The 55,240-nt window shown below is 63.5% G+C and carries 55 protein-coding genes and 2 tRNA genes (2 of these 57 running past the window's edge); 19 read left to right on the top strand and 38 right to left on the bottom strand.

The window, feature by feature from the left end:
* The 12 genes from folE to ACEN8I_RS06575 all read right to left on the bottom strand — a co-directional run.
* A protein-coding gene (gene folE, locus ACEN8I_RS06630; RefSeq protein ID WP_036838408.1) for a GTP cyclohydrolase I crosses the window boundary here: on the bottom strand, positions 1-612 show its 5' portion. 111 nt of this gene lie to the left of the window's left edge; only the first 612 of its 723 coding nucleotides appear in the window; its start codon is at positions 610-612; the stop codon falls past the left edge of the window.
* 135 nt (positions 613-747) lie between these two features.
* Positions 748-1,968 carry a cardiolipin synthase ClsB gene (gene clsB / locus ACEN8I_RS06625; protein ID WP_413327528.1) on the bottom strand — a complete coding sequence of 407 codons (1,221 nt, stop codon included), beginning with the start codon at positions 1,966-1,968 and terminating at the stop codon, positions 748-750.
* 145 nt (positions 1,969-2,113) lie between these two features.
* Positions 2,114-2,560, bottom strand: a complete 447-nt coding sequence (nudB, locus tag ACEN8I_RS06620; RefSeq protein WP_413327527.1) for a dihydroneopterin triphosphate diphosphatase — start codon at positions 2,558-2,560, stop codon at positions 2,114-2,116.
* Positions 2,561-2,596: 36 nt separating this feature from the next.
* Positions 2,597-4,402, bottom strand: coding sequence for an aspartate--tRNA ligase (aspS, locus tag ACEN8I_RS06615; protein WP_413327526.1), 1,806 nt, complete (start codon positions 4,400-4,402; stop codon positions 2,597-2,599).
* Between the two features lie 44 nt (positions 4,403-4,446).
* Positions 4,447-5,088 carry a DUF502 domain-containing protein gene (locus ACEN8I_RS06610; protein WP_413327525.1) on the bottom strand — a complete coding sequence of 214 codons (642 nt, stop codon included), beginning with the start codon at positions 5,086-5,088 and terminating at the stop codon, positions 4,447-4,449.
* Positions 5,088-5,456 carry an FmdB family zinc ribbon protein gene (locus ACEN8I_RS06605; RefSeq protein WP_413327524.1) on the bottom strand — a complete coding sequence of 123 codons (369 nt, stop codon included), beginning with the start codon at positions 5,454-5,456 and terminating at the stop codon, positions 5,088-5,090. Before ACEN8I_RS06605 ends, ACEN8I_RS06610 begins: the two co-directional genes overlap by 1 nt.
* Positions 5,457-5,566: 110 nt before the next feature.
* Entirely contained in the window at positions 5,567-7,126 is a 1,560-nt protein-coding gene (gene ubiB, locus ACEN8I_RS06600) for a ubiquinone biosynthesis regulatory protein kinase UbiB (protein WP_413327523.1), read from the bottom strand.
* Positions 7,123-7,731: a hypothetical protein gene (locus tag ACEN8I_RS06595; protein ID WP_413327522.1), complete on the bottom strand. Its 609-nt coding sequence runs from the start codon at positions 7,729-7,731 to the stop codon at positions 7,123-7,125. Before ACEN8I_RS06595 ends, ubiB begins: the two co-directional genes overlap by 4 nt.
* Before the next feature lie 140 nt (positions 7,732-7,871).
* On the bottom strand, positions 7,872-8,876 hold the full coding sequence (locus tag ACEN8I_RS06590) for a Tim44 domain-containing protein (protein ID WP_413327521.1): 1,005 nt from the start codon (positions 8,874-8,876) through the stop codon (positions 7,872-7,874).
* Positions 8,877-8,904: 28 nt separating this feature from the next.
* Complete coding sequence (gene ubiE / locus ACEN8I_RS06585) at positions 8,905-9,636, bottom strand: bifunctional demethylmenaquinone methyltransferase/2-methoxy-6-polyprenyl-1,4-benzoquinol methylase UbiE (RefSeq protein WP_007867977.1); 732 nt, start codon at positions 9,634-9,636, stop codon at positions 8,905-8,907.
* A gap of 166 nt (positions 9,637-9,802) precedes the next feature.
* The gene (locus ACEN8I_RS06580) at positions 9,803-10,216 is read right to left on the bottom strand and encodes a gamma-butyrobetaine hydroxylase-like domain-containing protein (protein ID WP_413327520.1); all 414 of its coding nucleotides are present in this window, start codon (positions 10,214-10,216) and stop codon (positions 9,803-9,805) included.
* Positions 10,217-10,304: 88 nt separating this feature from the next.
* Positions 10,305-14,204, bottom strand: a complete 3,900-nt coding sequence (locus ACEN8I_RS06575; protein ID WP_413327519.1) for a DUF3683 domain-containing protein — start codon at positions 14,202-14,204, stop codon at positions 10,305-10,307.
* A 220-nt stretch (positions 14,205-14,424) separates the two neighbouring features.
* Between ACEN8I_RS06575 and ugpB the strand changes: the two genes are divergently transcribed.
* The 5 genes from ugpB to ugpQ all read left to right on the top strand — a co-directional run bounded on the left by ugpB (position 14,425) and on the right by ugpQ (position 19,563).
* The gene (gene ugpB, locus ACEN8I_RS06570; protein WP_413327518.1) at positions 14,425-15,738 is read left to right on the top strand and encodes a sn-glycerol-3-phosphate ABC transporter substrate-binding protein UgpB; all 1,314 of its coding nucleotides are present in this window, start codon (positions 14,425-14,427) and stop codon (positions 15,736-15,738) included.
* Positions 15,739-15,868: 130 nt separating this feature from the next.
* Entirely contained in the window at positions 15,869-16,750 is an 882-nt protein-coding gene (gene ugpA / locus ACEN8I_RS06565) for a sn-glycerol-3-phosphate ABC transporter permease UgpA (protein ID WP_413327517.1), read from the top strand.
* A gap of 30 nt (positions 16,751-16,780) precedes the next feature.
* Positions 16,781-17,632 (top strand): sn-glycerol-3-phosphate ABC transporter permease UgpE, encoded by an 852-nt coding sequence (gene ugpE / locus ACEN8I_RS06560; RefSeq protein WP_413327516.1) that lies wholly within the window; start codon positions 16,781-16,783, stop codon positions 17,630-17,632.
* A 109-nt stretch (positions 17,633-17,741) separates the two neighbouring features.
* Positions 17,742-18,761 (top strand): sn-glycerol-3-phosphate import ATP-binding protein UgpC, encoded by a 1,020-nt coding sequence (locus ACEN8I_RS06555; RefSeq protein ID WP_413327515.1) that lies wholly within the window; start codon positions 17,742-17,744, stop codon positions 18,759-18,761.
* A 49-nt stretch (positions 18,762-18,810) separates the two neighbouring features.
* A complete protein-coding gene (gene ugpQ, locus ACEN8I_RS06550; RefSeq protein WP_413327514.1) occupies positions 18,811-19,563 on the top strand; it encodes a glycerophosphodiester phosphodiesterase in 753 nt (250 codons plus the stop codon).
* 4 nt (positions 19,564-19,567) lie between these two features.
* On the opposite strand, the gene ACEN8I_RS06545 is transcribed toward ugpQ, so the two are convergent.
* Complete coding sequence (locus ACEN8I_RS06545; RefSeq protein WP_413327513.1) at positions 19,568-19,858, bottom strand: hypothetical protein; 291 nt, start codon at positions 19,856-19,858, stop codon at positions 19,568-19,570.
* Between the two features lie 128 nt (positions 19,859-19,986).
* On the opposite strand from ACEN8I_RS06545, the gene hemA reads away from it, so the two are divergent.
* The 4 genes from hemA (at position 19,987) to grxD (ending at position 23,838) form a co-directional block, all read left to right on the top strand.
* Entirely contained in the window at positions 19,987-21,276 is a 1,290-nt protein-coding gene (hemA, locus tag ACEN8I_RS06540) for a glutamyl-tRNA reductase (RefSeq protein WP_413327512.1), read from the top strand.
* A gap of 97 nt (positions 21,277-21,373) precedes the next feature.
* On the top strand, positions 21,374-22,495 hold the full coding sequence (prfA, locus tag ACEN8I_RS06535) for a peptide chain release factor 1 (protein ID WP_074577950.1): 1,122 nt from the start codon (positions 21,374-21,376) through the stop codon (positions 22,493-22,495).
* A gap of 12 nt (positions 22,496-22,507) precedes the next feature.
* Positions 22,508-23,362: a peptide chain release factor N(5)-glutamine methyltransferase gene (gene prmC / locus ACEN8I_RS06530; RefSeq protein WP_413327511.1), complete on the top strand. Its 855-nt coding sequence runs from the start codon at positions 22,508-22,510 to the stop codon at positions 23,360-23,362.
* Between the two features lie 146 nt (positions 23,363-23,508).
* Complete coding sequence (grxD, locus tag ACEN8I_RS06525) at positions 23,509-23,838, top strand: Grx4 family monothiol glutaredoxin (RefSeq protein ID WP_413327510.1); 330 nt, start codon at positions 23,509-23,511, stop codon at positions 23,836-23,838.
* A gap of 48 nt (positions 23,839-23,886) precedes the next feature.
* On the opposite strand, the gene ACEN8I_RS06520 is transcribed toward grxD, so the two are convergent.
* From ACEN8I_RS06520 to ACEN8I_RS06480, 9 genes are all read right to left on the bottom strand, one after another.
* Positions 23,887-24,171 carry a hypothetical protein gene (locus tag ACEN8I_RS06520; RefSeq protein ID WP_413327509.1) on the bottom strand — a complete coding sequence of 95 codons (285 nt, stop codon included), beginning with the start codon at positions 24,169-24,171 and terminating at the stop codon, positions 23,887-23,889.
* A gap of 73 nt (positions 24,172-24,244) precedes the next feature.
* Positions 24,245-24,460: a DNA gyrase inhibitor YacG gene (locus ACEN8I_RS06515; RefSeq protein WP_413327508.1), complete on the bottom strand. Its 216-nt coding sequence runs from the start codon at positions 24,458-24,460 to the stop codon at positions 24,245-24,247.
* A gap of 62 nt (positions 24,461-24,522) precedes the next feature.
* Entirely contained in the window at positions 24,523-25,278 is a 756-nt protein-coding gene (zapD, locus tag ACEN8I_RS06510; RefSeq protein ID WP_007868013.1) for a cell division protein ZapD, read from the bottom strand.
* Between the two features lie 45 nt (positions 25,279-25,323).
* Positions 25,324-25,935, bottom strand: a complete 612-nt coding sequence (gene coaE / locus ACEN8I_RS06505; protein ID WP_413327507.1) for a dephospho-CoA kinase — start codon at positions 25,933-25,935, stop codon at positions 25,324-25,326.
* A 4-nt stretch (positions 25,936-25,939) separates the two neighbouring features.
* Entirely contained in the window at positions 25,940-26,791 is an 852-nt protein-coding gene (locus ACEN8I_RS06500; protein ID WP_413327506.1) for a prepilin peptidase, read from the bottom strand.
* Complete coding sequence (locus ACEN8I_RS06495; RefSeq protein WP_413327505.1) at positions 26,791-28,008, bottom strand: type II secretion system F family protein; 1,218 nt, start codon at positions 28,006-28,008, stop codon at positions 26,791-26,793. Before ACEN8I_RS06495 ends, ACEN8I_RS06500 begins: the two co-directional genes overlap by 1 nt.
* Before the next feature lie 84 nt (positions 28,009-28,092).
* Complete coding sequence (gene pilB / locus ACEN8I_RS06490; RefSeq protein WP_413327504.1) at positions 28,093-29,826, bottom strand: type IV-A pilus assembly ATPase PilB; 1,734 nt, start codon at positions 29,824-29,826, stop codon at positions 28,093-28,095.
* A 133-nt stretch (positions 29,827-29,959) separates the two neighbouring features.
* Positions 29,960-30,036: transfer RNA gene (locus ACEN8I_RS06485), tRNA-Pro, on the bottom strand.
* Between the two features lie 15 nt (positions 30,037-30,051).
* The gene (locus tag ACEN8I_RS06480; RefSeq protein WP_413327503.1) at positions 30,052-31,035 is read right to left on the bottom strand and encodes a polyprenyl synthetase family protein; all 984 of its coding nucleotides are present in this window, start codon (positions 31,033-31,035) and stop codon (positions 30,052-30,054) included.
* Positions 31,036-31,220: 185 nt separating this feature from the next.
* Here ACEN8I_RS06480 and rplU point away from each other — a divergent pair, with 185 nt between their 5' ends.
* The 4 genes from rplU (at position 31,221) to proB (ending at position 34,265) form a co-directional block, all read left to right on the top strand.
* Complete coding sequence (gene rplU / locus ACEN8I_RS06475; RefSeq protein WP_007868028.1) at positions 31,221-31,532, top strand: 50S ribosomal protein L21; 312 nt, start codon at positions 31,221-31,223, stop codon at positions 31,530-31,532.
* 27 nt (positions 31,533-31,559) lie between these two features.
* A complete protein-coding gene (gene rpmA, locus ACEN8I_RS06470) occupies positions 31,560-31,817 on the top strand; it encodes a 50S ribosomal protein L27 (protein WP_007868030.1) in 258 nt (85 codons plus the stop codon).
* Positions 31,818-31,934: 117 nt separating this feature from the next.
* Positions 31,935-33,020, top strand: a complete 1,086-nt coding sequence (gene cgtA / locus ACEN8I_RS06465) for an Obg family GTPase CgtA (RefSeq protein ID WP_413327502.1) — start codon at positions 31,935-31,937, stop codon at positions 33,018-33,020.
* A gap of 108 nt (positions 33,021-33,128) precedes the next feature.
* Complete coding sequence (gene proB, locus ACEN8I_RS06460; protein ID WP_413327501.1) at positions 33,129-34,265, top strand: glutamate 5-kinase; 1,137 nt, start codon at positions 33,129-33,131, stop codon at positions 34,263-34,265.
* Positions 34,266-34,296: 31 nt separating this feature from the next.
* On the opposite strand, the gene ACEN8I_RS06455 is transcribed toward proB, so the two are convergent.
* Together ACEN8I_RS06455 and ACEN8I_RS06450 are read right to left on the bottom strand one after the other, a co-directional pair.
* Positions 34,297-34,818 carry a CNP1-like family protein gene (locus ACEN8I_RS06455; protein WP_413327500.1) on the bottom strand — a complete coding sequence of 174 codons (522 nt, stop codon included), beginning with the start codon at positions 34,816-34,818 and terminating at the stop codon, positions 34,297-34,299.
* Positions 34,815-35,516, bottom strand: a complete 702-nt coding sequence (locus ACEN8I_RS06450; protein ID WP_413327499.1) for an RNA pyrophosphohydrolase — start codon at positions 35,514-35,516, stop codon at positions 34,815-34,817. Before ACEN8I_RS06450 ends, ACEN8I_RS06455 begins: the two co-directional genes overlap by 4 nt.
* A gap of 123 nt (positions 35,517-35,639) precedes the next feature.
* Here ACEN8I_RS06450 and ACEN8I_RS06445 point away from each other — a divergent pair, with 123 nt between their 5' ends.
* Together ACEN8I_RS06445 and ACEN8I_RS06440 are read left to right on the top strand one after the other, a co-directional pair.
* Complete coding sequence (locus tag ACEN8I_RS06445) at positions 35,640-37,379, top strand: proline--tRNA ligase (RefSeq protein ID WP_413327498.1); 1,740 nt, start codon at positions 35,640-35,642, stop codon at positions 37,377-37,379.
* Between the two features lie 7 nt (positions 37,380-37,386).
* Positions 37,387-38,070 (top strand): lytic transglycosylase domain-containing protein, encoded by a 684-nt coding sequence (locus ACEN8I_RS06440; protein WP_413327497.1) that lies wholly within the window; start codon positions 37,387-37,389, stop codon positions 38,068-38,070.
* A 17-nt stretch (positions 38,071-38,087) separates the two neighbouring features.
* Here the strand turns inward: ACEN8I_RS06440 and ACEN8I_RS06435 are convergent, their stop codons facing one another.
* The 5 genes from ACEN8I_RS06435 to ACEN8I_RS06415 form a co-directional block, all read right to left on the bottom strand.
* Positions 38,088-38,549 (bottom strand): NUDIX domain-containing protein, encoded by a 462-nt coding sequence (locus ACEN8I_RS06435; protein ID WP_413327496.1) that lies wholly within the window; start codon positions 38,547-38,549, stop codon positions 38,088-38,090.
* The gene (locus ACEN8I_RS06430) at positions 38,546-39,520 is read right to left on the bottom strand and encodes an ATP-binding protein (RefSeq protein WP_413327495.1); all 975 of its coding nucleotides are present in this window, start codon (positions 39,518-39,520) and stop codon (positions 38,546-38,548) included. Before ACEN8I_RS06430 ends, ACEN8I_RS06435 begins: the two co-directional genes overlap by 4 nt.
* A gap of 6 nt (positions 39,521-39,526) precedes the next feature.
* Positions 39,527-40,768, bottom strand: a complete 1,242-nt coding sequence (gene argJ, locus ACEN8I_RS06425) for a bifunctional glutamate N-acetyltransferase/amino-acid acetyltransferase ArgJ (RefSeq protein ID WP_413327494.1) — start codon at positions 40,766-40,768, stop codon at positions 39,527-39,529.
* A 54-nt stretch (positions 40,769-40,822) separates the two neighbouring features.
* Complete coding sequence (gene secA, locus ACEN8I_RS06420; RefSeq protein ID WP_413327493.1) at positions 40,823-43,588, bottom strand: preprotein translocase subunit SecA; 2,766 nt, start codon at positions 43,586-43,588, stop codon at positions 40,823-40,825.
* Positions 43,589-43,801: 213 nt separating this feature from the next.
* The gene (locus ACEN8I_RS06415) at positions 43,802-44,788 is read right to left on the bottom strand and encodes a M23 family metallopeptidase (RefSeq protein WP_413327492.1); all 987 of its coding nucleotides are present in this window, start codon (positions 44,786-44,788) and stop codon (positions 43,802-43,804) included.
* Between the two features lie 50 nt (positions 44,789-44,838).
* On the opposite strand from ACEN8I_RS06415, the gene ACEN8I_RS06410 reads away from it, so the two are divergent.
* Positions 44,839-45,156 (top strand): hypothetical protein, encoded by a 318-nt coding sequence (locus ACEN8I_RS06410; protein WP_413327491.1) that lies wholly within the window; start codon positions 44,839-44,841, stop codon positions 45,154-45,156.
* 122 nt (positions 45,157-45,278) lie between these two features.
* Here the strand turns inward: ACEN8I_RS06410 and ACEN8I_RS06405 are convergent.
* From ACEN8I_RS06405 to petA, 6 genes are all read right to left on the bottom strand, one after another.
* A tRNA-Thr gene (locus tag ACEN8I_RS06405) sits at positions 45,279-45,354 on the bottom strand.
* Positions 45,355-45,365: 11 nt separating this feature from the next.
* On the bottom strand, positions 45,366-45,917 hold the full coding sequence (locus ACEN8I_RS06400) for a ClpXP protease specificity-enhancing factor (RefSeq protein ID WP_413327490.1): 552 nt from the start codon (positions 45,915-45,917) through the stop codon (positions 45,366-45,368).
* A 42-nt stretch (positions 45,918-45,959) separates the two neighbouring features.
* Complete coding sequence (locus tag ACEN8I_RS06395; RefSeq protein WP_007868077.1) at positions 45,960-46,571, bottom strand: glutathione S-transferase N-terminal domain-containing protein; 612 nt, start codon at positions 46,569-46,571, stop codon at positions 45,960-45,962.
* A gap of 88 nt (positions 46,572-46,659) precedes the next feature.
* Positions 46,660-47,415, bottom strand: a complete 756-nt coding sequence (locus ACEN8I_RS06390) for a cytochrome c1 (protein ID WP_413327489.1) — start codon at positions 47,413-47,415, stop codon at positions 46,660-46,662.
* A 16-nt stretch (positions 47,416-47,431) separates the two neighbouring features.
* Entirely contained in the window at positions 47,432-48,973 is a 1,542-nt protein-coding gene (locus ACEN8I_RS06385) for a cytochrome b (protein ID WP_413327488.1), read from the bottom strand.
* A gap of 115 nt (positions 48,974-49,088) precedes the next feature.
* Positions 49,089-49,724: a ubiquinol-cytochrome c reductase iron-sulfur subunit gene (gene petA / locus ACEN8I_RS06380; RefSeq protein ID WP_413327487.1), complete on the bottom strand. Its 636-nt coding sequence runs from the start codon at positions 49,722-49,724 to the stop codon at positions 49,089-49,091.
* A gap of 252 nt (positions 49,725-49,976) precedes the next feature.
* On the opposite strand from petA, the gene mscL reads away from it, so the two are divergent.
* Positions 49,977-50,399, top strand: coding sequence for a large conductance mechanosensitive channel protein MscL (gene mscL, locus ACEN8I_RS06375; RefSeq protein WP_007868086.1), 423 nt, complete (start codon positions 49,977-49,979; stop codon positions 50,397-50,399).
* A gap of 15 nt (positions 50,400-50,414) precedes the next feature.
* Here the strand turns inward: mscL and pdxA are convergent, their stop codons facing one another.
* The gene (pdxA, locus tag ACEN8I_RS06370) at positions 50,415-51,452 is read right to left on the bottom strand and encodes a 4-hydroxythreonine-4-phosphate dehydrogenase PdxA (RefSeq protein WP_413327486.1); all 1,038 of its coding nucleotides are present in this window, start codon (positions 51,450-51,452) and stop codon (positions 50,415-50,417) included.
* Positions 51,453-51,668: 216 nt separating this feature from the next.
* On the opposite strand from pdxA, the gene ACEN8I_RS06365 reads away from it, so the two are divergent.
* Positions 51,669-53,018 carry a hypothetical protein gene (locus ACEN8I_RS06365; protein ID WP_413327485.1) on the top strand — a complete coding sequence of 450 codons (1,350 nt, stop codon included), beginning with the start codon at positions 51,669-51,671 and terminating at the stop codon, positions 53,016-53,018.
* Between the two features lie 30 nt (positions 53,019-53,048).
* Here the strand turns inward: ACEN8I_RS06365 and ACEN8I_RS06360 are convergent, their stop codons facing one another.
* Entirely contained in the window at positions 53,049-53,810 is a 762-nt protein-coding gene (locus ACEN8I_RS06360; protein WP_413327484.1) for a Nif3-like dinuclear metal center hexameric protein, read from the bottom strand.
* A 134-nt stretch (positions 53,811-53,944) separates the two neighbouring features.
* Here ACEN8I_RS06360 and ACEN8I_RS06355 point away from each other — a divergent pair, with 134 nt between their 5' ends.
* Positions 53,945-55,102, top strand: coding sequence for a S1C family serine protease (locus tag ACEN8I_RS06355; protein WP_413327483.1), 1,158 nt, complete (start codon positions 53,945-53,947; stop codon positions 55,100-55,102).
* Positions 55,103-55,120: 18 nt separating this feature from the next.
* Here ACEN8I_RS06355 and tatC read toward each other — a convergent pair whose 3' ends face one another.
* On the bottom strand, positions 55,121-55,240 hold the 3' end of the coding sequence (gene tatC, locus ACEN8I_RS06350; protein ID WP_413327482.1) for a twin-arginine translocase subunit TatC. 681 nt of this gene lie beyond the right edge of the window; 120 of the gene's 801 nt are visible here — the last part of the coding sequence; the start codon falls outside the window, past its right edge; the stop codon is at positions 55,121-55,123.

Genomic DNA, 55,240 nt, shown 5'->3' with positions numbered 1-55,240 from the left:
GCGCCAGGCCATGCAGTAGTGGCTGGCTTCCATCACGATGGCCAGACCGTCGGGTTGGGTTTTTTCCATGATGAGGTCGGCGAGCTGCACTACTGCCTCTTCCTGGATCTGCGGGCGGCCCATGACCCATTCGGCAAGGCGCGCGTATTTGGACAGGCCGATCACATTGGTGTGCTCGTTGGGCAGCACGCCTATCCAGATCTTGCCGATGACCGGGCAGAAGTGGTGGGAGCAGGCGCTGCGCACCGTGATGGGTCCGACGATCATGAGCTCATTGAGGTGCTCGGCGTTGGGGAACTCGGTGATGGTGGGCGAGGCCACGTAACGTCCCTTGAACACCTCGTTGAGGTACATCTTGGCCACACGGCGCGCGGTGTTGTTGGTATTGTGGTCGCCGGCAGTGTCTATCACCAGGCTGTCGAGCACGCCCTGCATCTTGCCCTCGACTTCGTCCAGCAGTTTTTCGAGTTCTCCGGGCTGGATGAACTGGGCAATGTTGTCATTGGCGTGAAAACGCTTGCGCGCCAGGGCCAGCCGTTCGCGGATCTTGACGGAAACGGGCGTACCCTCGCCGGTCGCGTCCTGGGGGGGCGTGTCGGATTTCATAAGCATGCCAGATATTACCAGCCCGCCCCCCTGCCGTCTTGTCCGGAATTTGGCGGGGTCTTTGGCCTTTTGGCCCATCCATATGGGCACATTCAGCTATGAATTTAGGAGCGAATTGACGGACACTGCAGTTTCGGGAAATCAATAGCGCTGGCCCGCCACCAGCAGCGCCAACCGCACCAGCGCGTACGCCCCCCAGCCCCGCAGGCGCTGGCCCAGGGGGCGGTGGCTGTGGGCCGCCGGGTCCATGCGCCGCCCATGCTTGACCATGGCATCGCGCAGAATGCCCGCCAGGCCTTCGGCAAAGGCCTTGTCCTCGACCACCACATTGGCTTCACGGGCCAGCAGCAAGCTCAAGGGATCCAGGTTGGACGAACCCACGGTGGCCCAGTGCCCGTCCACCACGGCCACCTTGGCGTGCAGAAAGCCGGCCTCGTATTCATGGATTTCCACGCCCGCTGCCAGCAGGACCCCATAGACGGGCCGGGCCGCGTGGTACTGCATGAAGTACTCGTAGCGGCCTTGCAGCAGCAAGGTGACGCGCACGCCGCGGCGCGCCGCGCCTATCAGGGCGCGCCGCAGCTTGCGTCCGGGCAGGAAGTAGGCGTTGGCGATGATGATCTCGCGGTGCGCCTTGCCTATGGCCTTGCGGTAGGCGCGCTCTATGCTGCTGCGGTTGCGCAGGTTGTCGCGCAGTATCAGCGCCGCCCTGGGGCCGGCGCCGTTGCCCGCGGCGGGCGGCGTGATACCGGTGCGCCCGCCGTAACCCGCCGCCTTGAACTTCTCCCATGCCGCATTCATGTGCCGCTGCCGCGCGCTGTAACCCGCCTGCACGCGCCACCACAGCAGCGCCATGGCATCGGCGGCCTCCAGCGCCAGCGGCCCGGTGGCGGCCACCGCGAAATCGAGGCGAGCCGCCTGGAGCTCGCCGTGGTTGGGGTCGTAAAAATCGTCGAGCACATTGATGCCGCCGCAAAACACCGTCTGCTGGTCGATGACACACAGCTTGCGGTGCAAGCGGCGCCAGCGCTCAGGCACCAGCAGGCCCAGGCCGCTCAGGCCCGTACCCAGGGGGGAGTACACACACCAGTCGACCTTGGCCTGTGCGAATTTTTCGCGCCATTCGGCCGGCAGCGGACTGGTGCCTATACCGTCCACCAGCACCTGCACCGTCACGCCGCGGCCGGCGGCGCGCACCAGCGCCTCGGCCACCTGCGCCCCGGCGCCATGAAAATCGAAAATATAAGACTCCAGCTGGACCCAGCTATGCGCCGCGTCCAGCGCCTGGACCAAGGCGGGGAAAAAGTCCCGCCCGCCCTGGAGCAGTTGCAGCTCGCCGGTCTTGTGGAGGGGATACAGCATGGGCGGTGGCGTTCGTCCCTGTGCGAATGGAGAGATGGGCGTGGGGTCCGTCCCATTTAAACCGAGCGGCCGGTGTTTGCCAATCCCGTGAAACGCCAACTCACAAAGTGTTGCGCCTGCGCGCGGCCCTTGCGGCTCTTATGGCTCAGGCCATGAATTGCGGCAGCAGCAACACCGCCTCGGCATTCGAGGGCGAAAAGCACAGGTCGGCCGCGGCGTGGAGCGGCAGCCATTGCCAGGCGGTGTGCTCTTTCGGGTTGAGCCTGACATCGCAGGCCTCGGGCAGGCACAGGCTGAAGACGTGCTCGGTATTGCGGGTCACGCCGGGCGCGTAGCGATGGCGCCAGACCGGGTAAATCTCGTAGACGTTGGCGAGGCCCCAGTCGCGGAATTGCGCCGGCGCGGCAGCGATGCCCGTCTCCTCAAGCACCTCGCGCATGGCGGTCTCCAGCAGCGGCTCGTCCACCCTGTCTTTGGAGCCAGTCACGCTTTGCCAGAAGCCGGGATTGTCGGCGCGCTCTATCAGCAGCACAGCGCGCTGCGGCGTGTGGATGACGACCAGCACGGACTCGGGGATCTTGAACGGCTTCAAGGCATCCCCTTTCCGGGCTGGCGGTGCAGCGCCGTTTTAGACTGGCTGGGGGTTGCGCAGGCGGATGTGCAGCTCGCGCAGCTGCTTTTCGTCCACCGGGCTGGGCGCATGCGTGAGCAAGTCCTGCGCACGCTGGGTTTTCGGGAAGGCGATCACGTCGCGGATCGACTCGGCGCCCGTCATCATGGTGACGATGCGGTCCAGGCCGAAGGCCAGGCCACCGTGCGGCGGCGCGCCGTACTGCAGCGCGTCGAGCAGGAAGCCGAACTTCTGCTGGGCTTCTTCAGGGCCGATTTTCAGCGCGCTGAACACCTTGCTCTGCACCTCGGCGCGGTGGATACGGACCGAGCCGCCGCCCAGTTCCCAGCCGTTGAGCACCATGTCGTAGGCCTTGGCGATGCAGCGGCCCGGGTCGGTGTCCATCCAGTCCTCATGGCCGTCCTTGGGCGCGGTGAAGGGATGGTGCACGGCGCTCCAGCGCTGGCCGTCCTCGTCGAACTCGAACATCGGGAAATCCACCACCCACAACGGCTTCCAGCCCTTGGTGAACAGGCCGGTCTTTTTGCCGAAGTCGCTGTGGCCGATCTTCAGGCGCAGCGCGCCTATGCTGTCGTTGACGATCTTGGCCTTGTCGGCGCCAAAGAAAATGATGTCGCCGCTCCGCGCGCCCGTGCGCTTGAGGATCTCGGCAATGGCGGCATCGTGGATGTTCTTGACGATGGGGCTTTGCAGGCCTTCGCGGCCCTTGCCGGCGTCGTTGACCTTGATCCAGGCCAGGCCCTTGGCGCCGTAGATCTTGACGAACTCGGTGTAGCCGTCGATCTCGCCGCGGCTCATCTCGGAGCCGCCGGGCACGCGCAGGGCCACCACGCGGCCGCCCGCCGTCGTGGCCGGCGCGCTGAAGACCTTGAAGTCCACGTCGGCCATGACGTCGGTCAGCTCGGTGAATTCGAGGTTCACGCGCAGGTCGGGTTTGTCGGAGCCGAAGCGGTGCATGGCGTCGGCATAGGCCATGACGGGGAACTCGCCCAGGTCGGTGTTCAGCACGGTCTTGAAGATGCTGCTGATCATGCCCTGGAACAGGTCGCGGATGTCCTGCTCGCCCATGAAGGAGGTTTCAATATCGATCTGCGTGAATTCGGGCTGTCGGTCAGCGCGCAGGTCTTCGTCGCGGAAGCACTTGGTGATCTGGTAGTAGCGGTCGAAGCCGGACACCATGAGCAGCTGCTTGAACAGCTGCGGGCTTTGCGGCAGTGCGAAGAACATGCCTTCGTTGACGCGGCTGGGCACCAGGTAGTCGCGCGCGCCTTCGGGCGTGCTCTTGGTCAGCATCGGCGTTTCAATGTCGATGAAGCCGTTGGCGTCGAGGAACTTGCGCGTTTCCATGGCCACGCGGTAGCGCAGCATCAGGTTGTTCTGCATGTAAGGGCGGCGCAGGTCCAGCACGCGGTGCGTGAGGCGCGTCGTCTCCGACAGGTTGTCGTCGTCGAGCTGGAAGGGCGGCGTCACGCTGGGGTTCAGCACGATCAGCTCGTGGCACAGCACCTCGATCTTGCCGCTCTTGAGGTTCTCGTTGGTCGTGCCCTCGGGGCGAGCCCGCACCACGCCCTTGACCTGAACGCAGAACTCGTTGCGCACGCCTTCGGCGGTCTTGAACATGTCGGCGCGGTCCGGGTCGCAAACCACTTGCACATAACCCTCGCGGTCGCGCAGGTCGATGAAGATGACGCCGCCGTGGTCGCGCCTGCGATTGACCCAGCCGCACAGGCTCACGGTCTGGCCCATGAGGCTCTCGGTCACCAGACCGCAATAGTTGGAACGCATTTGGGAAACGATGGCCATAAAAATACTCGAACTTTCAGCGCTTTTGGGGCGGTTGTCGCCGTTTAAAGGGGAGGGGTCAGGGGCAGGGTCGCGGGCAGCGGCGCAGGTTTTGAGGGCACCACGACACCCATGGAAATCACGTAGGTCAGGGCTTCATCGACGCTCATCTTGAGCTCGATGCAGTCGCGTTTTTTCAGCATCACAAAGTAGCCGCCTGTGGGGTTGGGCGTGGTCGGGACGTAAACGCTGAGGTAGTCGCCCTGCAGGTGGTTGACCACGTCGCCGCCCGGCGTTCCGGTGAGAAAGCCTATGGTCCAGACACCTTCACGCGGCCACTGCACCAGCAGGGCCTTGCGAAATGCGTTGCCGTTTTCCGAGAACACCGTGTCGGAGACCTGCTTCACGCTGGAATAGATGGAGCGGACGATGGGGATGCGGCTCAGGAAGGAATTGCCCCAGCGCACCAGCTTCTTGCCGAAAAAATTGCTGGCGAAGGCGCCCATCAGCAGCACGATCAGCAGCATGAGCAGCACGCCGAAGCCGGGGATGTGAAAACCTAGCAGCTTGTCGGGGTGCCAGGCGCCCGGCAGGATCAAGAGCGTCTGGTCCAGCGTGCCGACGATCCAGTCGAGCACCCACAGCGTGATCGCCAGAGGCACCAGCACCAGGAGTCCGGCCAGAAGCCATCGGCGAATGGATGCCATCACGAAGAAGACTTGGAAGAAGAATCGCCGGCCGAAGCCTTGGCGGGTGCGGCCGGAGCGGGAGCTGCCGCGGTGCTTGCCGGCGCGGCGGGGCTGGAGTCGGCCGGCTTGCTGTCCGCGCTCTTGCCGTTGGCCGTGCCGGCTTCGCCGCCCTCAGTCTTGGGCGCGGCCACGCCAGTGCTGTTGCCGCCGCGAAAATCCGTCACATACCAGCCCGAACCCTTGAGCTGGAAACCCGCGGCCGTGACCTGCTTTTTGAACGCGGGCGCGCCGCATTGCGGGCACACGGTGAGCGGCGCATCGGAGATTTTTTGCAGAACGTCCTTGGCATGCCCGCAGGACTCGCATTTATAGGCGTAGATTGGCATAGTGCTTAAGGCTTTGAGGGGGTATTCCCAGGAATACCCGGGGAATTTGCCCGGGAAAGGCATCCCGGGTGCAAAGCTCTCAATTATAGGCCGTTGGGGGCCCGTCAAGCTCAGAACCAGCGGAACCGCAGCACCTGCACCAGCTGCATGGCCACCAACGCCAAAACAAAGCCCAGGCCGCCGTAAATCACGTTTTGCAACAGCTTGTTGGTGCGTTTTTGTTCGAGCAACAGCTCCTCAATCTCCCGCCGCTGCAGGCCGGGCGAAGATTTGAGGTACTGCGACAAGAGGCGCGGAAGGCCCGGCAGCAGCTTGGCATAGGCCGGCGCCTCGGCCTTGAGCTGCGCCAGCAGTTTTTCGGGCCCCACCTGCTCCAGCATCCACTTCTCGAGGAAGGGCTTGGCGGTACTCCAGAGGTCCAGGTCGGGGTCCAGTTCCCGCCCCAGGCCTTCGATGTTGAGCAAGGTTTTTTGCAGCAGCACCAGCTGGGGCTGGATTTCCACGTGAAAGCGCCGCGATGTCTGAAACAGCCGCATCAGCACCAGCCCCAGCGAGATTTCCCGCAACGGCCGGTCGAAATAGGGTTCGCAGCAGGCGCGTATGGCGGCTTCCAGCTCGTCAACCCGGGTTTCGGGAGGCACCCAGCCGGATTCGAGGTGCAGCTCGGCCACCCGCTTGTAGTCGCGCTGGAAGAAGGCGCTGAAGTTCTGCGCCAGGTATTCCTTGTCGACCTCAGTCAGCGTGCCCACGATGCCGAAGTCCAGCGAGATGTAACGGCCGAAGGTTTCCGGCGCCAGGCTCACCTGGATGTTGCCCGGGTGCATGTCGGCATGGAAAAAACCGTCGCGAAAGACCTGGGTGAAGAAAATGGTGACACCGTCGCGCGCCAGTTTTTTCATGTCCACGCCGGCATCCAGCAGGCGCTGCACCTGGCTGATGGGAACGCCCTTCATGCGCTCCATCACCATCACGTCGGGCATGCAGAAGTCCCAGACCATCTCGGGAATCATGACCAGGTCCAGGTCCTGCATGTTGCGGCGCAGCTGGGCCGCATTGGCCGCTTCGCGCAGCAGGTCCAGCTCGTCGTGCAGGTATTTGTCGAACTCGGCGACCACCTCGCGGGGCTTGAGGCGCTTGCCGTCGGCCGAAGCGCCCTCCACCCAGCCGGCCATCATGTGCATCAGTGCCAGGTCTTTCTCGATGGCGGGCAGCATGTTGGGCCTGAGCACCTTGACGGCCACCTCGCGCCCGTTCGGCAGGGTGGCGAAGTGCACCTGGGCGATGGAGGCGCTGGCAACCGGCGTTTGCTCGAAGCTCGCAAAGATGCGGTCCAGCGGCCGGCCGAAGGCTTTTTCGATGATGGCCACCGCCACGGCGGAGTCAAACGGCGGCACCCTGTCCTGCAGGCGGGCCAGCTCGTCGGCGATATCGGGCGGCAGCAGGTCGCGGCGGGTGGACATCACCTGGCCGAATTTGACAAAGATGGGGCCCAGGCTTTCGAGGGCTTCGCGCAGGCGCTCGCCGCGCGGCGCCTTCAGGTTGCGACCAACGGAAACAATGCGCGTCAGCAGGCGCACCCCCGGGCGCTGGAAACTGGAGAGCACCAGTTCGTCCAGCCCGAACCGCAGCACGGTCCAGACGATGAAGACCCCGCGGAAAAGCCGGGTCATGCAGACGCCTTGGCGGTCGGTGCTCCCTCACCCGCCACGGGGCTTGCGGGCGCCGCCTGCGTGGCGACGCCGGACGAAGCCGGAGTCGGAGCCAGCGGTGTCCTGGCGAGGAACTGCTTGAGTCCTTCAAACAGCCGGCGCCCGGCGTCGGCCACCGCGTGGGCGGGTGCGTCGCCGATCAGGCGCGACAAGTCTTCCTCGGCATCCCAGCGCAGGTTTTCGGCCAGCCAGCCGAGTTCGGCCGCGAGCTGCACGTCGCCTTCGATCTTGACCGGCGGCGGCTTGCCGGCCAGGACCGATTGCACGACGGTGAGGGGCGACTCGGTGGCGACGGCCAGTGTGAGATCTGATTTAGCGCCGGGCGCCGCCCGGTCCACCAGGCCCGCGGGCGTGACCACCAGGTCGATCGAAAACAGCCCCCAGCGCAGGTGCACCACGCGCCCCTTTTGCCGCAACAGGCGGTCCTGCGCCTGCTTTTCCTGCATCAGCACATGGTTCAGGAACAGCACCAGCCGCTGCTGCCCCTCATCGACCACCCAGGCGGGAGGCTGAAAGCGGGTGGCGATGGATTCCAGAAATGAAAAAGGGGACGTGGTGGTATTCATACGTCCCCGATTCTGACATGGCCCCCACGGTCGCGCACTTCGTGTCGCTTCCTTCCCCCCGAGGGGGCCGCTGCGCCTGCGGCCCGGCAAAGCCGGTTCCGCGGCCCCTGCTTGAATGGGAAGCCGCGCCTTCCAACCGATTACTGGAGCGCTTGCACCCCGGCGACCAGCCAGCCGCTGCCGCCGTTGCGGGGTTTGGTCATATTCCAGACTTCGCGGAAGGGGCTGGCGCCGGCGGAGGCGTCTTCGCGGATCATGCCGGAGAACTCCACGCTGGCCATGTAGACGTCGCTCAGTTCCTCTATGCCCAGCAGTTGGGCGTCCAGCATCACGACCTCGGTCTTGTTGACCTGGCCGCCGGTGTGCGATTCGCGGTCGGCGAGCTGGGTCTTGATCTGCTCGAGCATGTCGTCGGTCATCATGGCGCGCAGGCTCTGGATGTCGGAGCGGTCCCAGGCATCCTGTAGTGTCACGAAGTTGGCTTTGCTGGCCTTGAGGAAGCCTTCGGCATCAAAGCCGGCCGGAACGCCCCAGGACTGCGAACCCAGCAGGGCAGAGCCGATCATGGAGCCGCCCGCGGCAGGCGCGGCCGCGTCGTATTTGTTGGCGTCGAAAGCCATGCTGCTGCGCTCCCAGGGGCGCGCGGACGCATCGTTGCCGACGTTTTCGGGGCTGTAGTTCTTGGGGGTGGTGGCATTGCCCGCGCCCTGGAAGGCGAAAGGCGCCTGGCCGGACGCCGCGCCGGGCGCATTGGCCGCCCCGCCCTTGAGCCTGCGCATGACAAAGCCAATCACCAGCATGACCACCAGCGCCAGCAGGGCGAACAGCATGATCTGGCCGAAGGCGCCGCCCAGGCCCAGCGAGGAAGCCAGCCAGGCCAGGCCCAGGCCGGCGGCCAGGCCGCCCAGCATCGCGCCCCAGGGGCGCTTTGGCGCCTGCGCGGGCGCTGCGGCGGGGGTGGCCGGCTTGGCGGCGGAATTGGTGGCGGAACCGGCGCCGGCGGGCGCCGCCTCGCGTTGCGTGACATTGGACGACTGCTTGCCGAAGGACTTGCCCCCACCCAGGCGCTTGGCCTCGGCCGACGTGCCTGCCAGGGCCATGGCCGTGACCAGCACGGTGGAAAGAATTGCGGACCAGATCTTCATATCGTCTCCTTAATCACACTTCAACACTTCAGCACTTGATTCCAACATGCAATGCCACTACGCCGCCCGTCATGTTGTGATAGTCCACATGGCCGAAACCACCTTTACGCATCAGGGCTTTGAGTTCTTCCTGGCCCGGGTGCATGCGGATGGACTCGGCGAGGTACTGGTAGCTTGAGTCGTCGTTGGCCACCAGCTTGCCCAGCCGGGGCAGGACCTTGAAGGAGTACCAGTCATAAATCTTTTCCAGCGGCCTGGCCACTTTGGAGAATTCGAGCACCAGCAGCTTGCCGCCGGGCTTGAGCACGCGGTTCATCTCGCGCAGCGCGTCTTCCTTGTGCGTCATGTTGCGCAGGCCGAAGGCCACGGTCACCACGTCGAAACTCGCATCGGGAAAAGGCAGGTGCTCGGCATCGCAGACCAGCGTCGGCAGGTTCACGCCGGCGTCCAGCAGCCGGTTGCGGCCTTCGCGCAGCATGGCCTCGTTGATGTCGGTGTGCACCACACGCCCGGTGCTGCCCACCTTGGGGGCAAAGGCCAGCGCCAGGTCGCCCGTGCCGCCGGCGATGTCCAGCACCTGGTAGCCCTCCTTGACGTTGGCCACCAGCACGGTGTAGGCCTTCCAGGCGCGATGCAGGCCCATGGACATCAGGTCGTTCATCACGTCGTACTTGGGCGCCACGGAATCGAAGACGCCGCGCACGCGGCGCGCCTTGTCCTGCTCGTCGACGGATTCGAAACCGAAATGGGTGCTGCTCATAGGTGAATGCTAGGGGGCAAAGCGGGGAATAGCTGCGACAACCCTGGGCTGACGCGGGACATTGCGGGCTTATTGCAGGCTTTTATGCTGGAAAAACAACAGTGCTGCGATGCGGGCTTTGATCGCCCGGCACAGCGCGGCAAAGGGACTCGCGCGGCTCGCGCCATCAGTGGCTGGCGCAGCCGTGCCCGCCAGCCTGGGACATGGGCGCGTCGCGGTCCACACCGGCGGCCTGCAGGCGCCGCTGGTAGTCGTCCCAGAGGCGGTTTTGCTCGGCGCCCAGGTGGTAGAGGTAGTCCCAGGAAAAAATCCCGCTCTCGTGGCCGTCCGAAAACACCGGCTTGACCGCGTAGTTGCCTATGGGCTCGAGCTCGACCACCGTCACCTCGCGCTTACCGGTCTGCAGGATTTCCTGGCCGGGGCCGTGGCCCTGCACCTCGGCGGACGGTGAGTAGATGCGCATGAGTTCAAACGGAATCCGGAACTCGGCGCCGTCGGAAAACGCGATTTCAAGCACGCGCGACTGGCTGTGAACCGTCAGCGCCGTGGGCGTCGGGGAGCCGGGTTGAAGGCCTGCCATGGGGAACTGCTTTCTGAAAAGGACGGGCCGGACAGGCCGGCCGTCATGGTTTTGGCAATATCTCTGTTGACATCCGGTGCTGGCCGTCCTAGACCAGCACGCGCTCGATGCCGCCGTGGTTGGCCGCCTCCACATAGGCCGGCAGCCATTCCTTGCCCAGGATCTGGTTGGCCATTTCGACGACGATGTAGTCCGCCTCGAGCAGCCCGTTCTGCAGGTCGTCGCCGTAGCGCGAGAGCCCTTGCAGGCAGCTCGGGCAACTGGTGAGTATCTTCACATTGGCGCTTTCAGCCACCGCGCCGGACGCCCGCAGTGCGGCTTCGCCCTTGCGCAGCTCTTCTTCCTTGCGAAAGCGGATCTGCGTCGAGATGTCGGGGCGGGTGACGCCCAGTGTGCCCGACTCACCGCAGCAGCGCTCATTCTTGAGCACGTTGTCGCCCATCAGCGCCTTGACGGTTTTCATCGGCTCCTGCAGCTTCATGGGGCTGTGGCAGGGGTCGTGGTAGAGGTAGCCGGCGCCGGGTTGGCCGGTACGCAGGGTGATGCCTTTTTCGAGCAGGTACTCGTGGATGTCGATGATGCGGCAGCCCGGGAAGATTTTCTCGAACTCATAGCCCTGCAGCTGGTCATAGCAGGTGCCGCAGCTGACCACCACGGTCTTGATGTCCAGGTAGTTCAGCGTGTTGGCCACGCGGTGGAACAGCACCCGGTTGTCGGTGATGATTTTTTCGGCCTTGTCGAACTGGCCGCTGCCGCGCTGCGGGTAGCCGCAGCACAGATAGCCCGGCGGAAGCACGGTCTGCACACCCGCGTGCCATAGCATGGCCTGCGTCGCCAGGCCGACCTGGCTGAACAGCCGCTCGGAGCCGCAACCCGGGAAATAGAACACGGCCTCGGTTTCGGAGGTCGTGCTTTTCGGGTTGCGGATGATGGGGACGTAGTCCTTGTCCTCGATGTCCAGCAGCGCGCGCGCGGTCTTCTTGGGCAGGCCGCCCGGCATCTTCTTGTTGATGAAGTGGATCACCTGCTCTTTCACGGGCGCCTTGCCGACCGTGGCCGGCGGCAGCGCCGTCTGCTTGCGCGCCAGCCGGCGCAGCAGGTCGTTGGCCAGGCGCTGGGCCTTGAAACCCACGTCCACCATGGCGCCGCGCATGAACTTGATGGTCTGCGGGCTGGTCGCGTTCAGGAAGAACATGGCGGCGGCGTTGCCGGGCCGGAAGGACTTCTGCCCCATCTTGCGCAGCAGGTTGCGCATGTTCATCGACACTTCGCCGAAGTCGATGTCCACCGGGCAGGGGGTCAGGCATTTGTGGCAGACCGTGCAGTGGTCGGCCACGTCCTCGAACTCCTCCCAGTGCTTGATGCTCACGCCGCGCCGGGTCTGCTCTTCATACAGGAAGGCTTCCACCAGCAGCGAGGTCGCCAGGATCTTGTTGCGCGGGCTGTACAGCAGGTTGGCGCGCGGCACGTGGGTGGCGCACACCGGCTTGCATTTGCCGCAGCGCAGGCAGTCCTTCACGCTGTCGGCGATGGCGCCTATGTCGGACTGCTGCATGATCAGCGACTCGTGCCCCATCAAGCCGAAGCTGGGCGTGTAGGCATTGGTCAAATCGGCCTGAAGCCCTTGACCCTCCCTGCCAAGGTGCCCCTGGTTTCGCAGGAGCTTGCCCTTGTTGAAGCGCCCTTGCGGGTCGACCTTCTGCTTGTATTCGGTGAAGGGCCGCAGTTCCTCATCGGTCAGGAACTCCAGCTTGGTAATGCCTATGCCGTGCTCGCCGGAAATCACACCGTCCAGCGAACGGGCCAGCACCATGATGCGCGCCACGGCTTCGTGCGCGGTCTGCAGCATCTCGTAGTCGTCGCTGTTAACCGGGAGGTTGGTGTGCACATTGCCGTCGCCGGCGTGCATGTGCAGCGCCGCCCACACGCGGCCCTTGAGCACGCGCTTGTGGATCGCCGTGCATTCTTCCAGGATAGGCAGGAACGCGCCGCCCGAAAAGATCGCCTGCAACGGAGCGCGTATCTGGGTTTTCCAGCTGGCGCGCAGTGAATGGTCCTGCAGCTGCGGGAACAGGGTGACCACACCCTCCAGCCAGCCGGACCAGAGCGTACGCACCTCGGCCACCAGCGCCAGCGCCTGGGCGACGCGGTCTTCAAGCAATTCGGCCGACGGAATGTCGTTGGCATCGTCCGATTTGCCCAGAGGCAGGCTGCCCTGGAGGAAAAAGGCCTCGAGCTCGTCGCACAGCTTGATCTTGTTGCGCAGGCTCAGCTCGATGTTGATCTGCTCGATGCCGTCGGTGTACTCGGCCATGCGCGGCAGCGGAATGACGACGTCCTCGTTGATCTTGAAGGCGTTGGTGTGTTTGGAAATCGCCGCCGTGCGCTTGCGGTCCAGCCAGAACTTCTTGCGCGCCTCGGCGCTGATGGCGATAAAACCCTCGCCGCTGCGCGAGTTGGCGATGCGCACGATCTCGCTGGTGGCACGGGCCACCACATCGGCGTCGTCGCCGGCGATATCGCCGATCAGCACCATCTTGGGCAGGCCGCCGCGCTTGGACTTGGTGGCATAGCCGACGGCACGCAGGTATCGGTCGTCCAGGTGCTCCAGGCCGGCCAGGATGGCTCCGCCGCGCTTTTGCTCGGCGAACATGAAGTCCTTGATCTCGACAATGCTGGGCACCGCGTCCTTGGCGTTGCCGAAGAACTCCATGCAAACGGTGCGCGTGTGCGCCGGCATGCGGTGCACGATCCAGCGCGCGCTGGTGATCAGGCCGTCACAGCCTTCCTTCTGGATGCCCGGCAGGCCGCTGAGGAACTTGTCGGTGACGTCCTTGCCCAGCCCTTCCTTGCGAAAGGACTTGCCGGGAATATCCAGCCGCTCGCGGCGCAGCGGCGTCTTGCCGTCTGCCTCAAAATACTGCAGCTCGAAGCTGGCCATGTCGGCGTCGTGGATCTTGCCCAGGTTGTGGCCCACGCGCGTGACCTCCAGCCAGGTCGCCTCGGGCGTGACCATGCGCCAGGAGGCCAGGTTGTCCAGGGCGGTGCCCCAAAGCACGGCCTTTTTGCCGCCGGCATTCATCGCGATGTTGCCGCCTATGCAGGAGGCTTCGGCGGAGGTCGGGTCGACCGCGAACACAAAGCCGCCGCGCTCGGCCGCATCGGCCACGCGCTGGGTGACCACGCCGGCTTCCGTCCAGATGGTCGCGACCGGCTTGTCGACGCCGGGCAGCGAGAGCATTTCGACCTCGGTCATGGCCTCGAGTTTTTCGGTGTTGATGACGGCCGACTTCCAGGTCAGCGGGATCGCCCCGCCGGTGTAGCCGGTGCCGCCGCCGCGCGGGACTATGGTCAGGCCCAGTTCGATGCAGGCCTTGACCAGGCCGGCCATTTCCACTTCGGTGTCAGGCGTGAGGACCACAAAGGGGTATTCGACGCGCCAGTCGGTCGCGTCGGTGACGTGGGAGACCCGCGAGAGGCCGTCAAACTTGATGTTGTCGTGGCGGGTCAGCTTGCGCAGCTTGCGTTCGGCCAGCCGGCGAAGGTCGTACATCTCGCTGAAGGATGTGTAAAAGCGGATGACCGCTGCGCGGGCGGCGTCCAGCAATTCGCCCACGATGGCATCGCGCTGCGGGTCGGCCTCCGGCGTGCGGCGCTTTTCCACCTCGGCCAGCCGGTGCTGCAAGGCGTCGACCAGCAGCTTGCGCCGCTTGGGGTTGTCCAGCAGGTCGTCTTGCAAATAGGGGTTGCGCTGCACCACCCAGATGTCGCCCAGCACTTCATACAGCATGCGCGCGGAACGGCCCGTGCGGCGCTCGTCGCGAAGCCGGTTCAGCAGGTCCCAGGCGCGTTCGCCGAGCAGGCGTATCACCACCTCGCGGTCGGAAAACGAGGTGTAGTTATAGGGAATTTCGCGGATGCGGGCTTCGCCGGCCTTTGCGTCACCGGCAAAGACATGGAGTTCTTGGAGTGTGGTAGGGGCGTTCATCGTGAAAAGCCAGCGGCTTCAGACCCGTGTCCAGCGCTGTTGCCCTATATTACCGCAGCGCACCATTTGGGGTTCTGCCCGCACCGGTCCTAAGTCGTCTTATGGAAATCCCGCTTGCCGGGCATCTCCCAAATCGCTTAAATCCACGTGTCATAAACAGTTTCTAGACTGTCCCGTTTAACTTGGCGCGCCTGTTCGCGCCCAAATCCCAGGAGTTTTAATGAAAAACCGTCTTTCCGCCTTTGCTTTTGCGGCCCTAGGCCTGTGCATGCCTTTGGCCAGCCAGGCGCAAGTCGAAATCCAGTGGTGGCACTCCATGGTGGCGGTCAACGGCGAATGGGTCAACGACCTGGCCAAGCAGTTCAACGAAAGCCAGAAGGAATACAAGGTGGTGCCCACCTTCAAGGGCAGCTACGACGAATCCATGACCGCCGCCATCGCGGCCTTCCGCGCCGGCAACGCGCCCCACATCCTGCAGGTGTTCGAAGTCGGCACCGCCACCATGCAGGCCAGCAAGGGCGCCATCGTCCCGGTCGGCAAGATCATGCAGGACGCGGGAGAAAAATTCGACCCGAAAGCCTACATCCCCGCCGTCGCCGGCTACTACACCGCGCCTAACGGCCAGATGTTGAGCTTCCCGTTCAACAGCTCCACCACCATCTTCTATTTCAACAAGGACGCCTTCAAGGCGGCCGGCCTGCCGACCGACAAGGCACCCGTCACCTGGCCTGAAGTCGTCAACGCCGCCGCAAAATTGAAGGCATCCGGCCATAAGTGCCCCTTCACGACCGCCTGGCAGAACTGGACGCAGGTGGAAAGTTTCTCGGCCTGGCACAACGTCGAATTCGCCACCAAGGCCAACGGCCTGCAAGGCATGGATGCGCGCCTGAAGGTGGATTCGCCGCTGCACGTGCGCCACATCGAAAACCTGGCCAACATGGCCAAGCAGGGCCTCTTCGTCTACAAGGGTCGCGGCAATGTGCCGGAAGCCAGCTTTGTGTCGGGCGAGTGCGCCATGATCAACACCTCGTCGGGCTTTTACGGCAACGTGGCCAAGAATGCCAAGTTCGCCTACGGCCTGGCCCCGCTGCCTTATTACCAGGATGTTCCCGGCGCACCGCAGAACACCGTGATCGGCGGCGCCAGCCTCTGGGTCATGTCGGGCAAAAAGCCAGCCGAATACAAAGGCGTCGCCAAGTTCTTCAGCTTCATTTCGACCCCTGAAGTGCAGTCGGCCAGCCACAAGCGCACCGGTTACCTGCCCGTCACGATGGCTTCGTACGACTTGACCGAAAAATCCGGCTTCTACAAACAGAATCCGGGCACCGACGTCGCGGTCACACAGATGATTCGCAAGGTGACCGACAAGAGCCGCGGCATCCGCCTGGGCAACTACGTCCAGATACGCGCGATCGAGGACGAAGAACTCGAGCAGGTCTGGAGCGGCAAGAAGACGGCCAAGGAAGCGCTGGATTCCATCGTCAAGCGCGGCAACGAGCAGCTTGAGCGCTTCCAAAAGGCCAACAAGAACTGATCACGCAAGAGACAGCGCAAGCCCGCCCGGCGGGCTACACTCGGCCCGCCTGATCTCTCTGCCTGACAAGGGAAGACCAGGCGGGTTTTATGTTTAGGCGCTCCCAAATTTCTGCCCACTAGAAGGCCTTATGGAAAAACGCGTTGTCTTTCGATCCAGCTGGCTGCCCTGGCTGCTGCTGCTGCCGCAAATGGCAGTCATCCTGGTGTTCTTCTTCTGGCCCGCGGCGCAGGCCCTGCTGCAGTCGCTGCAGCAGCAGGATGCCTTCGGCACCTCCATCGAATTCGTCGGCCTGGCCAACTTCCGGCAACTGCTGGAAGACCCGAGTTATGTGGAGTCCTTCAAGACGACCGCGTTTTTCTCGGTGATGGTGGCCGGCATAGGCATCAGCCTGTCGCTGGTGCTGGCGGTTTTCGCCGACCGCATCACGCGCGGCGGCATGTTCTACAAGACCATGCTGGTACTGCCCTACGCGGTGGCGCCCGCCGTGGCCGCCGTGCTGTGGGTGTTCATGTTCTCGCCCTCGCTGGGCGTGGTGGCCTATGCCCTGGGCAAGATCGGCATCAACTGGAACCACCTGCTGGACTCCGGCCACGCCATGACGCTGATCGTGATGGCTTCCGTCTGGAAGCAGATTTCCTACAACTTCCTGTTCTTCCTGGCGGGCCTGCAGTCCATCCCGAAGTCGCTGATCGAGGCGGCCGCGATCGACGGCGCCCGGCCCTGGCGCCGTTTCTGGACCATCCAGTTCCCGCTGCTGTCGCCCACCACGTTCTTCCTGCTGGTCATCAACGTGGTCTACGCCTTCTTCGACACCTTCGCCATCGTCGACGCCGCCACCCAGGGCGGCCCTGGCAAGGACACGGCCATCCTGGTCTACAAGGTGTACTACGACGGCTTCAAGGCCCTGGACCTGGGCGGCTCGGCCGCGCAGTCGGTGGTGCTGATGGTGATCGTGGTGGCCCTGACGGTCATCCAGTTCCGCTACGTCGAGAAGAAAGTCCAATACTGATGAAAACAAAAAATACGACGGGAGCCCACCATGGTTGAAAAACGCGGCACCCACGGCATCCTGGCCCATGTGGTGGTGATGCTGGGCGTCTTCATCGTCGCCTTCCCGCTCTATCTGGCCTTCGTGGCCTCCACCCACACAGCGCAGGAAATCGTGCAGGCGCCCATGCCGCTGCTGCCGGGCACCAATATGCTCGACAGCTACAAGGCCGCACTGTTCGGGCGCGAGTCCGCCACCGGCTCCAACGCGCCGGTGGCGCACATGATGTGGGTCAGCCTGGTCACGGCGCTGGTAATCGCCATCGGCAAGATCGCCATCTCGCTGCTGTCGGCCTTTGCCATCGTGTACTTCCGCTTCCCTTTCAAGAAGACCTGCTTCTGGGCCATCTTCGTGACGCTCATGCTGCCGGTGGAGGTGCGGATCCTTCCCACCTACAAGGTGCTGTCGGACCTGAACATGCTCAACACCTACGCGGGCCTGACCGTGCCGCTGATCGCCTCGGCGACGGCGACTTTCCTGTTCCGCCAGTTCTTCCTGACGGTGCCCGAAGAGCTGACCGAGGCCTCGCGCATGGACGGCGCCAGCCCGATGCGCTTTTTCTTCGACGTGCTGCTGCCGCTGTCCAAGACCTCGATCGCGGCGCTGTTTGTCATCCAGTTCATCTATGGCTGGAACCAGTACCTCTGGCCGCTGCTGGCCACGACCAGTGAAGACATGTACCCGGTGGTCGTGGGCATCAAACGCATGATCGCCGGCGGCGACGGCCAGAACGAATGGAACGTGGTCATGGCGACCGCCATCCTGGCCATGCTGCCACCCGCTTTGGTGGTGGTGCTGATGCAGAAATGGTTCGTCAAGGGCCTGGTCGACACCGAGAAATGATCCTCCCCCGAAGCGCCTTCGGCGCCTCCCCCCAGGGGGCGCCGCCAGCGGCCCGGCAAAGCCGGTTCCGCGGCGTCCGCTTGAATTAAATCCAACACAGGTTATCTCAATGGCTTCACTCCAATTCAACAACGTCATCAAGCGCTACGGCTCCGGCAAGGACGCGCTGCAGGTGCTGCACGGCGTGAACGCCGACATCGCCGACCACGAATTCATCGTGATCGTCGGGCCCTCGGGCTGCGGCAAATCCACCCTGCTGCGCATGGTGGCCGGCCTGGAAGAAGTCAGCGACGGGCAGATCTCCATAGGCGGCAAGGTCGTCAACCAGCTGGAGCCTTCCGAGCGGGACATCGCCATGGTGTTCCAGAACTATGCGCTTTACCCGCACATGAGCGTCTTCGACAACATGGCCTACGGCCTGAAGATCGCCAAGGTGCCCAAGGACGAGATCAAGACGCGCGTCGACAAGGCCGCCAGGATCCTGGAGCTGGGCCACCTGCTGGACCGCAAGCCCCGCGCGCTTTCGGGCGGACAGCGCCAGCGCGTGGCCATGGGCCGCGCCATCGTGCGCCAGCCGCAGGTATTTCTGTTCGACGAGCCGCTGTCCAACCTGGACGCCAAGCTGCGCGTGCAGACACGCCTGGAGATCCAGAAGCTGCACCGCGAGCTCGGCATCACCTCGCTCTTCGTCACGCACGATCAGGTCGAGGCCATGACGCTGGCGCAGCGCATGATGGTGATGAACGCGGGCCGCATGGAGCAGTTCGGAACACCCGAAGAGGTCTACAACCGCCCCGCCACCACCTTTGTGGCGAGCTTCATGGGCTCGCCTCCCATGAACCTGCTCAAGCAGGCGCCGAATGCCGACTTCGGCGGCAAGCCGGGCGCCATCCTGGGCATACGGCCCGAGCACCTGACGGTGGGCGCCACCGGCTGGGCCGTGCAGGTCGACACGATTGAAATGCTGGGCGCCGAACGGCTGGTGTACTGCCGCATGGGCGGCGAAGCCCTCATCGTGCGCACCGATGAAAGCCTGTCGACGGCACCCGAAATCGGCGCGACCATCCACGTCGCGCCGCGCGCCGACCGCCTGCACTGGTTTGACGCGGATACCGGAAAACGCCTGTAATCTTTCAATTTCCGCAGTTTGCGCAGCTTTTGCAGTTCCCGAGAAGACCATGACGAATCCCGTGACCGCCGCCAATTGGCCTTATCCCCGATGGGTGGCGCACCGCGGCGCCGGCAAGCTGGCGCCTGAAAACACCCTGGCCTCCTTCATGCTGGGCGCCCGCCACGGCTACCGTATGTTCGAGTGCGATGTGAAGCTCAGCGCCGACGGCATCCCGTTTTTGCTGCACGACGCGACGCTGGAACGCACCAGCAACGGCAAGGGCGTGGCAGGCGAGTTGACCTGGGAAGCGCTGGCAGAGTTGGACGCGGGCAGCTGGCATTCGCCGGCCTTTGCCGCCGAAGGCCTGCCCAGCTTTGAGCGCATCGCCCGATACTGCCTGGACAACGCCTATTTCCTGAATATCGAGATCAAGCCCACGCCGGGCGCGGAGGCCCATACCGGAAGCGTCGTCGCCAACGAAGCGGCCCGGCTGTGGCAGGGAACGGCCGTTCCGCCGCTGCTGACCTCTTTCCAACCGCCGTCACTGGAAGCAGCCCGCGCTGCCCAGCCCCAGTTGCCGCGCGGCCTGCTGCTCGACGAACTGCCGGCCCACTGGCTGGAAACGGCGACCCGGCTGGGCTGCGTGGCCATTGTCTGCAACCACAAGCTGTGGAACGCCGACACCGTGGCGCAGGCCAAAAAAGCCGGATTCAGGCTACTGAGCTACACGGTGAACGACGAGGCCAATGTAAAAAGGCTGCTGGCGCTGGGCACCGACGGCATCATCACGGACGCGGTGAACCTCTTCAAGCCCGACTAGGCCTTCAAGCCCGCCAGGCGCCCAGCAATATCCACTGGCAGACGGCAGCGCTGGCCACCATCGCGGCGTAGGTCATCATCTTCCCGTCCCGGCCAAAAAACACCAGGCCCAGGACCAGCACCGCCACATTCGCGGCAAAAACAATCGCCGTCTGCGCCCACCAGGCTGCGGCGAGGGGCCGGCTTGACCTGAATACGCCGCCAAAGACACGGCTGGACAAGACCAGCAGCAGCGCGACGGCGGCGGCCGGCAGGACAAAATTGAGCAGGTGATTGGCCAGCAGGTAAAAGGTCATGCGCTTGCGGATGGTTGGAGATCCCGGGAAAGCGCCGGGAAGGCGCCAAAACAGGTCCTCAAAAGGGCTATCAGGGCGATTGTCAGGGCTTCGCGCCGGCCCGGCCGCTTCAATTTTATAATCCGGGAATGTCAGTCTGGGCCCTTGGGCTAAACCATAACACCGCACCGCTCGATTTGCGCGGGCGATTCGCCTACGCCCTGGACCAGATCGAGCCCACTTTGCGCGGCCTGCGCGCCTCGCTGGCGCGCCAACCCGAGGCGACGCTGCTCTCGACCTGCAACCGCACCGAAATCTACTGCGCCGGCGACAAAACCGACCTGGACCACACGCTGGAGTGGCTGGCGCACAACGGCGGCGTCTCGCCCGCCCTGCTGCGCTCACATGCCTACACGCTGCAGGGCGACCAGGTCGCCCGCCATGCCTTTCGCGTGGCCAGCGGCCTGGACTCCATGGTGCTGGGCGAGCCGCAAATCCTGGGGCAGATGAAAGATGCGGTGCGCGCCGCCGAAGACGCCGGTGCAATGGGCACCACACTGCACCAGCTGTTCCAGCGTTCCTTCGCCGTGGCCAAGGAAGTGCGCAGCAGCACCGAAATCGGCGCGCACAGCATCAGCATGGCGGCGGCCAGCGTTCGCCTGGCCGGCCAGCTGTTTGAGAACCTGAGCGACATCAAGGTCCTGTTTGTCGGCGCCGGCGAGATGATCGACCTGGCGGCCACCCACTTCGCCGCCAAAAACCCCAAGGCCATGGCGATCGCCAACCGCACGCTGGAGCGCGGCGAAAAGCTGGCAGGCCGCTTTGGTGCCGAAGTCATGCGCCTGGCCGATTTACCCAGCCGCCTGCACGAATTCGACGCGGTGATCAGTTGCACCGCCAGCACGCTGCCCATCATCGGCCTGGGTGCGGTGGAGCGCGCCGTCAAGCTGCGCAAGCACCGCCCCATGTTCATGGTCGACCTGGCCGTGCCACGCGACATCGAACCCGAAGTCAAGGCCCTGCCCGACATCTATCTCTACACGGTGGATGACCTGGCGCACGTGGTGCAGACCGGCAAGGACAGCCGCAAGGCCGCCGTGGCGCAGGCCGAGGTCATCATCGACGCCGGCGTGCAGAACTTCATGCACTGGCTGGGCCAGCGCCGCAGCGTGCCGCTGATCCAGCAGCTCAATGCGCAGACCGACGAATGGCGCGCCGCCGAGATCGTGCGGGCCAAAAAACTGCTGGCCAAGGGCGAGCCCATAGACACGGTGCTGGAAGCCTTGACCCGCGGCCTGACCCAGAAGATGCTGCACGGCACGCTGGCCGAGCTGCACGCGGGCGACGCCAGCAGCCGTGAGGCCACGGCGCAGGCCGTTTCCAGGCTGTTTTTGCGCGGCCAGCTGCCCAAAATCCAGTCCGACGACAAAGAGCGTTAGCGCACGCCCCTGCGCTGATAGTCTCGCGCCGGCGCCAGCCGGCGGCTTTATTGACGGCCTTGCGGCCCCCTCTTCCGGCCTTTCCGCCCCCACACTCATGAAACCCTTTCTTCGCCAAACCCTGGACCGCCAGCTTTTACGGCTGCACGAGCTGGACGCGCTGCTATCCGCCAGCGACGTGGTCAGCGACCTGGACCGATTTCGCGCCCTGACCCGCGAACATGCCGAAGCCAGCGTGGTGGCTGAGCAGTACATGCGGCTGACCGGCCGCGAGGCCGACCTGGCCGGCGCTGAAAGCATGCTGGCCGAGGCCAAGGACGATCCCGAGATGGCCGCCATGGCCGAGGAAGAGATCGCCGCGGCCAAGGCCGACATCGCGCAGATCGACGAAGCCCTGCAGCTGATGCTGATTCCCAAGGACCCGGACGATGTGCGCCCGGCCTTTGTGGAAATCCGCGCGGGCACGGGTGGCGACGAGTCGGCACTGTTTGCGGGCGACCTGTTCCGCATGTACACCCGCTTTGCCGAGCGCAACCGCTGGCAGGTCGAGATCATCAGCGAGTCGCCGAGCGAGCTGGGCGGCTACAAGGAGGTGGTGCTGCGCATTGAGGGTGCTGCCGATGCCATGGGCGTGGGCGTCTACGGCAAGCTGCGCTTTGAATCGGGCGGCCACCGCGTGCAGCGCGTGCCCGCCACCGAAACCCAGGGCCGCATCCATACCAGCGCCTGCACCGTGGCCGTGATGCCAGAACCCGACGAGGCCGTGGCCATACAGATCAACCCGGCCGATCTGCGCATAGACACCTACCGCGCCAGCGGCGCCGGCGGCCAGCACATCAACAAAACCGACTCGGCCGTGCGCATCACGCACATCCCGACCGGCATCGTCGCCGAATGCCAGGAAGGCCGCAGCCAGCACAGCAACAAGGCCCAGGCGCTCAAGGTGCTGACCGCTCGCATCCATGAAAAAGACCGAGCGGAGCGCGCCGCCAAGGACGCGGCCCTGCGCAAGGGCCTGGTCGGTACGGGCGACCGCAGCGACCGCATACGCACCTACAACTTCCCGCAGGGGCGGCTGACCGACCACCGCATCAACCTGACGCTGTACAAGCTGCTGGCCATCATGGAAGGCGACCTGGGCGATGTGATCACAGCGCTGCAGGTGGCGCGCGGCGCCGAGCAGCTCGCTGAACTTGAAACCGCCAACAGCGGGCTCTAAGGCATCCCCGCCATGAACGCGCCCAGTTGCGCCCAGGCCCTGGCCGCCGCCCAGACCCTGGGTCTGGACCGCCTGGACGCCCAGTTGCTGCTGCTGCACGCCCTGGGCAAGCCCGGCGACGCGCGGGCCTGGCTGCTGGCGCACGACACCGACGTGCTGCCGGAGCAGGCGGCGCAAGATTTCCGCGCCATGTGCCTGCGCCGGGTCGCCGGGGAGCCCCTGGCTTACATCGTCGGCGAAAAGGAGTTTTTCGGCCTGGCGCTGCGGGTGGATGCTCGCGTGCTGGTGCCGCGGCCCGACACCGAAACCCTGGTGGAGTGGGCGCTGGCGCGCCTGCGCGCGCCCGGCGTGCCACCAGCCCCCGCGGTGCTGGACCTGGGCACGGGCAGCGGCGCGATCGCGCTGGCCATCGCGCACAGCCTGCAGGCCGACGGCCGCCAGGGCAAGGTCGCGGCCGTGGATGCCAGCACCGATGCGCTGGAGGTGGCCCGCGGCAATGCCGCGCGCCTGGGGCTGCAGCTGGATTTCATCGAAAGCCATTGGCTGGAGAAAGTTTGTGGACACTTTCACTTGATCGTCAGCAACCCGCCGTATATCGCCAGCACGGACCCTCACCTGGAAGCCCTGGCCTACGAACCCCTGGCGGCGCTGGCCGCCGGTGCGGACGGGCTGGACGACATCCGCGAGATCATCCTGCAGGCGCCCGGCCACCTGCAGCCGGGCGGCTGGCTGCTGCTGGAGCATGGTTACGACCAGGCGGAGGCGGTATGCGCGCTGCTGGCCCAGGCTGGTTTTGACCAGGTCCAAAGCCGGCTGGACCTGGCCGGCATCGCGCGCTGCTCAGGCGGATTGTGGGCTGGCGGGTGAGCCGGCCACGCGGGATGCCAAACGGCGGGATAATCGGGCTGTTGAATTCTGCTAGCCAGATTCCATCTAATTGACATTACCTGTCCCCGATTCGGGGCCGGGCACGGGCTTCAGGCCCTCCCAAGGATTCCCAAAGGATTTTCACCATGAGCAGCACAGACCCCACTCAGCAACGCATCGCCGAAATCGTCAAATCCAGCGACGTGGTCCTTTTCATGAAGGGCACGGCCCAGTTCCCCATGTGCGGTTTCTCCGGCCGCGCCATCCAGGTCCTCAAGGCCTGCGGCGTGAACAAGCCCGCCACCGTGAATGTGCTGGAAGACGAAGAAATCCGTCAGGGCATCAAGGAATTCAGTAACTGGCCCACCATTCCCCAGCTGTATGTGAAGGGGGAATTCATTGGCGGCTCAGACATCATGATGGAGATGTACCAGAGCGGCGAACTCCAACAGGTGCTGGGTACCCCGGCAACCTAAGGCATAGGTAGCCCCTGCGGGCCGCCTCCCATACCGGGTCAATACCGGTTAGCGCGTATAGCCCGAGCAGGCGCCCGCATCCACACCACCCTTGCATTCGCGCTTCAGGCGCGCGGTGCGCTGCGCGGGCGTTTCGCCGGATCCATTGAGGAATTTGGCTTTGCCGCCCGTAGCGGATTTGGCCGTGGTTTTTTTGGATTTGGACTTGGATTTGGATTTGGCGGGCTTGTCGCCCTCCTGCGCCGGCTCCGTCTGCGCCTGGACATGGCCTGCCGCCAGGGCGGCCACCATGATCGCGGCCAGGATCGGCGCCCTCAAAGACTTTTTGCTCATTTTTCGCTCCCTCTGTTTTTTTGCTTTTTGCTCTCTCACGAAACGCGGGTGACACCGCGCACCTCGGCAAATTTTATTGCAGCTTGGGATCGCCAAAATTCTCATCATCGGGCGGTGCGTCCGCCGGCAGGCGAAAGCCTTCGCTGGCCCAGGCGCCCAGGTCTATGTTTTTGCAGCGTTCGCTGCAAAACGGGCGAAATGGGTTGTTGGGCGCGTAGACGCTTTCACCGCCGCAGCCCGGGCACACGACCAGTTTGACGGGTGGGGATTCTTTTTTCATCGCAGGCATGTTTCAGGACAAGTCTGGGGAGCCAGCAAGGCAGGGGGTCTTATGGTCGGCCGGTCCGCGGGTCAGGAGCAGAGCGTCAGTTCAAACGCCGAATCTTCGGTGCTGGCATGCAGCCTGTCGTCATCGCCGTGGCGCATGAGGCGCACGGACACAATCAGGCGATTGCCGCTGATTTCGGGGATCAGCCCCAGGGCGGGGTCTATGCGCAGGCGCAGGAGCTGGAAAGTGCGCCCTTGCGGCAGCGTCTGCTGGTACTGGCCGCCCGGCGCCACCACTTTTTGCGGTGCCCCGGAGTCGCGCAGCAGCGTCAGCAGCACGCGTATGGACTCGGCCAGGGGTACCAGCGGGGTGATCCAGCGCTGCAGGTCCTGCTTACGCACCTCGGTTTGCAGGTGCTGCCAGGCGTAATAGGCCGGCAGGTCAAATTCACAGGTGCCGCCCGGAATGCCGACGCGGCTGCGAATGCTCATGAGCCAGTCGTTTTCGGTCAGGGATTGGCCGGCCTTGCCGGGCAGGCTGTTCAGGGCGGAAAAGCAGCTTTCGAGCTGGCCGGTCACCTCGTCAAGAACGGCCTCTGAAATGGCCGGGTTGCCGCGATAGCCGTTGAGCACGTGTTTCTGTTTCTCAAGGTCCTTGAGGACATCGGTCTTGAGGTCGGCCCGAGCGCCCACGTCCATGATTTCAAAGATGGTCGTGATGGCGTAGTGGTGGTCCGTCGGGCTGTCCCGTTCCACCAGTTCGCCAAGGCGGCGGAACAGGTGTTCAAGTCGCAAATACGTGCGTATGCGTTCGTGAAAAGGGTACTCGTAAAGAATCACAGCGCTATGTTTTCGTCGGCTTCAATGAGGAGGTTTGTTTGCGCATCATAGCCCGAAGCGCGCGGCAAGCTGCCGCACCTCGGCGTCCAGGGCCTCCAGCGGCAAACCGTCATTGTGCAGGCATATGTCGGCGGCCGACAGGCGCTGCGCGCGGCTGGCCTGGCCGGCGATGACCTTTTCCACCGCCTCCCGAGGCCAGCCGTTGCGGGCCATCACCCGGCTGACCTGGGTGGCTTCGCCACAGTCCACAACCAGCACCCGGTCCAGCTGCTGCCGCCAGCGGCCGGATTCCACCAGCAAGGGGACGTCGAACACCACGCAGGCTCGGCCGGCGGCGGTGGCCTGCTCGTATTGCCGCAGGGTCTCGCGGCTGACGAGGGGGTGAACAATGGACTCCAGCCGCCGCCTGGCGGACGGATCGTCAAAGGCCAGCTGGCGCATCCGGTCTCGGTCCATCGCGCCCTCGGCCGTGATCATATGGGCGCCGAACCGCTCGGCGATCTCCTTGACGGCGGCACCGCCGGCCGCCGTGACCGCGCGGGAGATTGCATCGGCATCCACCAGCACCGCGCCACAGGCCACCAGGGTGCGGGCAACCGTGCTTTTTCCGCTGCCTATGCCGCCGGTCAGTCCGATGCGCAAAGTTGCACGGCGCATGGCATCACAGGCCGATAAACCGCAGGATGGATTGAGGCCCGAAGACCATGGCCGTAAAGCCCGCCCCGGCCAGGAACGGGCCGAAGGGCACATAACCGCCCTCACGCAATCCGCTGGAAAACTTCATCGCGATTCCAATGATGGCGCCGATCACGGAGGCCATCAGGATCATGGGCACCAGCGCCGGCCAGCCGAACCAGGCGCCCAGCGCTGCGAAAAGCTTGAAGTCGCCATAGCCCATACCCTCCTTGCCGGTCGCCAGTTTGAAGGCCCAGTACACCAGCCACAGGGAAAGGTAGCCGGCAACCGCGCCCCACAGGGCGGTTGGCAGGCTGACCGAAGGGTTCCACTGCAGAGCGGCGACGATCAGGCCGGCCCATAGCAAGGGCAAGGTAATGTCGTCCGGCAACAGGGTCGTGTCCCAGTCGATCACGGCGAGGGCCAGCAGCGCGGCGGAAAAACCGCACCAGGCCAGCGCAGTCAGCGACAAGCCCCAGCGCCATGCACAAAAGAAAAACAGCGCGCCCGTCACCGCCTCGACGACGGGATAGCGCAGGCCGTAAGGGCTGCCGCACACCGAGCATTTGCCCCGGAGGAACAGGTAACTGGCCACAGGAATGTTTTCATACCAGCGTATGACATGGCCGCAGCTGGAGCAGCGCGAACGCGGCACCACCAAGTTGAATTTTTCGCCGGGATCCTGGGGGGTTTCGGTCAATTCGGCGCATTCCTGCGCCCACTGCCGCTCCATGATTTTGGGCAGTCGGTAAATGACGACGTTGAGGAAACTGCCGATCAAAAGGCCCAGAAAACCGATCAGCGATGCGTCGAACGCCGGCCCCAGACCGCTCCCCATCAAACGACTTGACCCAGCTTGAAAATAGGCAGGTACATGGAGACCACGATGCCGCCAATCAGGGTGCCCAGGAACACAATGATGATGGGCTCCATCAGGCTGGAAAGGCCCGCTACCATTTCGTCGACTTCAGCCTCGTAAAAATCGGCGGCCTTGCCCAGCATGTGGTCGATGGAGCCGGATTCCTCGCCGATAGAGCACATCTGCAGCACCATGGACGGGAACAAATTGGCATTCGTCATGGCCGCCGTGAGGCTGGTACCTGTGGAAACTTCCTGCTGGATTTTCTCGGTGGCATCGGCAAACAGCGAATTGCCGGAAGCACCACCGACGGAATCCAGCGCCTCCACCAGCGGCACGCCCGCCGCGAACATGGTGGAAAGCGTGCGGGTCCAGCGGGCGATACAGGATTTTTCGATCAGGGCGCCGAACACGGGAATTTTGAGCAAAGCCCTGTCCATGAACTTCTGCATTTTCTCGTTGCGCTTCCAGGCCTGGAAGAAGAAGTAAAGCCCCCCGCCTATGCCGCCGAAAATCAGCCACCAATAGGCCACAAAAAACTCGCTGATCGCAATGACGATCAGCGTGGGCGCCGGCAAATCCGCACCGAATGAGGAAAACACGGTCTTGAACGCCGGAATCACAAAAATCATGATGACGGCCACCACCACAAAGGCCACCACCACCACGGAGATGGGGTACATCAGGGCCGACTTGATCTTGGACTTGATGGCCTCGGTCTTCTCCATGTAGGTCGCAAGGCGGTCAAGCAGGGACTCCAGGATACCGGCTGCCTCGCCAGCTTCGACCAGGTTGCAATAGAGCGCATTGAAATACAGCGGGTATTTGCGAAACGCGGCACTCAGGGAGGTGCCGGTTTCCACGTCGGTGCGCACATCATTGAGCAGCTTGGTGACGCTGGCGTTGGGATTGCCACGGCCCACGATGTCAAACGACTGCAGCAGCGGCACGCCGGCTTTCATCATGGTGGCCAGCTGGCGGGTAAAAATGGCAATGTCCTTGGGGGCGATGGCCTTGCCCGAGCGCATCTTGCGCTTCTTGATTTTGGTGGGCAAGACACCTTGGCGGCGCAGCGAGGACTTGACCTGGTTTTCGCCGGCGGCCCGGATTTCTCCGCGAACCTGCTTGCCGCCGCGGTCCTTGCCTTCCCACTCGAAAACAAATTCCTTGACGCCCTTGGATACTGCAGTTGCCATGATGCTTTCTCGTTGTATCGACAGTCTCAGACCGCCCTGTCGCCGCGTTCACTCCGCCGGGTGGCGGCCCTTGAACGCAGCTGCTTAAACATTGGTACAGCCCAGAATTTCTTCCAGCGAAGTCATGCCGAGCTTGACTTTGGACAGCCCCGACTGGCGCAAGCTTTTGACTCCCTCCGCCTCCGCCTGGGCAGCGATTTCCAGGGCGCTGCCGTCGCGAAGGACGATACGCTGAATCTCTTCGGAAATGGGCATAACCTGATAAACACCGACGCGGCCTTTGTAACCATTCGTACACATGGAGCAACCGACCGGCCGGTAAGGCGTCCAGGAACCGTCCACATCGTCTTCGGTGAAACCCGCATCCAGCAGGGTCTCGCGCGGAATGTCCGCGGGGGTTTTGCAGTTGGGGCACAGGCGCCGCGCCAGCCGCTGGGCGGTGATCAGGATCACGCTGGAAGCGATATTGAAGGGTGCGATGCCCATGTTGCGCATACGCGTCAGTGTGGTCGGCGCGTCATTGGTGTGCAAGGTCGACATGACCATATGGCCGGTCTGCGCGGCCTTGATCGCGATATCGGCGGTTTCGAGGTCACGGATCTCACCGACCATGATGATGTCGGGATCCTGCCGCAAAAATGCCTTGAGCGCGACCGAAAAGGTCATGCCCGCCTTGTCGTTCATGCTGACCTGGTTGACGCCCGGCAAGGTAATTTCGGCGGGATCTTCGGCCGTGGCGATGTTGACGCCGGGCTTGTTGAGGATGTTCAGGCAGGTATAGAGCGAAACGGTTTTCCCCGAACCCGTGGGGCCGGTCACCAGCACCATGCCATACGGCCGCTGGATGGCGTGCAGCAGGCGCTCCTTCTCAGCAGGCTCATAACCCAAGGCATCAATACCCAGCTTGGCGCTGCTCGGATCCAGAATACGGATGACGATTTTTTCGCCATACATGGTGGGCAGGGTGCTGACCCGGAAATCGATGACCCTGTCCGGACCTATCTTGAGCTTCATCTTGCCGTCTTGCGGCACGCGCTTTTCGGAAATGTCGAGCTTGGAAATAACCTTGATGCGCGCCGCGAGCTTCTCCTTGATGGCCACGGGCGGCGACGCGATTTCGCGCAATTCACCGTCAACACGGAAGCGCACGCGGTAGGTGTGCTCGAACGGCTCGAAATGCAGATCGGAAGCCCGCATGCTGAAGGCGTCGAGCAGCATTTTCTGCAGGAATTTGACAACCGGCGCGTCTTCAACTTCGGAGACGCTGGCCTCGCTGTCCTCGGCCGTTGCGTCGGTGGTGGATTCGTCAAACTCGAAATCGTCGCCGATGATGCTTTCCATGGCCTCCGTCGCAGAGGTGTTGGAAGCCTCCACCAGCTTGGAGAGCTTGTCGTATTCGGCGATCACCCAGTCCACCCCCATCTGGGTGGAGAACTTGATTTTTTCCGCAGCCTCCTGATCGGACGGGTCGGCCGTCGCGACGATCAGGCGGTTGTTGCGCTTGCTCAGGACAACAATGCGGTAGGTTGTACAGATTTTGGGGTCAAGCAGGCCCTTGGGCAAACGCAGGGCGTCAATGGCCTCCAGATCCAGCAAGGGCGCGGCAAAAGCCGTGGACATGGTATGAGCCAGGTCGAACGCGGAGACCGCGCCGGATCCCGTCAGCTCTGCGATAAAACTGGTGCGCCCGCTTTGCGCCTTGCGAAAAATGTCTTCGGCGGCCTTTTGACCCAGTTTTCCCGCGACCACCAGAGCCCGCCCCAAGCCGGGCAAGGCCATGGAAGGCGATTGGTTGATTGCGGTGTCGACAGCGGCCATGGTTCTCGGGTTTAGCTCAAATATGTATCATCGCTTATAGATTCCCAGGTGTAAATCGAAAACACCCTGACCGCCGCGGACAGCGTTGGAACTATGCGAAGAATCGCACACTTAAGAAGAAAGAACACAGGCTTGGTCGGGGTGAGAGGATTCGAACCTCCGGCCTCTACGTCCCGAACGTAGCGCTCTACCAGGCTAAGCTACACCCCGCCGTCACACAAACAATCAGGAACGCCTCTCCAGCAATTGGGAGGCCAGCTGCGTCAAGGCATTACTGTAAATGTTTTGCGGCAACATCTGCAAGGCATCCAGCGCACGCTGGGCCTCCAATGCCGCTGCATCCCGGGTCGCTCGCAGCGCGCCCGTGTGCTGCACGATCGCAATGATCTGCGCCATCTGGTCGGTCCCGCCGGTTTCAATGGCCCGCCGGATGGTGTCCCGCTCCGCCTCGCTGCCGCGCTGCATCGCGATGATCAACGGAAGAGTTGCCTTGCCTTCCCGCAGGTCATCCCCCAGATTTTTCCCCATTTCCGAAACATCGCCATCGTAATCGAGTACGTCGTCGATCACCTGGAATGCCGTGCCGAGCGCCTGCCCATAGTCGGCGCAGCTTTGCTCGATAGTGGGCGACGACTGCGCCAGCAAAGCCGCCAGCCGTGCGCTTGCCTCGAACAATTTGGCCGTTTTGGACCGGATCACCCTGAGGTAGCCGTCCTCGGACAGCGCTGCGTCATGCATATTCATGAGCTGCAGCACCTCCCCTTCCGCAATCACATTGGTGGCTTCGGCCAGGGTTTGCATGACGCGCATGTCGCCGGCTTCCACCATCATCTGGAAAGCCCGCGAATACAGAAAATCGCCGACCAGCACGCTCGCCGGGTTGCCAAAAGCTTCGTTGGCGGTCGCGCGGCCACGCCGCAAGGTGGATTCGTCCACGACATCGTCATGCAGCAGGGTCGCCGTGTGGATGAACTCCACGACAGCCGCCAGGTTGTAGCGCTGCTCGCCCCGGTAGCCCAGTGCTCCGCACATCAGCAGCAAAAGGGCGGGGCGCAGCCGCTTTCCGCCGGCCGCCACGATGTAGCTGGAAACCTGGCTGACCAGCGGCACCTCGGACTTCAGGCGGCGCTCGATCACCGCGTCCATTCCACGCATGTCGTCGGCAATCAGGGCCAGGGCGGCGGCGGTGCTTGAAGAATTGGCAGACAAAAGGCGATCCAGACGTTAAGTTTGGCCGATTATAGGAAGCCGCCTGTCCCGTCCCGACCCGGCCAACCCGGCAAACCAGCCCAAAAAACCCGCAAAACCGCCCCACTGGCCAATTCCGGCCTGCCATGCTAGAATAGCTGGCTCTGCGGAAATCCGTCTGCAGAACTCAATTTACGAGGTCTTACATGTACGCGGTCATAAAAACCGGTGGCAAACAATACAAGGTTGCTACTGGAGAAAAAATTAAAGTAGAACAGATTGCTGCGGACGTAGGCCAAGAGATCGTTATTGACCAGGTATTGGCTGTCGGCACCGGCAGCTCGATCACGGTTGGTACGCCCTTGGTGTCCGGCGCCACTGTTACAGTCACTGTCCTTTCGCAAGGTAGGCACGACAAGGTTCGCATTTTCAAAATGCGCCGTCGCAAGCACTACCAAAAGCGCCAGGGCCACCGGCAAAACTACACGGAACTGCAAATCGGCGCCATCGCCGGCTGAGCAGGGACGTACCAGGAGTAACGAAAAATGGCACAGAAAAAAGGCGGCGGCTCTACGCGAAACGGGCGTGATTCACAGCCCAAAATGCTGGGCGTCAAGAAATTTGGCGGCGAAGTCATCAACGCAGGCAGCATCATTGTGCGCCAGCGCGGCACCAAGTTCCATCCAGGCGTCAATGTCGGCATCGGCAAGGACCACACCCTGTTTGCACTGGTTGACGGCTCGGTCTCGTTTTCCGTCAAGGGCGCGCTGAACAAGCACACCGTGGACGTGACCCCGGCGTAAGCTGATCACTTCGATAAGTCACTTCGACTGAAACGAAGCCCCGACCTGTCGGGGCTTTTTTGTTTGTAAACTTGATCCGGCCCTCACCGTCCCTGTTTTAACCGCGGCACTCCCATCATGAAATTTGTTGACGAAGCCTTTATTGACATTGCCGCAGGCGATGGCGGGAGTGGCTGCGTCTCGTTCAGCCACGAAAAGTACAAAGAATTCGGCGGCCCCAACGGCGGCGACGGCGGGCGCGGCGGCCACGTGTATGCGGTGGCCGACATCAACCTGAACACCCTGGTGGACTTCCGGTTTTCGCGCCGCCACGAGGCCCGCAACGGCCAGCACGGCATGGGCTCGGACATGTTCGGCGCCAAGGGTGACGACATCATCCTCAAAATGCCGGTGGGCACCATCCTCACCGACGCCGAGACCGGCGAAGTTCTCTTTGAACTGCTTGTACCCGGCGAGCAGGTCCTGATTGCCAAAGGCGGCGACGGCGGTTTCGGCAATCTGCGCTTCAAGAGCTCAACCAACCGCGCGCCGCGCAGCAAGACGCCCGGCTGGCCCGGTGAGCGCAAAAGCCTCAAGCTGGAACTCAAGGTTCTGGCAGACGTCGGCCTGCTCGGCATGCCCAACGCCGGCAAGTCCACCTTTATTTCGGCGGTCTCCAACGCCCGCCCCCGCATCGCCGATTACCCTTTCACCACACTTCACCCCAACCTGGGCGTGGTGCGCGTTGGGCCCGAGCAAAGCTTCGTCGTGGCCGATCTGCCCGGCCTGATCGAAGGCGCCTCCGAAGGCGCGGGCCTGGGTCACCTCTTTCTGCGGCACCTGCAGCGCACCCGCCTGCTGCTGCACATCGTGGACCTGGCACCTTTCGACGAGGGCGTGGATCCGGTGGCGCAGGCCAAGGCCATCGTCGGCGAGCTCAAGAAATACGATGAGGCGCTGTATGAAAAGCCGCGCTGGCTGGTTCTCAACAAACTGGACATGGTGGACAGCGACAAGCGCGCAGCCATCGTCAAGGATTTCGTCAAGCGCTTCAAATTCAAGGGCCCGGTGTTCGAGATTTCGGCGCTGACACGCGAAGGCTGCGAGCACCTGATCAAGACGATCTACCAGCACGTCAAGCAGGTTCAGAAAAGCGAACAACCCGTGGAAGAAATCGACCCGCGCTTTGCCCCGCTGCCCCCTGAACCGCCGGAACCGTCCTGACCCCCTCGTTTCCGGCACCCCAGGCAGGTGCAAGACTGCACTTGCCACCCAACAACAATCGCTGCTGACGCCCGTCTCGATGGGACTGCAGCCCGAGAAGTACAGAACATGCAAGACAAACCCGGCTCCACCGTGCTGCGCAACGCCAGACGCATTGTGGTCAAGGTGGGTTCCAGCCTGGTCACCAATGAAGGCCGTGGGCTGGATGCGACCGCCATCGGCCAATGGTGCGAACAGCTGGCGGCCCTTGTCAAGGACGGGCGCGAGGTGATCATGGTGAGCAGCGGCGCCATTGCCGAGGGCATGAAACGCCTGAACTGGGGCAGCCGCCCCAAGGCTATCCATGAACTGCAGGCCGCCGCCGCGGTGGGCCAGATGGGCCTGGTTCAGGTCTATGAGACCAAACTGCGCGAGAACGGCATAGGCAGCGCGCAGGTCCTGCTCACGCACGCCGACCTGGCCGACCGGGAGCGCTATATCAACGCCCGCTCCACCCTGCTGGCCCTGCTGCAGCTGGGCGTCGTGCCTGTCATCAACGAAAACGACACGGTGGTCAACGACGAAATCAAGTTCGGCGACAACGACACGCTGGGCGCGCTGGTGGCCAACCTGGTGGAAGCCGACGCGCTGGTCATCCTCACGGACCAGAAGGGCCTGTACACCGCCGACCCGCGCAAGGATCCGACGGCGCAGTTCGTGCACGAAGCCAAAGCCGGCGACCCGGCATTGGAAGCTATGGCGGGGGGCGCGGGTTCCAGCATCGGCAAGGGCGGCATGATCACCAAGATACTGGCTGCCAAGCGTGCAGCGGGGTCGGGCGCCTCCACCGTAATCGCCTGGGGCCGCGAACCGCAGGCGCTGATCCGGCTGGTACAGGGCGAGCCCATAGGCACCTTGCTGGTGGCGCAGACCCAGAAGCTGCAGGCGCGCAAGCAATGGATGGCCGATCACCTTCAGATGCGCGGCTCGGTCACCGTGGACGCGGGCGCGGTGGTCAAAGTACAGGGTGAGGGCAAAAGCCTCCTGCCGATCGGCATGACGGCGGTCCAGGGCGAGTTTTCACGCGGCGACGTCATCGCCATACGAAGCCCGGAAGGCACGGAGATCGCGCGCGGACTGGCCAATTACTCGAGCGCCGAAGCCCGGCTGATCTGCCGCAAGGCCTCTACGGAATTCGAGAGGTTGCTGGGGTATACGGGCGAACCGGAAATGGTCCACCGCACCAACCTCGTGTTGACCCGCTAGGCCCTCTCGGTGTCCAGCGGACCGTCTGGCCTTATTCGACCATCCTGAAGTTCTGGTTCTTCAAGCGCCGGACCAGCGTATCGACCGAAGTCGCGGGCGCCGCGCTGTCGCAGGCGCCGGCCCGGGCGAAGCGCAAGGCATGTTTGGACGGCATGTTTTCAAACAGTGAACGCCATTCCGGATTGCTCACGTTGGTCCACTTTCCGTCCGGTGAATAGCGGGCATAGGTCTTGAATTCGCCGGTGGTGCAGCGTATGCCTTCGTACATCACATTGCTGGCACCGCTGGCATTGGACGCCACCATGACATAGCGCACGATCCCGTCTTTCGGGGAAATGCTGATGGTCGCCGGGTCCACACCATAGACCAGCTGGGAATTGGGCGAGACCTCGAAGGTGATCAGCTTCTTGATATCAAACGCCGGAGGTGGCGGCGTCTCGATTTCCTTCCAGTCGGCTGGATCCTCCAGTGCGTACGACTGGGCGTGCGCCGAACCCGAGGCGTTAAGCGCCATCAGGAAGAAGGTGGCCAAAAAGGCCCATTTGAATTTCATGGTTTTGTGTTGGTGGGATCCGCGCCCAGACTGGTTTGCGGATCGGGTTCAAAGGTGGCGCCCGGCGGCAATTCAAAAGAGGCGCCCGGCCTGATCTGGGCGTGCAAAGACTCGCCCGGGGCATGGAATCCGGCTTCGCCGGGTGGGTTCGAGTGGTCGCGCTGGTGCAGGCCGCCGCGAAGATAGCGGTTGCGATGGTCGGGACGCGGCTCGGCACGGTTGTCCACGCGCGGAACAAACCTTGCGAGCTCGGTCAGCGCCATTTCATAGACGCCGCGCTTGAACTCGACCACCACGTCCAGCGGCACCCAGTAGTCGTTCCAGCGCCAGGCATCGAATTCGGGATGGTCGGTAGCACGCAGGTTCAGGTCCCAGTCGTGGCCGACCAGCTGAAGGAGAAACCAGATTTGCTTCTGGCCTTTGTAATGTCCGCGCGCATCGCGGCGGATGAACCGGTCAGGCACCTCATAGCGCAACCAGTCTCGGGTTCGGGCCAGCACATTCACATGCTGCGGCAACAGCCCCACTTCTTCATGCAACTCGCGGTACATGGCCTGCTCGGGATTTTCGCCCCGATCAATGCCACCCTGCGGAAACTGCCACGAGTGGGTACGGATACGTTTGCCCCAAAATACCTGACTTCTCTGGTTGAGCAAGATGATGCCGACGTTGGGCCTAAAGCCGTCCCGGTCAAGCATAATCAAACCTCAAATTTTTTAAACTGAGTCCATTATGCACAGCGAAGGCCCCAGCGCCAAGCGCACGGCGGGCTGCAGCACCTTTTCCCCCATTTCCAACCCCGGAATCCCTGAAAACCGCCCATGAAAGCCTCCCAGTTCTTCATTTCCACCCTCAAGGAAGCCCCCGCCGACGCGGAGGTCGTCAGCCACCAGCTCATGATGCGGGCCGGCATGATCAAGAAACTGGGCGCCGGCGTTTACAACTACATGCCCATGGGCCTGCGCGTGATCCGCAAGGTCGAAGCCATCGTGCGCGAGGAAATGAACCGTGCCGGCGCCGTGGAAATGACCATGCCGGTGATCCAGCCGGCCGAGCTCTGGCAGGAAACCGGCCGCTTTGAAAAAATGGGCCCCGAGCTGCTGCGCATCAAGGACCGCCATGGCCGCGACTTCGTGGTCCAGCCGACCAGCGAAGAAGTCGTCACCGACGTGATGCGCCAGGACATCAAGAGCTACAAGCAGCTGCCGAAGAACCTGTATCAGATCCAGACCAAATTCCGCGACGAGCGCCGGCCGCGCTTTGGCCTGATGCGCGGGCGCGAGTTCATCATGAAGGACGCCTACAGCTTCGACCGGGACCAGGCCGGCGCCAAAGCCAGCTACCAGGTCATGGCGGCCGCCTACCGCAGGATTTTTGACCGCTTCGGCCTGAGTTACCGCGCGGTGGCCGCCGACAGCGGCGCCATCGGCGGCGACCTCAGCGAGGAATTCCAGGTGATCGCCGCGACCGGCGAGGACGCCATCGTCTACTGCCCCGGCAGCGACTACGCCGCCAACATGGAAAAAGCCGAGGCGCTACCGCCAGGTGCACGTAAGCCGGCATCGCAGGCCATGGCCAAAACACCGACCCCCGGCAAGGCGACCTGCGCCGATGTGGCCGAGTTGCTGGGCATCCCGCTGAACACCACCGTCAAGTCGCTGGTGCTGGCCACCGACGAACTCGACGAGGCGGGCAAGCCCGTCAAATCGCAGGTCTGGCTGCTGCTGCTGCGCGGCGACCACGAGATGAACGAAGTCAAGGTCGGCAAGGTGCCGGGCCTGGCGGATTTCCGCTTCGCGACCCTGCCCGAGATCGAAGACCATTTCGGCTGCAAGCCGGGTTACCTCGGCCCGCTGAACCTGAAAAAGCCCGTCAAGCTGGTGGTGGACCGCGAAGCCGCGGCGCTGGCCGACTGGGTGTGCGGCGCCAATGAAGTCGATTTCCACATGACCGGCGTCAACTGGGGCCGTGACCTGCCCGAACCCGAGCTGGTGGTGGACCTGCGAAACGTGGTGGCCGGCGACCCGTCGCCGGACGGCAAAGGCGCGTTGGCGATAGAGCGCGGCATCGAGATCGGCCATGTGTTCTACCTCGGCACCAAATACAGCCGGGCCATGAACGCCACCTTTCTGGGCGAAAACGGCAAGCCGCAGTTCATGGAGATGGGCTGCTACGGCATAGGCATCACACGCCTGCCGGCCGCAGCCATCGAGCAGAACCACGACGAGCGCGGCATCATCTGGCCTGACGCCATCGCGCCTTTTACCGTGGTGCTGTGCCCCATCAGCCCCGACCGCTTTCCCGAGGTCGAAGCCGCCGCGAACAAGCTTTATGGCGAGTTGCTCGCAGCCGGCGTGGACGTGATCCTGGACGACCGGGGCGAGCGACCCGGCGCCATGTTCGCCGACTGGGAATTGATCGGCGTGCCGCACCGTGTCACCATAGGCGACCGCGGCCTCAAGGACGGCCAGCTCGAATACCAGCACCGCCGCGACGCGGCTTCCAGCAAGATCGACGTGGCAACCGCCTTCGACTTCCTCAAGGGAAAGCTGGCGCTTTGAGTTTTCCATGGCTTCCCTGCGCTCATTGACCATGTTCGCATCCGGTGGTGCCCCGGCAAAGGCGCAAGGCCTGTCCCGGCGAAGTTGCCTGGCCTTGCCCCTGGCCTGCAGCCCGCTGCTGCTGGCCGGGCGGGCGCATGCCGGCGCGCAAATTGAAGAGCCGCTGATGGACTCGGTGCGCACCGCGCTGAGTTCGGCCATCGCCAACCAGGCGCCTCCCGTGCCCGAATTCAAGGACACGGAAAGCCGCCTCGCCTACCTGCGCTGGCTGGGCGCCATGAGCGACCGCCTCAAAAAGAAAAAACCCGAATTCCAGGTCCGCAAGGAGTTTTTGCAAACCGTCTGGTACGAAAGCAAGCGCGCCGGCCTGGACACCACGCTGGTGCTGGGCCTGATCCAGGTCGAGAGCAACTTCCGCAAGTTCGCGGTCAGCAACGTGGGGGCGCGCGGCTACATGCAGGTCATGCCCTTCTGGACACGCGTGATCGGGGACGGTGATCCGGGCAAGCTCTTTCACATGCAAACCAACCTGCGCTTTGGCTGCGTGATCCTGCGCCACTACCTGGACAGGGAGCGCGGCGACCTTTTTATGGGGCTGGGGCGCTACAACGGCTCACGCGGGAAGTCACCCTATCCCGATGCGGTGCTGGGTGCCAGCAAAAATTGGGTGTTTGCCGCTGATCGGCCCTGACGAAACGGCGAGAAAACTCAGCAGGTCGCGCCGGCGAAACCACGTTCTTCGGCAAACCAGGCCAGCACCGGCACCGTGCCCGGCAAGACGGGCTGCACGATGACCGGCAGCGACTGCCAAGCAAAAGACTGGCCCTCATGCATCTGGAGTTCGCCGGCCCACTCGAACACCTTGCAGAAGTTCAGGCGCACCAGCGCGTGCGGGTAGTCGACCATCTCGACCCTCCAGGGATGGACCGCGCCTATGGTCACGCCGATTTCTTCCTGCAATTCGCGGCGCAGCGCGGCTTCGACGCTTTCGCCCCGCTCCAGTTTGCCACCCGGAAATTCCCAGTAGCCTTCGTAGACCTTGCCGGGCGGGCGGGAAGTCAGCAGGAAGTCGCCGTCGGGGCGGATCAGGACACCCACCGCGACATCCACCACCTTCCGGTCCGCGCCACCCTCGCGCGGCCGTTCACCGTCGGCAACCAGCACGCTCATGTCGAGTGGTCTGGGGCCTGGTCGGCCTGCTCGGGCGAGGCGGCGGCGGAAACGCCCGGCCGCTCGTAGGCCGCTATGGGCGCTGCCGCCACAGGCCGGCTGGCCGTGTCGCGACCGGCGTAGTCTCGGGCAAACTGGTAGGCCACGCGGCCGCTGCGCGAGCCCCGTTCCAGCGCCCAGACCAGGGACGCCGGTTTTGCCGCGGCAATCGCATCCTGGCCTACGCCGAAGGACGACAGCCACTGCGCGACGATGGTCAGGTATTCGTCCTGGCTGAAAGGGTAAAAACTGACCCAGAGGCCGAAACGTTCGGACAGCGAAATCTTCTCTTCGACGACCTCGCCGGGATGCACCTCACCATCGTCCCCGTGGGTGTAGGTAAGGTTTTCGGTCATGTACTCCGGCAGCAGGTGGCGCCGGTTGCTGGTGGCGTAGATCAGCACATTGGGCGTGGCCGCCGCTACGGATCCGTCCAGGATGGATTTGAGCGCCTTGTAGCCCGGCTCGCCTTCCTCAAAACTCAGGTCGTCGCAAAAGACGATGAATTTCTCAGGCAGGCCGGACACCACATCGACGATGTCCGGCAGGTCGGTCAGGTCGGCCTTGTCGACTTCAATCAGGCGCAGTCCGCGCGAGGAATATTCATTGAGGCAGGCCTTGATCAGCGAGGACTTTCCAGTGCCGCGCGCGCCCGTCAGCAGCACGTTGTTGGCAGGCTTGCCCAGCACAAACTGCTCGGTGTTGCGTTTGATCTTTTCCTTCTGGTCCTCGATTTCCTTGAGGTCGCCCAGGCGCATATTGCCGATGTGCCGGACCGGCTCCAGCGAGCCGTGGCCGGAACTGCGCTTGCGGTAGCGGTAGGCGATCGAGGCAGTCCAGTCCGGCGCGGCCAGCGGCTGCGGCAGCACGGATTCGATCCGCGCCATCAGGGATTCGACGCGGGCGATCAGGCGCTCAAACTGCTCGTTCATGCGGGTTCAGCTTCTGTAGTCGGCGTTGATCTTGACGTAGTCGTAGGAAAAATCACAGGTCCAGACGGTGTCGCTTGCCGTGCCGCGGCCCAGCACCACGCGCACCGTGATCTCGCTTTGTTTCATCACGCGCTGGCCGTCGGCCTCGACGTAGCCGGGATGGCGGCCGCCGTTCTTGGCCACCAGCACCTCATCGAGGTACAAATCGATTTTGGTCTGGTCCAGGTCCTCAATGCCGGCATAACCGACGGCCGCGAGGATGCGGCCGAGGTTGGGGTCGCTGGCGAAGAAGGCGGTTTTCACCAGTGGCGAATGGGCGATCGCGTAAGCCACCTTGCGGCACTCCTCGCCAGTCTTGCCGCCTTCGACCTGGATGGTCATGAACTTGGTGGCGCCTTCGCCGTCACGCACGATGGCTTGCGCCAGCTGCCGGGCGATGTCCAGCATAGCGGTGCGCAAGGCCTGCCCTTCAGCGCTGTCCAGCGAGGTCACGGGCGCATGGGCGGCCTTGTTGGTGGCGACCACCACAAAGGAGTCGTTGGTAGAGGTATCGCCGTCCACCGTCACACGGTTGAACGAGCCCTCGGCCAGTTCCCTGGCCAGCTGGGCCATGAGCGGCTGGGCCACGCAGGCGTTCGTCGCCAGGAAACCCAGCATGGTGGCCATATTGGGCCGTATCATGCCGGCGCCCTTGCTGATGCCGGTGATGGTGACTTCAGCGCCCGCGATCTTGATGCGTTTGGAAAAAGCCTTGGCCACCGTGTCGGTGGTCATGATGGCTTCGGCCGCATTGCCCCAGTTGTTTTCTTTCGCGTCGGCCAGCGCGGCAGGCAGGCCAGCCGCAATGCGGTCGTTGGGCAGGGGCTCCATGATCACCCCGGTGGAAAACGGCAGGACCTGCTCGGGCGCGAGTTCCAGCAGGCGGGCCAGCGCGATGCAAGTGGCGTGCGCGCGGCTCAGGCCGTCGTCGCCGGTGCCGGCATTGGCATTGCCGGTGTTGATGACCATGGCACGTATGCCCGCCGTCATGCCGCTGTTTTTCGCGAGGTGTTCGCGACAGATCTGCACGGGCGCCGCGCAAAAGCGGTTCTGCGTGAAGACCGCTCCTACCGATGCGCCCTCATCGAGCAGCAGCACGGAAAGGTCCTTGCGGTTGGCCTTGCGTATGCCTGCTTCGGTAATACCCCAGCGTACGCCGGGCACAGGGTAAAGGTCCGCAGCGGGTGTAGCGACCAGATTGACGGGCATGGTTGACTCCGGAAAACCAGTGGGGGTTGGAAGACGTTCAGCCGGCGCCGGCGCTCAGTTCAGCTGGCCGTGGCAGTTCTTGTATTTTTTCCCCGAGCCGCAGGGGCACGGGTCGTTGCGGCCCACGCGGGGCACGTCGCCGACCGGCACGGCCGGTGCGCGGCGCTGGGACTCCTCGTCCACCGTCGTTTCCACGCCGCCGGTTTCGGTGGGCGCCGTGTAGGTGACGTTGGCGATGTTTTCAGCGCGGCTTTCCATTTCCTCGGCCGCCTGTTCGAGCTGTTCGCCCGACTGGATCTTGACCGTCATCAGGACCTTGGTAACTTCGTTCTTCACGCTGTCGAGGAGCTGGCCGAAGAGTTCGAAAGCCTCGCGCTTGTATTCCTGCTTGGGCTGCTTCTGGGCATAGCCACGCAGGTGTATGCCCTGACGCAGGTAGTCGAGGGCGCTCAGGTGCTCGCGCCAATGGCTGTCGATGCTCTGCAGCAGGACCACGCGCTCGAACTGCGTAAAGTTTTCTTCGCCGATTTTTTCAACCTTGTCGGCGAAGGCGGCGTTGGCGGCCGCGATGACCTTCTCGACCACTTCTTCATCGGTGATGGCCGTGGCGGCTTCCACTTCCTTGCGCAGCGGCAGTTCAATCTGCCATTCTTCACGCAACACGTTTTCAAGGCTTGCGATGTCCCACTGCTCCTCAACGCTTTCAGCGGGCACATACTGCCGCGCCAGGTCGGTGAAGCAGCCTTCGCGCAGCGAGGCGATCTGCGCCTGCAGGCTGGCGGCGTCCATGATGTCGTTGCGCTGCTGGTAGATCACCTTGCGCTGGTCGTTGGCGACGTCGTCGTATTCGAGCAGCTGTTTGCGGATGTCGAAGTTGCGCGCCTCGACCTTGCGCTGGGCCGACTCGATGCTGCGGGTGACGATGCCCGCTTCGATGGCCTCGCCGTCGGGCATCTTCAGGCGCTCCATGATGGCCTTTACGCGGTCGCCCGCGAAGATGCGCATCAGCGGGTCGTCCAGGCTCAGGTAGAAGCGCGACGAACCGGGATCGCCCTGGCGGCCGGAACGGCCGCGCAGCTGGTTGTCGATACGGCGCGATTCGTGGCGCTCGGTCGCGATGATGCGCAAGCCGCCCAGTGCCGTGACCTGTTCATGCTCCTGCTTCCAGGCCTCGCGCAGACGGGCGATTTCCGCTTCCTTGGCGGCGGCGTCCAACGCTTCGTCGGCTTCAACCGCTTCAATCAGTTTTTCAACGTTGCCGCCCAGCACGATGTCGGTGCCGCGGCCGGCCATGTTGGTGGCGATGGTGATCATTTTCGGGCGGCCCGCCTGCGCGATGATGTCGGCCTCGCGGGCATGCTGCTTGGCATTGAGCACCTGGTGCGGCAGGTCTTCCTTGATCAGCAATTGGTCGATGATCTCGGAGTTTTCGATCGAGGTCGTGCCGACCAGCACGGGCTGGCCGCGCTCGTAGCACTCGCGGATGTCCTTGATGGCGGCCTCGTATTTTTCGCGTGTCGTTTTATAGACGCGGTCGAGCTGGTCGTCGCGGCGGCTCACGCGGTTGGGCGGGATCACCGTGGTTTCGAGGCCGTAAATCTCCTGGAACTCGTAAGCCTCGGTGTCGGCGGTCCCGGTCATGCCGGCCAGCTTGGTGTAGAGGCGGAAATAGTTCTGGAAGGTGATGGACGCCAGGGTCTGGTTCTCGGCCTGGATCTGCACGCCTTCCTTGGCTTCGACCGCCTGGTGCAGCCCATCGCTCCAGCGGCGGCCCGACATCAGGCGGCCGGTGAACTCGTCAACGATCACGACTTCGCCGTCCTGCACCACGTAATGCTGGTCGCGGTGGTACAGCAGGTTGGCGCGCAGGGCCGCATACAGGTGGTGCATCAGCGAAATGTTGGCCGGGTCGTACAACGTGGCGCCCTCGGGGATCAGGCCCAGGTTGAACAGCAGGCGCTCGGCGTTCTCGTGGCCCTGCTCGGTCAGGAACACCTGATGGCTTTTCTCGTCGATGGTGAAGTCGCCGGGCTTGGTCACGCCCTCGCCGGTGCGCGGATCGGCTTCGCCCTCCTGGCGCGTCAGCATCGGGACGACCTTGTTCATCGCCAGATACATGTCGGTATGGTCTTCGGCCTGGCCGCTGATGATGAGCGGCGTGCGCGCCTCGTCAATCAGGATGGAGTCCACCTCGTCAACGATGGCGTAGTTCAGGCCGCGCTGCACGCGGTCCGCCACTTCGTAGACCATGTTGTCGCGCAGGTAGTCGAAACCGTACTCGTTGTTGGTGCCGTAAGTGATGTCGGAGCCGTAGGCGGCCTGCTTTTCCTCGCGCGACATGTTCGGCAGGTTGATGCCCACCGTCAGGCCCAGGAAGTTGTAGAGCTTGCCCATCCAGCGCGCGTCGCGGCTGGCCAGGTAATCATTGACCGTCACCACGTGCACGCCCTTGCCGGTCAGGGCATTGAGGTAGACCGGCAGCGTGGCGGTCAGGGTCTTGCCCTCGCCGGTGCGCATTTCGGAAATCTTGCCGTTGTGCAGCGACATGCCGCCCAGCATCTGCACGTCGAAGTGGCGCATCTTCATGACACGCTTGCTGCCTTCCCGCACCACCGCGAATGCCTCGGGAAGAATCGCATCGAGTTCTTCGCCCGCGGCTACCCGGTCCTTGAACTCCTGGGTTTTAGCGCGAAGCTGGTCGTCGTCAAGCTTTTCGTACTGGGTTTCCAGCGCATTGATGCGTTCTACGGTTTTGCGGTAGGTTTTGAGCAGCCTGTCGTTGCGGCTGCCGAAAATTTTGGTCAGGATGTTGGAAGCCATAAATGCGAGGCCGCCTTGACCGCTCCCCGTGAGCTGGCAATGCGGCCGAAATCCCTTATTGAGTACGGAACCTAGGTGTGGGCGCCATCAGTGAGTTCAACTGGGCCCAAACCTCTGATTTTAGCGCTGCCAAGGGAGCCGCACGGCCGCCCGAGATAAAACCGTCGTCAGGAATGAAAAGCCATGCCCGCACGCACGGCAGACGCGCGCTGCCTAATGAGGGCGTGGCAGCTGTGCCGCCTGCACAGGCGCGGGGGATCGCGCGCCAGCCGACGCCACCATGGGCCCGGGCAGTTTTTGCCCCGCGGTCAGGAATTTCTGCGGATCCTGGAAAACGCCCTGCACCAGCACCTCGAAATGCAGGTGTGGGCCTGTGGACCGGCCGGTGGTACCGACTTCGGCGATCTTCTGGCCGCGTTTGACCAGGTCGCCCTTTTTGACCAGCACGCGGGAAGCGTGGGCATAACGCGTGACAAGTTCATTGCCGTGGTCGACTTCCACCATATTGCCGTAGGCCGGGTGGTATTCCTGCGTGACGACAACACCGCCCGCGGCGGCCAGGATGGGCGTGCCCGGCTCCGACGGGAAATCGAGCCCGGTGTGCAGCGCCGAGCGGCCGTTCATGGGGTCTATACGCCAGCCGAAGGGTGAACCGAGGTTGCCTCCGGCGACCGGCTCCTGGGTGGGGACCATCATTTTTTTGATCTTCTGGTCAAAGAGGCGCGACTCCATCACGGTCATGAGGTCGACCCGCTGGTCGGTGAGTTTGTCCAGGTCCGCCAGGGTGGCCTGCAGTTCCTGCATCGTGAGCGAAGGGCCTGCCACCAGCGCGCCGCCGCGGCCGGGCGTGACCTTGATGTCGTTGGGATTGACACCGGCCAGTCCCGACACTCGCTCGCCAAGCGCCTCGAGCTGCATCATTTTGGCCTGCATTTCGCCGACCCGCTTGGCCATCACGTCGAGGTTTTCACGCATGAAACGGTCGCGCTGGTCGAATTCGTCCTTGACCATGAGCTTGACCAGCGAGCCTACGACCGGCCAGCCTTCGCGGGCACCCTTGAGAAACACCCAGTGGTAGAGGCCCGCAGCCACAAGCATGAGCGCCAGCGCGGCGACAAAACCTGCAAGAACCAGTTTTGTCCCGCTTAAGTAAATGGCCCGGCTTTTCGCCAGCCACGCATCCGTGATAATCAAATGCACTTGTCTACCTCTTTAAAAGCTTGCGCTCATCAGGCGGCGCACCGTTCATCATGACTTCCGACCGGCGCCTTCCGCAGGCGCTCTCTGCTTACCAGGCCGCCGGGAATTCGCCCTCCCTGGCGCGGCTGACTGAACTCGTCCGGGAATCCAGCGACAGGCTCAAGGCCATTGAACCGCTGCTGCCCGAAGCCCTGCGCCCCGCAGTTCAGGCCGGGCCCATAGACGGCGAAACCTGGTGCCTGCTGGTCAGCGGCAACGCCGCCGCTGCCAAAATCCGCCAGCTACTCCCCTTGATCCAAGCCCGCCTTATAGGCAAGGGTTGGAAGGTTACCTCAATCCGACTCAAGATCCTAATAAGCAAAAAGTAGTAAGCCAGCTCTTCAAGTAACGGCAAGCAGCATGAAAGATAAAGCCCCGCCTGGTGGCTCGCTACAAAATTGGTAGCGTATGGTACCCATGTTGCATGGGGAAGGCAAGGATACTGGGGAAATGGTGCCGCTTGTCGGAATCGAACTGACGACCTACCGCTTACAAGGCGGTTGCTCTACCAACTGAGCTAAAGCGGCACAAGGAGATTTTACTTGACCCGTTTCAGCGAAGGCCGCGCACGCGGCGGCTTGGGAGGTTCAGGGCTGTCAGGGCCGCCGTCTTCCGCATCGGGCACGCTGTCCGGCACCAGTTGCATGATCTTGCTTTCAGGCCCGTCCGCCGGGCTGTGCTGCGCCGTAGCGGGAGCTGGCGGCACGGTGGGAGCCGTCAGGCCGGCGTCAATGCCCGCCTCAGCGCCGGAAGCCGGGCCTGCGGCAGGCGCAGCCATGGGAAACGCCATTCCCTGACCGTTTTCACGGGCATAGATGGCGATCACATGGCTGATGGGCACCATGATTTCCCGGGCACTACCTGCAAAACGGGCCTTGAACTCGATGAAATCATTGCCCAGCTTGAGCGACGAGGTCGCGTCAAAGCTGATGTTGAGCACGATCTCATTGTTTTTCACATACTCGCGAGGCACCTGCACGGTGTCATCCACCGACACGGCCACATAGGGCGTGAAACCGTTGTCGGTGCACCATTCATAGAGCGCCCTAATCAGATAGGGTCGCGTCGACGTGGCATCCAGGGCGTTCATGAATTCAGCCAAGCTGCTTGTCCGGGAAATCGAATCCGTGGATTATTTCCGCATCACTTTTTCGGACGGCGTCAGTGCTTCGATATAAGCCGGGCGCGAGAAAATGCGTTCCGCATACTTGAGCAGCGGCGCGGCATTCTTCGACAGGTCGATGTCGTAGTAATCCAGGCGCCACAGCAAGGGGGCGATCGCCACGTCCAGCATGGAGAAATTGTCGCCCAGCATGAACTTGTTCTTCAGGAAGATGGGCGCGAGCTGCGTCAGGCGGTCGCGGATGTGCGAGCGGGCCTTTTCCAGCGCTTTTTCATTGCCCTTGGACGCGCGCGATTCCAGCGTGCTGACATGGACGAACAGCTCTTTTTCGAAGTTCAGCAAAAACAGGCGAACGCGCGCGCGGTCGACCGGGTCACCGGGCATCAGTTGCGGGTGCGGGAAGCGCTCGTCGATGTATTCGTTGATGATATTCGACTCATACAGGATCAGGTCGCGCTCGACCAGGATGGGCACCTGGCCGTAGGGATTCATCACATTGATGTCTTCGGGCTTGTTGTACAGGTCGACGTCGCGGATTTCGAAGTCCATACCTTTTTCAAACAGCACAAAGCGGCAGCGGTGCGAGAAGGGGCAGGTTGTGCCTGAATAAAGGACCATCATGGTGCGGAACTCCTAAATGCAAAGGAGTGGATACATATAAAAAGCATCCACTCCAGAAGGTGCCGGGAACAAGGCCCCGGCGAAAAAATTACTTGACGTCTTTCCAGAACGCCGCATTCAGGCGCCAGGCGACGAAGGTCAAGCCGAGAAGGAAAATCAACACCCAGACGCCAACGCGGATGCGGGTATTCTGGGCCGGCTCGCCCATCCACTGCAGGTAACCCACAAGGTCACCCATGGCCTGGTCGTACTGCAGCGGCGTCATGGTGCCGGGGGTGAGCTGCTGCCAGCCCTTGAAGACTGCGACCTTGTGGCCGTGCTCTTCTTTTTCTTCATACACCGGCGTGCGCGTGCCCTGCAGTTCCCAGAGCACATGCGGCATGGCAACGCTGGGGAAAGCGAGGTTGTTCCAGCCCGTGGCCTTGGTTTCGTCACGGTAATAGGTGCGCAGGTAGGTGTAGAGGTAGTCGGCACCGGTGCCACCATGGCCGGAGCGCGAACGCGCGATCACGGTGAGGTCGGGGGGATTGCCGCCGAACCATTCCTTGGCCTGTTTGGGGTCGATCGCGGACTTCATGGTGTCGCCCACTTTTTCAGTGGTGAACAGCAGGTTGTCCTTGATTTCCTTTTCGGTCAGACCGATGTCTTTCAGGCGGTTAAAGCGCATGAAGGAAGCGGAATGGCAGTTCAGGCAATAGTTGACGAACAGCTTGGCGCCGTTTTGCAGGGAGCCCAGGTCGTTGGTTTTATCCGGGGCTTTGTCCCAGCTGATACCGCCTTCGGAAGCGTGTGCACCGGCAACCAGGCCGAGGGCCGCGATCAGGGAAAAAATCAGTTTTTTCATTGTTGTTATCTCCTGCTTAGTGACCGTGAAAAACAGGACGGTCAGGCGGCGTTTTGGATATGCCTTGGCTGCTCCACCATGGCATCAAAAGGAAGAAACCAAAATAGAACAAGGTACCAAGCTGGGACACGCGCTCGCCGATGCCTGACGGCGGTTGCACGCCCAAATAACCGAGCACCAGGAAATTGACGACAAAGATACCGTACAGGTATTTGTGCCAATCGGGACGGTAGCGTATCGACTTCACAGGGCTGTGGTCCAGCCAAGGCAGGAAGAACAGGATGATGACCGCACCACCCATCACCACAACACCCCAGAACTTGGCATCGATCCCCTTGATCAGCATGTTCCAGACATCACCCAGGAAAGGCACACCGGCCAATGGCGCGGCAAGTGCATTCAAACCCTGAGCGATGCCGGCGCCGGCCGATGGCACCACCAGGCCAATCCAATTGGCGATGGAAGGCAGCAGGCCGAGAAGCAGCGCCGTGCCTACGGCAATGACCAACACCGCCGGCTTGAAAATGCCGGAGAGCTTGCGGCTTGCCAGCACGGCGGCGGCGATCACGATGATGCCCAACGCACCGGCCATTTCACCGGTGATGGCGCGCAGCATCGAGTAGTAAGGCGTGAAGTACCAGACCGGGGCGATGTGCGCCGGCGTCTTCAGCGGGTCAGCCGGAATGAAGTTGTTGTATTCGAGGAAGTAGCCGCCGAACTCGGGAGCGAAGAAGATGATCGCCGAGAAGATCATCAGGAAGACGCTCACGCCGAAAATGTCGTGCACCGTGTAGTAGGGGTGGAAGGGAATGCCGTCCAGCGGGTGGCCTTGCGCATCCTTGGGCGCGTTCGGGCCCTTGATCTCGACGCCGTCCGGGTTGTTGGAGCCGACTTCATGCAGCGCGATGATGTGCGCGGCCACCAGGCCCAGCAGCACCAGCGGCACGGCGATCACGTGGAAGGCGAAGAAGCGGTTCAGCGTGGCGTCGCCCACCACGTAGTCGCCGCGGATCAGCAGCGCCAGGTCGGGGCCGATGAAAGGAATCGCGGCGAACAGGTTGACGATCACCTGGGCACCCCAGTAGCTCATCTGGCCCCAGGGCAGCAGGTAGCCCATGAACGCTTCGGCCATCAGGCACAGGAAAATCGCGCAGCCGAAAATCCAGACCAGTTCGCGCGGCTTGCGGTAGCTGCCGTAGAGCAGGCCGCGGAACATGTGCAGGTAAACCACGACGAAGAAGGCCGAAGCGCCGGTCGAGTGCATGTAGCGGATCAGCCAGCCCCAGGGCACGTCGCGCATGATGTATTCAACGGAGCCGAAAGCCAGGGCGGCATCGGGCTTGTAGTTCATCGTCAGGAAAATACCGGTCACGATCTGGATGACCAGCACCAGCATGGCCAGCGAGCCGAAGATGTACCAGAAGTTGAAGTTCTTCGGTGCGTAGTACTCGCTCATGTGCTCTTTGTAGAGCTTGCTGGCGGGAAACCGGTTGTCGACCCAGTTCATCGCCTTGGCGGCGAGCGGGGCATCGGGGGAAATTTCTTTGAATTCAGCCATAACTGATCCTGGTTCGGTGGGGTTCTTTGGCAAGCGCCGGATACGTGCGTCTGGACGGCGTGTATCTGGCGCTGGCTGCAGGGTCTTGTGAAGGAGCTCGGGGATTGAAGCGCCTTCAGGCCTTCTTGTCTTCACCAATCAGCAACCGGGTGTCTGACAGGTACATGTGCGGAGGAACTTCGAGATTGTCGGGCGCTGGCTTGTTCTTGTAGACGCGGCCGGCCATGTCGAAGGTCGAACCGTGGCAAGGGCACAGGAAGCCGCCGGCCCAGTCGTCGGGCAGCGAAGGCTGCGCGCCGGGCTGGAACTTGTCGGAAGGCGAGCAGCCCAGGTGCGAGCAGATGCCGACCACCACCAGCGTCTCGGGCTTGATGGAGCGGTTTTCGTTGCGGGCGTAAACAGGGGTCAGTTCGTCGGGCTTGCGCTCGGACTTGGGGTCGGCCAGCAAGGCATCGACCTTGGGGAGCTCGGCGAGCTGCGCGGGCGTGCGCTTGATGATCCAGACCGGCTTGCCGCGCCATTCCACCGTGATTTTTTCACCGGGCTTGACGTCGGAAATATCGACTTCGACGGCAGCGCCGGCGGCTTTGGCTTTTTCGGAGGGCTGGAAGGTGCTGACAAAGGGAACAGCGGTGGCGATGGCGCCTACGCCGCCCACCGCGCAGGTGGTCACCAGCCAGTTTCTTTTATCTTTATCTACGGGAGCGCCGTGGGGCGCGCCATTCACGCTTGCTTCGCTTGCTTGGGTCATGAGAGTCCTTCAAGAACTGGCTTGAAATAGGCTTAGTGGGGTCAACCCGCGATTGTAGCGGAGCGCGACGTCGTTTTTCAAGGCGAAGGGCCGCATCCCGGTGGCCCGGGCCCTCCCCGCAGCCGGGAGATTGCCTGTTTTTTAAGCACAGGCCGGATTGCACATACTTTGTTTCAAGCCAGGCCCGTGCGCAGGCCGCACCGGCAGGCCCAGCCTTGATAATGTTTCGTCCAAAACAAGAGGAGAAACTTCATGGGAATGATGCAGGAATTCAAGGAATTCGCCGTCAAGGGCAATGTGATCGACCTGGCGGTCGGCGTGATCATTGGCGCGGCTTTCGGCAAGATCGTGGACTCGGTCGTCAGCGACCTGATCCTTCCCCTGGTCGGCGCCCTCTTCGGCAAACTGGATTTTTCCAACCTCTTCGTGGTGCTGGGAACGGTGCCGCCGGGCACGGCCACCACGCTGGACGCGCTGAAGAAGGCGGGCGTGCCGGTCTTCGCTTACGGCAACTTCATCACCGTCGCGGTCAACTTCATCATCCTGGCCTTCATCATTTTCCTGATGGTCAAGCAGATCAACCGGCTCAAGCGCGACCAGCCGGCGCCCGCCCCCGCCGCGCCGCCTGAAGACATCGCGCTGCTGCGCGAGATCCGCGACAGCCTCAAGAAATAAGCAAGCCGGGCCGCGTCAGCAAGCCGCAAGCCGGTGCGCCATGCGCACGGCGGCCAGCAGGCTGCAAGCGTCGGCACACCCACTGCCCGCGATATCAAAGGCCGTCCCGTGGTCGGGGCTGGTGCGAACCAGCGGCAAGCCCAGCGTGACGTTGACGCCCTGCTCCACCCCCAGGTACTTGACCGGGATCAGTCCCTGGTCGTGGTACATCGCTACCACCACGTCGAACTCGCCTGGCTTGCCGGTGGCCTGGCGAGCCCGCATGAACACCGTGTCAGGCGCGAAGGGGCCGCTCACATCCAGGCCCTCCGTGCGCGCCGTGACAATGGCGGGGGCGATGATGGCCTGCTCTTCGCTGCCGAACAGCCCGCCTTCGCCGGCATGGGGATTGAGCCCCGCCACCGCGATGCGCGGCGCGCGTCCCAGGCCGGCGCCCACGGCGGCGTGTGTGATGCGCAGGGTTTGCAGCACGTTGTCGAAGGTCACGGCTTCGATGGCCTGCCTGAGCGACATGTGAATGCTCACCAGCACGGTACGCAGCTCCTCATTGGCCAGCATCATGCGCACCGGCACTTCGTCCACGGGCTTGCCTAAAAAAGCGGCAGCTTCGGCCTGCAGCATTTCCGTGTGACCCGGAAATTGGGCCGCCCAGCCGCCGGCGGCGGCCAGGGCCTCCTTGTGGATGGGGGCGGTTACCAGCGCGGCAGCCTCGCCGGCCAGCACGCGGCGGGCCGCCCAGACGATACAGTCGGCCGCAGCCTGGCCAGCCACGCCGCTGACCTGCCCATAAGGCACAAAGCCCGGCAGTGCGCATTGCTGCAGCACCGGAATGCACCGCGGCGGCACGCCTGCCAACTCGGCCAGGTTGCCCAGTTGCGCCACCGGCAATGCCAGCGGGGATGCCAGCAGCGCGGCGGCGCGACGCAGCGTGACCACATCCCCGACCACGGCGCAGCCGGCCAGGTCGGCGGGCGCTTCGCGAAAAGCCTTGGCGATGATTTCCGGGCCTATGCCAGCCGCATCGCCCATGGTGATGAGCAGCGGCTTAGCCACAACGCAGCCCTCGCCACAGCAGGGCAAATTCAAACGGCAAAGTGCATTTTGCGGACGGTGGGACCATAATCGCGAAAAAATGGGTAGGCCCGCGCTCAGCACGAGACCGCGACAGGCCAAAAAACACGAGGGGTTCGGGCAGATGCATTCTTGGGGTATTTTGGCGCAAACCACAGCGCGGCGGCCGGCAGGCCCTTGCGCGGCGCTGAGCCAGCCATGAATACCCTGCACCCCCTGATGCCCGACGCGGACATGATGCTGTGGAGCGCGGCCGCCGGCGCGCTGGGTCTGGTAGTGGTGCTGGCCCTGGCCGACGCCTTTTACAGCCGCACGCGCGCCGCCTCGCAAACGCTGGCCTACCTGACCCTGTGCTGGGCGGTGGTGCTGCTGCTGAGCGGCCTGCCCGCCGCCATCTGGCCGGGCGCGCATGAAGAACTGACCACGGCGCAGTTTCTGGCCGGGCCGCTGTGCGCGGCCATGGGCAGCTACGGCGCCAGCAAATGGCTGTCGGCCCACCAGCGCGACCACCTGATGACAGTCAGCCTGCTGGCGATGACCCTGGTGTGCCTGGCGGGCGTGCCACTGTGCCTGCTGCTCGCCCCTGAATGGCGCCTGCCGGTTTCCGGGGCGCTGGCGATCTCCAACCTGTCGGTGGTGCTTTGGCTTTCGGTGCGCGCCACACAGTTGGGTGACAGGATGGCATGGGGCTTGGCCTTGGGCTGCCTTCTAACCCTGCCGGCGCAGATCGGCCTCTACGGATTGGCGCTGAACACCAGCCGGCCGCCGCTGCTGCTGCAGGCCGGCGTCGCGCTGGCGGCTCTGCTCAGCGTGGTCATTACCGCCGCGATGCTGTGGCTGCGCAACCACCATATCCGGCAGATGAGGCAGGGCGAGGTGTCGCGCCGCGACCCTATCACCCAGCTCTACGACGGCGTGGCCATGGTGCGAAAAATCATAGGAGCGCAGCAGCGCCGCCAGCGCACCCGGCGCGACGGCGCGCTGATGGCCGTTCTGCTGTTCGAGCCCGAACGCCTGTTGCCGCTGATCGGCCAGGCCGGCCTCAACGACCTCTACATCCAGCTGGCGCGCCGCATGCAGCGCCATACCGGCGCCGTCAACCCGGCCGGCCGTTATTACGACCGGTGTTTTGTGGTGCTGCTGGAAACCATGCATTCACCGCGCTGGATACGCACACTGGGCCTGCGCGTGGCCTCCAGCCTGCGCCGGCCACTGGACTTGCGCTCGCTGAACGGGCGGCGCATACGGGTCACACCCGACATCGCCGTCGGCATTGTCCACCTGTCGGCTGCGGGCAAGGACGTGGACCAGCTGCTGCATGAGGCGCAGTCGGTGGCGCAAGCCGCGCGCGCGATGCGCTCCCGGGCGGCAATGCTGGACCCGGAGAGCCACACCGCCGTACCGGTCGAGCACGCGGACCTGGGCTCCAGCTGGCATGCCCTGCGCAACTCCGTGCCTGCAGAACCCTCGCAGCCCAAAAATCCGAAGTCCCCGAAAAGCGCCGGCAAAACGCCTCGTACGGGCAGGCCGCGCCACAAGCCGGCTTGAACCGGGGAGGCCCGCCAGGCCAGGCCAGTCTCAGGCCGGGTTGTCGATGTCGATGAATTCGTGGGCCAGGCCCAGTTGGGCCGCAACCTGCCCCGCCACCGCCGGCGCGCCGTAGCGTTCGGAGGCATGGTGACCGCAGGCGATAAAGGCCACGCCCATCTCGCGCGCGTAATGGGCTTGCGGCTCGGAAATCTCACCCGTGATGAAGGCATCGGCGCCCGCGGCGATCGCCGACTCGAAGTAGCCCTGCGCGCCTCCCGTGCACCAGGCGATGTTCCGGATGTTTTTTTGCGACGGCCCGGCCTGGACCACGGGCCGCTTCAGGATCTGCTGCACATGGGCCGCCAGCGCGCCGCTGTCGACAAAGTGGCCGCCATCGCCGCGCCCGCCGATAAAGCCCAGATCCTGCTCACCGAAGCGCGCGCTGGCAGCCAGGCCCAGTTGCAGGCCCAGTTGCGCGTTGTTGCCCAGTTCGGAATGCGCGTCCAGCGGCAGGTGGTAGGCAAAGAGGTTGATGTCGTGCGCCAACAGCAACGCCAGGCGCTGTTTCATCCAGCCCGTGACGCGACCGTCCTGGCCGCGCCAGAACAGGCCGTGGTGCACAAAAATGGCGTCAGCCCGCGCGGCAACAGCCGCCTCTATCAAGGCCAGGCTGGCGGTGACGCCGGAAACGATTTTGCGAACCTCGGGCCGGCCCTCGACCTGCAGGCCGTTGGGGCCGTAGTCCTTGAATCGCGCGGGCTGCAAAAGCGCGTCAAAGGCCTGCAGCAAGTCCTGTCGTGTGGTGCTCATGAGGGGATTGTCTCAGGCGAGCGCCCGGGGTAAAAGCCCTTGCCTTGGGCGCCCGCAGGAGCTGAGGGACAATAGGGGCTTGCGGCGCAAGCTCCCGCGCGGCTTTTGACATTTTTTGCTGACCTCCCTCATTCATGAAGCGTACCTGGCTCCTGTTTTCCCAAGCTGTCACCGTCCTGCTGGCGGCTTACTTCGTCGTGGCCACGCTCAAGCCCCAATGGCTGGATCGCGGCAACACGCCCGGCGTCTCCGTGATTGAGGCGCCGGCCGGCAGCGCGCCGCGCAGCCCGGGCGCCGCCGGCGGTTTTGCCTCGGCCGCCAAACTGGCTTCCGCGGCCGTCGTCAGCATCAACACCAGCAAGGCCGCCGCCACGAACCCGCACGCCGAAGACCCGTGGTTCAAGTTTTTCTTCGGCGACCAGAGCCCCAACGAACCGCAGGGCGGGCTGGGCAGCGGCGTCATCATCAGCGCCAGCGGCTACATACTGACCAACAACCATGTGGTCGAGGGCGCCGACGACATCGAGGTCATCCTCAACGACACGCGCAAGGCCAAGGCCCAGGTCATAGGCACGGACCCCGACACCGACCTGGCCATCCTCAAGATCGACCTGGACAAGCTGCCCGTCATCGTGCTGGGCAATTCCGACGCCCTGCAGGTGGGCGACCCGGTGATGGCCATCGGCAACCCCTTCGGCGTGGGCCAGACCGTCACCGGCGGCATCGTGAGCGCGCTGGGGCGCAACCAGCTGGGCATCAACACCTTTGAAAACTTCATCCAGACCGACGCGGCCATCAACCCAGGCAACTCTGGCGGCGCCCTGGTTGACGTGAACGGCCACCTGATGGGCATCAACACCGCGATCTACTCGCGCTCGGGCGGCTCCATGGGCATAGGCTTCGCGATTCCGGTGTCTACAGCCAAGCAGGTGCTTGAAGGCATCGTGAAGGACGGCCAGGTCACGCGCGGCTGGATAGGCGTGGAGCCGCAGGACCTGAATCCCGAGCTTGCCGAAACCTTCGGCCTCAAGCCTGCGGCGGCCAAGGACGGCGGCGTCATCATCACTGGCGTACTGCAAAACGGCCCGGCCGCGCAGGCCGGCATACAGCCCGGCGACGTGATCACCGCGGTGGACGGCAAGGTCGTGCGCAACGTGAGCCAGCTGCTGACCGCCGTGGCGGCCCTCAAGCCCGGCACCCCCGCACCGCTGACTGTGCTGCGAAAGGACAAGCAGACCGAGATCGCCGTCACGCCCGGCAAACGCCAGCGGCCCAAGGCGCAGCAGCGCTAGGAGCCGGGCAGCCGGGGCTCAGGGCTTGGCCGCTTCGGCCTCGCTGTCGTCTTCGGGCTTTTTGGTGTGCTTGACGAACAGCTGCGCGGCGACGATGCCCACCTCATAGAGGCCGCCGACAACGCCCAGCAGCATGAT

Source organism: Polaromonas sp. CT11-55, assembly GCF_047303325.1.
In the GTDB taxonomy this organism is placed as follows: domain Bacteria; phylum Pseudomonadota; class Gammaproteobacteria; order Burkholderiales; family Burkholderiaceae_C; genus Polaromonas.
Note: the sequence above shows the minus strand (reverse complement) of the source record. Positions and strands in the feature narration are given on the sequence as shown.

Coding starts and splice junctions, on each gene's coding strand:
- clsB (WP_413327528.1), bottom strand. CDS start 1,968: ATGCTGTATCCCCTCCACAAGACCGGCGAGCTGCAACTGCTCCAGGGC.
- aspS (WP_413327526.1), bottom strand. CDS start 4,402: ATGGCCATCGTTTCCCAAATGCGTTCCAACTATTGCGGTCTGGTGACC.
- ACEN8I_RS06610 (WP_413327525.1), bottom strand. CDS start 5,088: ATGGCATCCATTCGCCGATGGCTTCTGGCCGGACTCCTGGTGCTGGTG.
- ACEN8I_RS06605 (WP_413327524.1), bottom strand. CDS start 5,456: ATGCCAATCTACGCCTATAAATGCGAGTCCTGCGGGCATGCCAAGGAC.
- ubiB (WP_413327523.1), bottom strand. CDS start 7,126: ATGACCCGGCTTTTCCGCGGGGTCTTCATCGTCTGGACCGTGCTGCGG.
- ACEN8I_RS06595 (WP_413327522.1), bottom strand. CDS start 7,731: ATGAATACCACCACGTCCCCTTTTTCATTTCTGGAATCCATCGCCACC.
- ACEN8I_RS06590 (WP_413327521.1), bottom strand. CDS start 8,876: ATGAAGATCTGGTCCGCAATTCTTTCCACCGTGCTGGTCACGGCCATG.
- ubiE (WP_007867977.1), bottom strand. CDS start 9,636: ATGAGCAGCACCCATTTCGGTTTCGAATCCGTCGACGAGCAGGACAAG.
- ACEN8I_RS06580 (WP_413327520.1), bottom strand. CDS start 10,216: ATGGCAGGCCTTCAACCCGGCTCCCCGACGCCCACGGCGCTGACGGTT.
- ACEN8I_RS06575 (WP_413327519.1), bottom strand. CDS start 14,204: ATGAACGCCCCTACCACACTCCAAGAACTCCATGTCTTTGCCGGTGAC.
- ugpB (WP_413327518.1), top strand. CDS start 14,425: ATGAAAAACCGTCTTTCCGCCTTTGCTTTTGCGGCCCTAGGCCTGTGC.
- ugpA (WP_413327517.1), top strand. CDS start 15,869: ATGGAAAAACGCGTTGTCTTTCGATCCAGCTGGCTGCCCTGGCTGCTG.
- ugpE (WP_413327516.1), top strand. CDS start 16,781: ATGGTTGAAAAACGCGGCACCCACGGCATCCTGGCCCATGTGGTGGTG.
- ACEN8I_RS06555 (WP_413327515.1), top strand. CDS start 17,742: ATGGCTTCACTCCAATTCAACAACGTCATCAAGCGCTACGGCTCCGGC.
- ugpQ (WP_413327514.1), top strand. CDS start 18,811: ATGACGAATCCCGTGACCGCCGCCAATTGGCCTTATCCCCGATGGGTG.
- ACEN8I_RS06545 (WP_413327513.1), bottom strand. CDS start 19,858: ATGACCTTTTACCTGCTGGCCAATCACCTGCTCAATTTTGTCCTGCCG.
- hemA (WP_413327512.1), top strand. CDS start 19,987: ATGTCAGTCTGGGCCCTTGGGCTAAACCATAACACCGCACCGCTCGAT.
- prfA (WP_074577950.1), top strand. CDS start 21,374: ATGAAACCCTTTCTTCGCCAAACCCTGGACCGCCAGCTTTTACGGCTG.
- prmC (WP_413327511.1), top strand. CDS start 22,508: ATGAACGCGCCCAGTTGCGCCCAGGCCCTGGCCGCCGCCCAGACCCTG.
- grxD (WP_413327510.1), top strand. CDS start 23,509: ATGAGCAGCACAGACCCCACTCAGCAACGCATCGCCGAAATCGTCAAA.
- ACEN8I_RS06520 (WP_413327509.1), bottom strand. CDS start 24,171: ATGAGCAAAAAGTCTTTGAGGGCGCCGATCCTGGCCGCGATCATGGTG.
- ACEN8I_RS06515 (WP_413327508.1), bottom strand. CDS start 24,460: ATGCCTGCGATGAAAAAAGAATCCCCACCCGTCAAACTGGTCGTGTGC.
- coaE (WP_413327507.1), bottom strand. CDS start 25,935: ATGCGCCGTGCAACTTTGCGCATCGGACTGACCGGCGGCATAGGCAGC.
- ACEN8I_RS06500 (WP_413327506.1), bottom strand. CDS start 26,791: ATGGGGAGCGGTCTGGGGCCGGCGTTCGACGCATCGCTGATCGGTTTT.
- ACEN8I_RS06495 (WP_413327505.1), bottom strand. CDS start 28,008: ATGGCAACTGCAGTATCCAAGGGCGTCAAGGAATTTGTTTTCGAGTGG.
- pilB (WP_413327504.1), bottom strand. CDS start 29,826: ATGGCCGCTGTCGACACCGCAATCAACCAATCGCCTTCCATGGCCTTG.
- rplU (WP_007868028.1), top strand. CDS start 31,221: ATGTACGCGGTCATAAAAACCGGTGGCAAACAATACAAGGTTGCTACT.
- rpmA (WP_007868030.1), top strand. CDS start 31,560: ATGGCACAGAAAAAAGGCGGCGGCTCTACGCGAAACGGGCGTGATTCA.
- cgtA (WP_413327502.1), top strand. CDS start 31,935: ATGAAATTTGTTGACGAAGCCTTTATTGACATTGCCGCAGGCGATGGC.
- proB (WP_413327501.1), top strand. CDS start 33,129: ATGCAAGACAAACCCGGCTCCACCGTGCTGCGCAACGCCAGACGCATT.
- ACEN8I_RS06455 (WP_413327500.1), bottom strand. CDS start 34,818: ATGAAATTCAAATGGGCCTTTTTGGCCACCTTCTTCCTGATGGCGCTT.
- ACEN8I_RS06450 (WP_413327499.1), bottom strand. CDS start 35,516: ATGCTTGACCGGGACGGCTTTAGGCCCAACGTCGGCATCATCTTGCTC.
- ACEN8I_RS06445 (WP_413327498.1), top strand. CDS start 35,640: ATGAAAGCCTCCCAGTTCTTCATTTCCACCCTCAAGGAAGCCCCCGCC.
- ACEN8I_RS06440 (WP_413327497.1), top strand. CDS start 37,387: ATGGCTTCCCTGCGCTCATTGACCATGTTCGCATCCGGTGGTGCCCCG.
- ACEN8I_RS06435 (WP_413327496.1), bottom strand. CDS start 38,549: ATGAGCGTGCTGGTTGCCGACGGTGAACGGCCGCGCGAGGGTGGCGCG.
- ACEN8I_RS06430 (WP_413327495.1), bottom strand. CDS start 39,520: ATGAACGAGCAGTTTGAGCGCCTGATCGCCCGCGTCGAATCCCTGATG.
- argJ (WP_413327494.1), bottom strand. CDS start 40,768: ATGCCCGTCAATCTGGTCGCTACACCCGCTGCGGACCTTTACCCTGTG.
- secA (WP_413327493.1), bottom strand. CDS start 43,588: ATGGCTTCCAACATCCTGACCAAAATTTTCGGCAGCCGCAACGACAGG.
- ACEN8I_RS06410 (WP_413327491.1), top strand. CDS start 44,839: ATGACTTCCGACCGGCGCCTTCCGCAGGCGCTCTCTGCTTACCAGGCC.
- ACEN8I_RS06400 (WP_413327490.1), bottom strand. CDS start 45,917: ATGAACGCCCTGGATGCCACGTCGACGCGACCCTATCTGATTAGGGCG.
- ACEN8I_RS06395 (WP_007868077.1), bottom strand. CDS start 46,571: ATGATGGTCCTTTATTCAGGCACAACCTGCCCCTTCTCGCACCGCTGC.
- ACEN8I_RS06390 (WP_413327489.1), bottom strand. CDS start 47,415: ATGAAAAAACTGATTTTTTCCCTGATCGCGGCCCTCGGCCTGGTTGCC.
- ACEN8I_RS06385 (WP_413327488.1), bottom strand. CDS start 48,973: ATGGCTGAATTCAAAGAAATTTCCCCCGATGCCCCGCTCGCCGCCAAG.
- petA (WP_413327487.1), bottom strand. CDS start 49,724: ATGACCCAAGCAAGCGAAGCAAGCGTGAATGGCGCGCCCCACGGCGCT.
- mscL (WP_007868086.1), top strand. CDS start 49,977: ATGGGAATGATGCAGGAATTCAAGGAATTCGCCGTCAAGGGCAATGTG.
- ACEN8I_RS06365 (WP_413327485.1), top strand. CDS start 51,669: ATGAATACCCTGCACCCCCTGATGCCCGACGCGGACATGATGCTGTGG.
- ACEN8I_RS06360 (WP_413327484.1), bottom strand. CDS start 53,810: ATGAGCACCACACGACAGGACTTGCTGCAGGCCTTTGACGCGCTTTTG.
- ACEN8I_RS06355 (WP_413327483.1), top strand. CDS start 53,945: ATGAAGCGTACCTGGCTCCTGTTTTCCCAAGCTGTCACCGTCCTGCTG.